This is a genomic window from Aureibaculum flavum (genome assembly GCF_016406085.1).
Lineage (GTDB): Bacteria > Bacteroidota > Bacteroidia > Flavobacteriales > Flavobacteriaceae > Aureibaculum > Aureibaculum flavum.
The window spans coordinates 403,700-461,370 of the sequence record NZ_JAEHFJ010000004.1 but is presented as its reverse complement, the minus strand read 5'-3'; the positions used below and the strand labels follow the sequence as shown (position 1 = coordinate 461,370).

Genomic DNA, 57,671 nt, shown 5'->3' with positions numbered 1-57,671 from the left:
AGACGTAACGGAACCAAATGGCGAACGCTCACGACAAAATAAGGAAACCTTTACCATCCCTATAAAGAAATTGAATACCCTGAACTTGGGACTTAGATCAAGAGCTAAAAAAGGTATCGTTTTAAAGAGCCTATTGGAAGCTGATTCACTAAAAGATTTTAATAGTTTTATTATAGCCTATAATGTTACAGCCAAAGAAATTAAACAATTTGAAAAGGGTACGTTTACCTTTAATGGAGATAACTTAGTAAGTGATGGTAAAGAAAAACAGAAAAGACCGTTAAGTGAAGCTGACAAAGAAAATATATTGGACTATATTATTGAAAATAAAGCCTTTCCGCACTATATTCAAAATTTTAGTTATGAAAAAATAAAGTTGCATTCAAAAGCAACAGATCAAAAAATTAAGAAGTATACACAACTCTTAAAAACGGAAGAATAAACGATGTTAACTAAACGAGGTAAAATGAAATTTATAATGAAAAATAGTTGGGTGGCAGCCGTATTGCTGGTACTGGTTGGTTGTAGTACGGAGTATTACCAAGGTTATGTGTACCATAATGGTAAACCTGTAAAAGATGTTTTTGTAAAAGAAAAAGACGGAAACATTTTTGCGGTAAAAACCGATGAAAAAGGATATTTTAAATTAGAAAAAACCATTGATGCTGAGGCGTTAATTTTTATGAAAGACGAATTTAAAAACGATACCATAGTTTTAAAAGGAGTTGCCCCAGATGCACAACCTTTTTTACGTGCAACATCAGATACCTTGCAATTAGAAAAAGCTCCACTACGTTTTGATACCAAAGGTTCTTATGAGATAGAGCAGGAATAGTAACGATAACATGCAGATAAAAGAATTAACAATATACAGCTCTAATATAAAAGCCCAAGCCGACTTTTATACCCGTGTATTGGGTGTAACCTGCATTATAAGTACGGACCAAAAAGTTTCGTTTCAGTTGGGGACTTCCATATTGACCATAGCTTATAAGCCTAAAGCAACGCCTTATCATTTTGCCATAAACATTCCCGCCAATAAAGAAGTGGAAGTCTTGGCGTGGCTTAAAACAAAAGTTGCTATAGAGAAGGAGGGAAGCAATGAAATTATTGACTTTACCGCATGGAATGCGAAAGCCATTTATTTTTATGACCAAGACCATAATATTGTAGAGCTGATTGCACGGAAAAATTTAAATAATAGTACACCACAACCATTTGATGCTTCTCAATTTTTAGAAATCTCAGAAATAGGAATGCCCACCACAACCATTGAAAAAATATACACACAATTACATAAGTTAACCAACATTAAAATTTATGATGGTAGCTTTGATCGTTTTTGTGCGATAGGTGATGAGCATGGACTTTTTATATGTATTAACCCCAAGGTAAAAGATTGGTTTCCTACCCAAGACAAAGCCTTTGCTTCAGCCTTTGAAATTATGGTTGTTGAGCAAGGTAAAGAGTACTGTATGAAGTATGAAAATGAAGCACTCAACTTGTTGCGTTAAAAAAAAATAACTTTAATACTCTTTAAAAAGTGCTGGATAACTCATGGAGCCCAGTTGCACGGTTCCTTTCCATGCATTGTCCACTTGTTTTTCTAAGGACATAGTGTACATCATTTTCACTTTTTTATCAGCAAGGGAATCCCATGCATAAATATCAGAGGTAATGGTAGTATCGGTTATAATAGATTCTGTAAATTGTTCTGAGTTGTTTTTACCCTCATACCATTTATAAATAACGGGGTCCGATTTTTTACTACGTTGCAGCACTAGTAGTTGAAATTTTAATTGGCGTTCATATTTACTACCTTCTTGGGTAATGGCTCTATCTCTAAACAGTTTATTGCGTATGCCAGGTCTACGTATAATGGTATCCGAGGCATTTAAAAGTAAGTTCTTGCCATACTCCGTAAGTTTTTCGCTTATGGATGCATACGGAAAATAAGCAGATACATTTTCTACACCATTTACGTGAACACGCATGTCGGCTTCTAATAATTCAATGCGAATAGAAATGTTTGAAGTAGGGTTTATTTTATCGATGGCCACTAACGAATCTAATAGTAGGGTTAATTTTTCTTCATAGCCTCTATCCCTTTCATCCATAAAAACGTCGTCATAATCAAAGAAATCTCCGGTACGTTTATCAAATAGTTCTATGTCCGTGTATGCTTTACCTTTTTGGGTACCAAATAGCTCTACAAAAATGATGTTCGTATGGTAGTCAAATTGTTTCCATGAATTAAATTCTAGTTTACTAGTTAATTTTAAGGCTTTTGTAAAAGGCGTTTTGGTAAACTGTCCTGGTAAATGCCTTAAATGTTTAAGGTGTAAAAAGGAATTTACTTTTTCTTCAACCAAGGTATCTGTTTTATAGGTTAAGACAGGGAATTTATACGAAGTAGTTGAATCTAACTCAGAAAATTCTTGGGCAAAGCCCATATTAAAAATGAGTACTGCAATGAGGAAACGTAATGTATTCATAAGGATAATGTAAAGGTTGTTGTGCTAATAAGCGGTAAAATTACAGAATTTTACAAGGGAAGCAACCCCTGAATAAGGTTAAAATGAGAAGTGGTTGGTTTATGTACATAAAAAATAGGATTGTCCCCTTTTTTTATACTTTTAAAACATTTTAATTTTATAACATGTTAACGTTTTAATCGTTTATTACGTTTAAGGTTAGCTGCGTAGTAAACAATCAGGTTAAAACCCAATTAAGGGTTCACCGGTCAATTATTTAGTTAAAAAAATATTTTCAGGCGTCATTAAATAAAACCTCAACATTAAAATGAAATACTTAATTTTTGTCATTTCTTCTATATTTTTTACAATTTACCTGTTTAACAATAACGGAAAGGTGGAGACAACTACAATTGCTGATGCGTCTAGTAGTCATTTATCTCCGCTAGTGGCTTATGGAAAACAATTATATATGCGAGAATCTTGTAATAGCTGCCACACGTTAAAGGTTGAGCATAAAAATGCCCAATTGACCAGTTTAGACGGCGTTGGTGGTAAGTATTCAAACAGTTGGTTGTTTCATTATTTAGATGATCCATTAAGTATCATACCAAATTCAAAGAAAAGCTCATACAAGCAGCTTTATACCAATACATTGCGTAAAGAAATGATAGCTGCAAAAGAAAATGATACCTTATGGCAAGCATTACTTAAAGAGGCAGATAGCCTTGAGCTAGAATTGAAGCATGAAGGTATAACAACGGATAAAAAAGAAATAATAGCTCTAATAGCATACATGCAGCAAATACCTGCAAGTGAAAAAAAAATGGAATTGGATAGCATAGAGCGTGTTAACTACTTAAATGAACAAAAATTAAGTGGTAATGCAGATGTTGATGATAAAAGCATCATCATAAAGGTAGCAAATGATGAAGCGAACAAAGAAAAAGGGAACGTACTTTTTCAGGCAAACTGTTCCCCTTGTCACGGAACCGAAGGGCAGGGTATTATTGGACCTAATTTAACGGATGCCTATTGGTTACACGGCGGCAAGAAAGCAGACATAGCAAATACGATAATGAATGGTGTTTTAGCAAAAGGAATGATTTCTTGGAAAAGTCATTTGACACCTACAGAAATTGGAGCGTTAATTGCTTTTATAGCATCCATAAATGGAACCAACCCTGATAATGCAAAAGCACCACAAGGTATAAAAGAATAAGTATAGCAATTACGGCTACTTATTATAAGAACCCTTTTACGATGCAACTATACATCTACAAAACAAAGCAACTTAATTGATTACAAATAAACCAACTAAAACGGTCCATACTTTTTTACCTATGGCGTTGAAATATTGCAGTTGGTGTACGTATTAAAAAGAAAAAGTAGTTGCAAAGTGTACATATAAAAATAGGGGGTTTTTCCCCTTTTTTTAATGGCTTAAAAATGGTAAGTTTGTTAATAGTCGCTTCAACCCCATTGAATGAATAAAAAAAATCTTACAGAAAGAGATATATGTACAAAATTTATTAACCCTGCACTTAAATTAGCAGGTTGGAATATGCAAAAACAAGTCCGAGAAGAAGTTCCTTTTACAGATGGACGAATTATTGTACAGGGTAAGCTATATGCTAGAGGGAGGCGTAAAAGGGCAGATTATATTCTTTACTATAAACCGAATGTTCCTATTGCAATTATTGAAGCTAAAGATAATAATAAACCAGTGGGTTCAGGGATGCAACAAGCATTGGAATACGCGGAAATTCTTCAAATTCCATTTGTATTTACTTCAAATGGTGATTCTTTTGTCTTTCATGATAAAACAAAAGCATTAGGGCAAGTTGAAAAAGAAATAACCTTAAACGATTTTCCTAGTCCAGAATATCTATGGAATAGATACTTGCAAGAGCAAGAATTAGATACTCCAAAAGCTAAAGAAGTTATTGAACAAGATTATTTTGTAGATGATAGTGGAATGTCTCCAAGATATTATCAGCAGAATGCTGTAAATAGAAGTTTAGAAGCCATTGCAAAAGAACAAAACAGGATTTTGTTGGTTATGGCAACCGGTACAGGTAAAACATATACGGCATTCAATATTATTTGGAGATTATGGAAAGCAGGTATAAAGAAGCGTATTTTATTTTTAGCAGATAGAAATGCATTGCTTACGCAAACTAAGAATGGTGATTTTTCCCCTTTCGGAAATGATATCATGCATATAATAAAAAACAGAAAAATTGATAAATCTTATCAAATATATTTTGCATTATATCAAGGCTTAACCAGTAATGATGAAGATAAGAATGCCTACAAAGAATTTAGCAAAGATTTCTTTGATTTGGTTGTAATTGATGAGTGTCATAGAGGTAGTGCTTCTGAAGCATCTGCTTGGAGAGAAGTATTAGATTATTTTTCGTTTGCTACGCAGATAGGAATGACCGCAACACCCAAAGAGACTGATGATGTATCAAACATGGATTATTACGGGAAACCTGTCTATACGTATTCTTTAAAACAAGGTATAGATGATGGTTTTTTGGCTCCTTACAAAGTGGTGAGAATTACAACTAATGTTGATGAAGGTTGGAGACCAACTAAAGGGTTGTTAGATAAGTATGGTAACGAAGTTGAAGATCGTATTTATAATTTAAAAGACTATGACCGTACTTTAGCTATTGATGAAAGAACTGAAACTGTAGCTAAAAAGATCACAGAATATTTAAAAGCAACAGATAGATATGCAAAAACCATTGTGTTTTGTGTAGACATTGATCATGCAAACAGAATGCGTCAGGCACTAATTAATGAAAATGCAGATTTAGTAGCTAAACATTGGAATTATTGTGTGAAAATAACGGGAGATGATGAGGTAGGAAAACAAGAATTAGATAATTTCACAGATGTAGAAGAACGTTTTCCTGTAATTGCAACAACATCAAAAATGTTGACTACTGGAATTGATACCAAAATGGTGAAGTTTATTGTTTTGGAATCTAATATTAACTCAGTTACAGAATTTAAACAAATTATTGGACGTGGTACACGTATAAGAGAGGCAGAAGGTAAAGTGTATTTTACCATTATGGATTTCAGAAAAGCGACAAATATATTTGCAAGACCAGATTTTGATGGTGATCCAGTTCAAATTTATGAACCTAAACCAGAGGAACCAGTTGTGCCTCCAGAAGATGAAGATAATACCCAAATACCAGAGAATGGTGAACCAATTAATCCTGATGAATTCAAACCAACAAAACCTATTGTTGATATTGATGAAGAAGAATCAGAAATAAAAAAGTTTTACGTAAATCAAATACCAGTAACTGTCGTAAACGAACGAGTTCAATATTATGGTAAAGATGGAAAACTAATTACTGAATCTTTAAAAGACTACTCTCGAAAAAATATTGAAAAAGAATTCGCTTCACTTGATGATTTTATCCAACGTTGGAATACCACAGAAAAGAAAGAAGAATTAATAAAAGAACTAGCTGAACATGGTATTTTACTGGAGGCATTACGTGAAGAAGTAGGTACTGAAATGGATGCTTTTGACCTAATATGTCATATTGCTTATGACCAACCACCATTAACAAGAAAAGAGCGTGCTAATAATGTGCGTAGACGAAATTACTTTGCTAAATATAGTGCTACCGCTCAAAGAGTTTTATACAGTTTATTAGATAAATATGAACAAGAAGGCATAATTTCCATTGAGCAAGGTTCTGTACTAAAAGTTAAGCCATTAAATGAAATGGGTTCTCCTGTTGAATTAGTAAGAGCTTTTGGTAAGAAAAAAGACTTTGACCAGGCCGTTAAAGAGTTGGAAAACGAAATATATAATATAGCTTAATTGAATATTTTAACTAAAATACAACAACCAGAAGGTAGACGTCTTGAATTCAAAGAGAATATACCAACGAATTCAGATTTAACAAAAACGATAGTTGCTTTTGCTAATGATGCTGGAGGTGAATTGTTTATTGGTATAAAAAATAATCCAAGAGAAATTACGGGTTTGATAAAAGAAAATTTAGATTCGATTGAAAATAAAATTAGCAACCTTGTAAACGATCAATGTACTCCAACTGTTTTACCAGAAATTACTTTTATAGAAGAAAATGGAAAACACGTTATCAAAGTTTATATTCATAAAGGTAGTAAACCGCCTTACTTTATTAGCTCAAAAGGAAAAGAAAAGGGAGTATATACCAGAGTAGGTTCTTCTAACAGATTAGCTAGTAATGAGATTATTCAAGAATTGGAAAGACAAGGACAAAATATTTCTTTTGATTCAGAATTATTTTTTAATAAAAATTACGGAGAATTAAACCTCGATAATTTTAAAAGTTTTTTCAAAGAAAAAGCAAACGAGAATTTAACTTTTGAAGTTTTAAGAAAATTAAATCTTGTTAATGAAGAACAAGGTCAAGTATTTCCCACTAATGCGTTGATTTTACTATCTGATGATGTAAAAAAAAGAGAATTGTTTCCCAATGCTAAAGTAGAATGTGCACGATTTAAAGGAACCATTCCTGGAACATTTATTGATCAGAAAACTATTGATGGTAATATTGCTTTACAAGCGGAACAAGCTTATCAATTTGTACTGCGTCATATTTCTGAAGGTACAGAAGATTATAAAGGTGTTTATAGAAACGACCGTTGGGAATATCCTATAGTTGCCATTAGAGAAGTGATTAGAAATGCTGTAATTCATAGAGATTATTCGCTTACAGGAAAAGATATTAAAATTGCTATTTTTGATGATAAATTAGAAATTACAAGTCCTGGAAAATTATTGCCTACCGTAGATTTTAACGATATGGATGCAGGCCAATCAGATGTTAGAAACAAAGTATTGGCACCTGTTTTCAAACGTTTGGGCATAATTGAACAATGGGGAAACGGTTTGCAATTAATAGCAGACGATTTAAAAGAATATCCAGAAATAGCATTGACTTGGAAAGAACCCGGAATCGCCTTTAGAGTCTCATTTATCAAGAAAAATTATGCTTCACAGCAGGAGTCACAGCAGGAGTCACAGCTAGAGTCACAACTAGAGCTGCAACTAGAGCTGCAACTAGAGCTGAAGCACGAGTTAAGGCACGAGTTAGAGCACAAGTCTTTATTCTCAAAAGCACTGAAAATAGTAGCCGTAAAGACAAGTTCAACAAAAGAAATAGCACACTCCTTAAAACAAAAAAGTGTTACTGGACAGCTTAAGAAAATTATCAGAAAATTATTGCATTTGCAACTTATCGAATGGACAATTCCAGACAAACCAAAAAGCTCTAAACAACAATATAAAATAACAAAAAGAGGACTTGCTTTTTTGCAACTTCTAACCAAAAAATAAGAATGAGCAACATAACAACAAACATAAAAGGCATACGTGATATAATGCGTAAAGACACGGGAGTAGATGGAGATGCACAACGTATCTCGCAAATGGTATGGATGCTTTTTATGAAAATATTTGCCGACAAAGAAGAAGAATGGGGAATTACCATAAACAATTACGAATCGCCAATTCCAGAACATTTAAAATGGCAAAATTGGGCAGCAGATGATGAAGGCTTAACAGGCGATGCTTTAATGGAGTTTATAGAAAACGAACTCTTTCCTGCTTTAAAGGAATTAGATATTACATTAAGCCCACAAGCAAAAATTATACGTTCGGTATTTGATGATACGTATAACTTTATGAAAAACGGAACACTCTTCCGTCAAGTCATCAACGTCATTAACCAGATTGATTTTAATAACTCTAATGAGAGTCACGTATTTAATGATATTTACGAAACCATATTAAAAGACCTACAATCTGCAGGTTCTTCTGGTGAGTATTACACACCAAGAGCGGTAACGCAGTTTATGGTAGATATTATTAATCCGCAATTGGGCGAAAGCGTATTAGATCCTGCTTGTGGTACAGGTGGTTTTTTAACCTGTACTATAGAATCTGTTAGAGATCAAGTTAAGGACTCAAAGGATAGAGACGTATTACAAAAATCGATACGTGGTATAGAGAAAAAACCATTACCGCATTTACTATGTACTACCAATTTAATGTTACATGGTTTCGATTTACCAGCAGTGCGTAGAGATAATTTACTAAGCAAACCTTATGCAGATTGGGGAGCCAAAGACAAGCTAGATATTATACTTTCTAATCCGCCTTTTGGTGGTGTAGAAGAAGATGGTACAGAAACCAACTTCCCTAAAAAATTTAGAACCAAAGAAACAGCCGATTTATTTTTAGCCTTAATTATTAAGCTTTTAAAAAATAAAGGACGTTGTGCTATTGTATTACCAGATGGTACATTATTTGGAGAAGGGATGAAAACACGCCTAAAAGAAGAACTTTTAGACAAATGCAACTTGCATACTATTGTACGCTTACCTTTAGGTGTATTTAATCCTTATACAAATATTAATACAAATGTATTATTTTTTGAAAAAGGTACACCGACTAAAGAAGTTTGGTATTACCAACACCAATACCCAGAAGGTGTAAAAAATTATAATAAAACGAAACCTATTAATATTAAAGAGTTTGATGCTGAAAAAGCGTGGTGGAATAATAGAGTTGAAAATGATTTTGCTTGGAAAGTTTCAATTGAAGAAATAAAAAAAAGAAACTACAATTTAGATATAAAGAATCCAAAAGACCAAGTACAAGAAGAATTTGAATCTTCAGAAGTTATTTTAAAAAGACTTTCTGAAAGTAATCAAATAGTAAATGGATTATTGTCTAAAATAAAACAGATTCTTGATTAATATGGCATACGTACAATTAGGAGGTATTTGTAATGTGGTTAAAGGAGAAATAGGAATTACTAAAGCAATTCCTGGAGATTATCCTATGGTAACAACAGCAGAATTTAGAAAGAGTCATAATAAATTTCAGTTAGATACAGAAGCGGTTTTAATTCCATTGGTATCTGCAACTGGTCATGGACATGCAAGTATTAAAAGAGTGCATTATCAAGAGGGTAAATTTGCTTTTGGCAGTATTTTAGCTGCTTGTGTACCTAAAGATGAAAACTATTCAGCAAAATTTTTATATATCTATTTTAATTTAATGAAAGATTATGTGTTAGTGCCACTAATGAAAGGTAGTGCTAATGTGTCTCTGACTTTGGGGAATCTTAAAAAAGCAAAAGTGCCTAACATTTCTTTACAAACACAATTAGATATAGTTGAATTGTATTCTAAAATTAGAATAGAACAAGATAAAGCAACAGATGTACTTGCTAAGCAAGAGACTGATATAAATTATTTAAGGCAAGCAATTCTTCAAGAAGCGGTACAAGGAAAATTAACAGCAGATTGGCGAGCAAATAATCCTTATACAGAAGATGCCAGCCAACTCTTAAAACGTATTCAAGAAGAGAAAGCACAACTTATAAAAGACAAAAAAATAAAAAAGGAAAAAGCCTTACCACCAATCACCAAAGATGAAATTCCTTATGAATTACCTGAAGGTTGGGTTTGGTGTAGGTTGGGTAATACTTTATTATATTCAGATTCAGGAAAAAGTCCTAATTGCGTGAAAAGACCTGTTATTAATCAAGAATGGGGTGTTTTAACTACAACAGCTGTACAGCAAAATAGATTTGTTGAAAACGCAAATAAGGTGCTTCCAGTAAATTATGAAATCAATCCAAAACAAATAGTAGAAATTGGAGATATTTTAATTACAAGAGCTGGCCCTATAAATCGAACAGGAATTAGTTGTAAAGTTGATAAACTTAATTTTAATTTAATTCTATCAGATAAAACAATTCGTCTTAAATATATTAAAGATTCATTGTTTCCTGATTTTGTTGTTCTAACACTAAATAGTGAATCTATAAGAAATTTATTATTAGATAAAATGATCGGAATGGCATCAAGTCAGGTTAATATTTCTCAAACTAATATTAAAGGTATTTGTTTCCCATTTCCACCACTAGAAGAACAAAAAGCCATTGTAGAAAAAGTAAATGCTTTAATGGGTTTATGTGATGTTTTAGAGCAAGAAGTGCAACAAAGCCAAGCACATAGTGAACAGTTAATGCAGAGTGTTTTGCGTGAGGTTTTTGAGGGTGAGAAAACGATATAACAAACGTAAAACATGAAAAAAAGAAAATCAATTTTGCAACCAAAAGAAGTTGAATCTCATCTTAGAGATTATCAATTGGAAGGGGTTGATTTGATGAGTAAATATATTTCAGATTATGACAATGATAAAACCATATTGTCTGGACTTGTTGCTTTACCAACAGGTAGTGGTAAAACTATTATAATAGCCTCATTAGCTTGTTGTTTGCCACGAAAAGGCTGTATTTTAGTTTTATCACCTAGAAGACCAGTTATAGATCAGTTACATAAAGAACTTTCAGGCAATTTATTCCTTAATAAATTTAATGGATTATCAGTTCAACCAACAAAATCAGTTTATGATGAAAAAGCTACTGAGATAAATATTAAGTCTGATTCAGTTATTTGTTGGACAATTCAAAAATTACATAAAGTCAGAGATACTAACCCTAAATTGTATGAAATTCTTAAACAAAATGTAAAACTAATTCTGTTTGACGAAGGACATTATGAGCCAGCACCTAAATGGAGTGATACGATAAGAGCATTTAGAGCTCCTAAAATTATTTTTACTGCAACACCTTTTCGTAATGATTTTAAAAAGTTTGACATTGATTGGGACAATTACGTGTATAGAAAAAGCTATGAAGAATTAAAAGATTTAAAATATTTAAGGAAAGTAAAAGTTGAAGATTTCGGAAAAAAAGATAATATCGTAATTGCTGTAAATGATGCTATTTTACGATTCGACAAAATAAAGAAAACTCATAAAGAAGCTAGACTTATTATTAAATGTGATAGTTCAGAATCAATTATTTCTATATCAAAAGAGCTGGTAAAATTAAAAAGAAATTTTTTTTCTATCCATGAAACTTTTAAGAAAGATTTTAAAGATAAAAATGAAGAATTAAAACCATATTTGTTAAATGCAGTTCCTAAAGATCAAGAGGATGAAGTTGAAGATATTTGGGTTCATCAATTTAAGTTAGTTGAAGGAATCGATAGTAGCAAATTTAGATGTTTAGCTATTATTGATGAGATGACTAACACACGGTCACTTGTTCAACAAATCGGTAGAATAATTAGAAACCCGAAAAAGAATGATGACACAGCTTATGTATACAATTATACAGAAGCAGACTATATTAATGCTTGGAATGGCTTTGTTTCACTAGATAAGAGTGGTAAAATAACAAAAACTTTAGCAGAACAAATTTTAGATGATGTTAATAAAAATGTTGGAGAACATCAATATATAGATAAAAAAGTAAGACTTAAATTAACTAAAGAACAATTTGTTAATTGGACTGAAGAAGAACTGAAATCTCAAGTTCAAATTCCATTAAAAGCTAATTTTATAGAGAAGAGAAAATCATTTAGTTCCACTAATTTCATTAATAATTATTTAGACCATAATTTAAAAGATAAAGACCATGTGTTTTATAAAAACATTTATGGCACAAATTCAGGGCTTTATTTATATTTTACAGTAAAAAATTCACCTTACTTAACAAATTCATTTTTTCCGGAAATTACACATCAAATATGTTTTTTTAAAGAAGAAAAAGATTTTTTGATTTTTTATGATTCTGGAAAATTACTTCCTCTGGGTAAAGATAAACTAGGTGTTGGTTATGGCTTAGATTCCTCAAGGTTACGCTCTATATTTAAGCAAACAAATGATACAGTATTAAGTCGTGTAGCTTTGAAGAGCTCAAACATTGGTTCCTTAGAACCCCATAGTCATTCCTTTATGGCTTCCTCAATTAAAGACACAGCTCCAAATTTGAATGATTTTTCTCATTTTTTGAGTTCTACATTTGGCCATTATTTGGATAAAAAAGTTTATAAAGATTATAAAGATACTAGTTTAAAGGATAAGGAGTTTCAAATTCGAACATATATTGGATTTAGTACAGGTCGAATTAGTCAAAGTGAAGGTAAAAATGTAAAGTTTAAAGAATATTTAGATTGGATAGATTATTTGTGTAACTCCTTAAAAAATAGATCTCGTATACCAGCAATTTTTAATCGTTATTCTACTGAAGTTTCTAATGTGAAAGATCCTTTTCCTGAGTGTATTTTATTAGATTTATTTGAGTTAGAAAATGTGAAGATTGTAAATGAAATTGAAGGTTCTGATGAAGATGTTATTATCGAAGAATTATCTATTCCTGAAAAATTTTCTGTCATTAATAAAAGCTCAGATGGGGTCTATAGCTTTGAAGTAATTATTAATGAAAATAATTTTGTTATTAAAATTGAATTTGATAATAAAAGAAATAAATATATTCTAGTATGTGAAGAAATTGCTGGTACGATAGAAACTGTTGATGCTGAATTAGGCTTAAAGGTTGTAAATCTTATTAAAGTTTTGAATCGTAAACAGTGTTTTAGAGTATTAACAAAGAAAGGTCTTTCTTATTCAGGTGGAAGGTTTTACGAACCACATTTTAAGTTTGGAAAAAAATTTGATGACAAAGTATCTCCCATTCCAAATATGTTAATTTCAATAGATGCTTTGTCTAAAAGGTACTCTGAGAAAGGAACAGTAAATGGAACTTCAGCAGATTCTTGGCAGGACGATTCAATATTTTCTTTATTAGCAAATAGAGGAGAAGGCTCGCAATTAAAAGGATATATGTTAGAAAGTGGTGAAAAAGAAGAGCTTTTGATTTGTACAGATTTAAATACAGAACCAGCTGATTTTATTTTGGTTACAGATAAAAAAATAGTATTTATTCATGTAAAGGGTAAAGGAAATAAACCAGATCCAAGTCATGGGCAATATGGAGCATCAGCAATTAGTGAAATTTGTAATCAAGCTGTTAAGAATGCTCATTTATTATCAATATTTGATAAATCTCCACCTGGGAATTTAAAAACATGGACTACTCCTTGGAACCCAAATAAGAAAAAAGCATATAATGTGCAAAATAGAATAAAAACATCTAGCATACCAACTGGAATTGATAGTACTAGCCATGAATCTATATGGGAATATATGGTTAGAAAGAAAATGGATGTAAATATTTCTAAAGAAGTTTGGTTGGTTATGGGATATACGATGAAAAGAGATGTGTTTCTTGAGAAAATCGGATCTAGTAATCCTCCAGCCGAAGCAAAACAAGCAGCGTTAACATTAGAAAGTACTTTAGCTAATATTCATTCTTTAGGGTTGAAATTAAAAGTATTTTGTAGTTAATTGCAAAAAATAATATACATAAATGTCTAGACCACAAACCATACAAATCTTTTTACCAGACGGCTCACCAACTAGTATTCGTGAAGCAGAATTAACTAACCGCTTGGTAAAAGCCATTTTATTCCCTCGTAATAAAATGCAAGAAGTACTAAAACGAGACATGGTACATTTTACTGGTGTGTATTTCTTATTTGGTAATACAGAAGATGGAGCTAAGCCTAAAGTGTATATTGGAGAAGGAGAAGATTGCTATACACGAATACAAACTCATAATAGGAAAAAAGATTTTTGGACGCATTGTGTAATTATTACTACGAAAACGGATGAATACACCAAAACCGATGGTAAATATTTAGAATATTATTGCTTAGATAAGGCAAAAGAGATTGATCGTTATGTTATTGATAATGACACAGGTTCTAAAAAACCATCCATCTCAGAAAGTAGAGAATTTGATTTGTTAGATAATTTTGATACTGCTAAGATTTTATTAGCCACTTTGGGCTATCCAATATTTGAAGAAAAACGTAAGGCTAAAACCATTAAAGAGGTGTTTTACTGCCAAGGTAAAGATGCCTATGCACAGGGAGAACTCAATGACGATGGTTTTTTAGTTTATAAAGGAGGAAAGTCTAATTTAGTTGGTACAAAAGGTATGAATAAGTGGATTGGGATTTTAAGAAAACGACTCGTTGATGATGGTATTCTAAAAAAAGAGAATGATATTTATGTATTGCAACAAGATTATATTTTTAATTCTCCAAGTGCGGCAGCAGCAACCATGTTAGCAAGGTCTGCTAATGGTTGGACAGCATGGAAAGATAAAAATGGTGTTACTTTAGATGAACTGAAGAGGAAATGACAACTAAATAAAAGATTATATTTTCTTTAAAGCTAATAGAAAGTACAATAAGGATTTACAAATAAGATATTTTCGAAGAATAATTTATTTTCAATGAAATATTGAAGATAAAATAGCAATTATTATGTTTATAAAAGTCATAATCTATAGACTAAAAAAATGAAACTTCCAGAACCATCACAGAAATTTATCAAAGAAATTCTTAAAAAATATTCAGTTGAAGGAGGCCACGAACTGAATGAAAACCTTTTGAAATTATTTCAGACATTCAACAATGATAAAAATAAATTCCATGTATTAATCAAAGTAGCTGCATTGAACAAAATATACTCAACAGCTATTACGAACATTAACCCTGTTGCCGAAAAAATTATTAATATTACAAATACAGATTTAGACCTAAATACGATAAATGAATATGTATACTTCGTAGATGAAATATCAAAAATAAAATGGACAAACAATGATGGGAAGAGCTTTAAAAGGAACAACTTGTCTTTCGCATCAAAATATGTACACTTTTTAAGTGGTCATAAAACACCTATTTATGACAGTTATATTTGGATAATAATAAAAGGTTATTTAGGACAAGAAAATAAACAAAAGCCTTCGTTTAAAAATCCTAAAAATTTCAATGAGTTTTACTCAACTTTTATAAAGTTTAAAAAAGATTTAAAGTTAGATGATTACACTAACTATGATATTGATAAATTTTTATGGCAATATGGGAAAAGCTTAATAGAGAAAATAAAGACCGAATTACCAAAAGGAGCAACTCTTTCACATGCAAAATCCGAATTAAAAAAAAGAATTAAAAATAATACTTGATTCAATAAATATAGTACTAATATTTAATATTGGCTTACCTTGAAAAAAATCTTTTCATAGAATCAATCATAGACATACGTGACATCATGTCACCGCAAAACTGTTTACTTTTTGACCTTCCAAACAATTTTAACCAAAGGCTTAAAAAGAACAAATAAAAATTCTTAAATTAGGCTTCATTAAATTAACTACTATATTTCAATATGAAGTTTATAAAAAAAATAGGCATTGGTTATTTTCTAATGTTAGTATTATGTGCCCTTATCATTGTTGTAGCAGAATATACATTTTTACATGGAGATGAAATGCACGGTATTTTTATAGGGTTGTGGGCACCCATGTTAATAGGTTTAATGATATTCTTTAAATTGGTAGACCATGGAAGCAAATGATATTGTATGGTACTTTTCGCTATTTGTGGGTGTATGTGCAGCCTTATGGATAGGCATTGTCATTTGGTCTTATCATAAAATGGGAGAATAAATGGGTAAAGTAGGTAAAGAAAAAAACACCAAGAATAAAGCCAAGCACAGTAAACAATTGGCTCGTAAAAAGAATAAGATAAAAACAGATCAACAACAGCATAAAGCACGCTTAAAAGCAATTGTACAAAAAGCGAATGAAAATGAGTTGTAAGCTATTTTTAGTGGCAGTTTTTAGTAAGATTTTAACCCTTAAATAGCCTATAGTATGAGAATTACGGCCATTATTTTTATGCTTGGTGTAGTAGCCTCTTGCCAAACGGCACCGAAAATAAATTCAGGGCAACACTATGTGGTTTCAGAAGCTGATTTGGCTATGATACCGTATCAAGGTAAAACAGCACTCGTTTTTGTGTCGTCAGAAAAAGATACGTTGCGTCTTTTTTCGGAGGGAGTTGTAAAAGATTCCATTGGCTCAGACCCTTGGGCAAAAAATCCAGATTATTTTGATAGATATATTTATACGTTAGCACCAAGTAAAAACGATACCGTTTTTACGGAAGAAATTGCTATTAAATTATTGGCAGAACGAGAAAATGCCTTAACCATTGAGTTTTATATTGCTGCAAAAGGACTGGTGTTTTATGGAACTGATTATTTTAGTAGAGAGCAATTGGCGGCTGTACCGGTAACGGAATTTACCTTGGGTACAAAAACATTTACTGATGTACAGCTATTTAAAAGTACCGGACGTTTTAGTGAGCGTGATAATTCCATAGAAACGGTATATTTTAGTAAATCAGCAGGCTTTTTGGGCTTTGATAAAAAAACAACCCAATGGCGTTTACTGCTAACTCCCGAATCCCTCCCGAATCCCGAGACTTCGGGAGGGACTCGAACTGACGCATGCCACGTCTCTTGGAGTAAACGCGTTACGAATCCGGCAATACATACATAAAAAAACAATTTTAATGATTAAAGTCCTCCGTATACTGCTTATTCTCTTTTTTCTCTTTGCGGGTAGCTACCATTTTATAAATCCGGATTTTTATTTTGATCAGATTCCGCCTTATTTTGCAGACTATAAGCAATTTATTAATTATGCCGCTGGTGCAGTAGAAATAGGATTGGCTATTGGTGTCGCAATCCCTAAAACAAGGGTATTGGCGGTTATAGGGATCCTGTTATTATTGATTGCTTTTATTCCCACCCATTGGTATGTTATTAATCAAGGAGGTTGTATACCTACTGCCTATTGTATTCCATTATGGGGTGCATGGTTACGCTTGTTAGTGTTTCAGCCGTTGTTAATGTTGTGGGCTTGGAGTGTTAGGTAAAGCAATACCATGGATTTTACTGCTAACTCCCGAGACTTCGGCTGTCGCCTCAACTCGAACTGACGCATGCCACGTCTCTTCGAGTGATTTAGGAGGTACGTGTCCCTCCCAAATCCCGAGACTTCGGGACTCGAGACTTCGGCTGACGCCTCAACTCGAACTGACGCATGTTACGTCACTTCGAGTGATTCACGAGGTACGTGTTCCTCCCAAATCCCGAGACTTCGGCTATCGCCCCAACTCGAACTAACGTATGTCATGTCACTTCGAGTGATTTAGGACGTACGAGTACTTGGTGTAGTGAATCTAAAACAAAGGGATAATAAAGAATATGATGCTGTTTATAGTGTTGGCGTAAAATTGCCAAATGCAAAAATAACAAACCAGTATAGTGCATTAAAATGCACTATATGTAGTTTTTATTGTTTGTTAAGTAAAAAATAATATAAATAGTGCAATAAATAGCACTTATAGTGTGTTTATTATTAAAAAAGTATATATTTACATAAAAAGAGCTATATAATGCACTCACAACAGTTAATAGAAATTATAAAAGCACGTAGAGATATGCTAAATGTAACCCAAGAGATGCTTGCAGATCTTTCTGGTGTTGGTTTACGTACCCTCAAACAATTTGAAAGCGGTAAAGGCAACCCAACTTTTGAAACCTTACAAAAGCTTGGTAACGCATTGGGTATGGAACTCACCTTTACAGTTAAAGATGTAACTAAAAAATAATGAGACAAGCAGAGGTGTTATACAAAAAAGAAGCTGCAGGGTTGTTAATGCAATTAGACGATGGTAGTTTTGTGTTTACCTATTACGACTATTGGTTTAATAATGCAGATAAACCAGCTATTAGTTTGACCTTACCCAAAACGCAACAAGAATTTACCTCAAAATACCTGTTTTCAACTTTTTATAATATGTTGCCAGAAGGGTCTAACAAACAAACGGTTTGTTTTGAGAATCGAATAGATAAAAAAGACCATTTTGGCATCTTACTTACTACTGCAAAATACGATACTATTGGAGCAATAACCATTAAAAGAATAACGAACTAATGGCTTTACCAAAAATAAAATATTGTCCAGGTACGCTTGCAGCAAATTATACTAGCTATAGTAAAACTATATTAAAACGTTTGTTTCAAGGAAGAAAAGTTAGTCCAATATTACCTTACGATTCGCCAACAAACAATGAACAAACAGATATGTTGTTCACAGCAAACAGAAAACGCATGTCTATTTCTGGTGTTCAAGAAAAATTCTCGGTCTTACTAGAAAAAAATAAATTGCGTTTAATAGATGAAGGAGAACAAGGACAATACATTTTAAAACCAATTCCTAACGTTGGTAAAAACGCCAGCCAAATGCCAGCAAACGAGCATGTAACTATGCAAATTGCACGTCAGGTGTTTCAAATGGAAACCGCAGAAAATGCACTCATTTTTTTTAAAAATGGTGCTGCTGCATATATTACAAAACGTTTTGATGTTAAAGATGATGGCAATAAATGGGCTCAAGAAGATTTTGCTTCTTTAGCTGGCAGAACACCACAAACACATGGCGAAGATTTTAAATATTCTGGTAACTACGTTGAACTTTTTCAAATATTAAAAAAGTATACACCTGCTTATACTATAGAATCTATCAAATTATTTAAGCTGATACTCTTTAACTATTTATTCTCGAATGGAGATGCACATTTTAAAAACTTTTCATTAATTGAAACACCTATGGGTGATTTCAGATTAAGTCCTGCTTATGATTTGTTAAATAGTAGATTACACATAGAAGATAAAGAATTTGCGTTAGATGATGGCTTATTGCCGCCTAATTTAGCACAGGGAAAAATTACAGAGCAGTTTTTTATCTTAGGAGAAAAAGCTGGTATTTTAAAACAACAAGTAAACAAAGTGTTTTCCGATGTATTGTCTAAACAAAATGAAGTGCATACATTAATTGAAGCCTCTTTTTTAAATGAAAAAGCAAAACGAAATTACACACAAGCCTATCAGACAAGATTAAAAAAACTAACCCGTTAATAAACTACAATTAGTAAGAATATAGTTTAATACCAAATAGAAAATGCTACTCAAAAAACATACTATTTGATACCATTTGTGTTACTCATTTTTTATCCCCCAAAATAGCTTCGCCTTTTATCAACCACGAGAGTCCAACACTAAAAACAACTAGTTTTTTTTTTCAAAGTATAAGACGAAGTTTAGTATAAACGGTTTCGTCTAGTGCACCTTCGGTTTTCATGCAAATGCCATTAAAAGTTGGTTAATGGAATTAACAATTAAGTCAACATAGGGAAGGCAAAAAATGAACTTCAATAGAAGGGGGGGGGAATCCCCTGACCCCTCCGTCCGCAGTAGAAAGTATAAAATGATAAAATTACGTCTGGACACCTCCCCTTTTTTAAGGGGAGGAGCTTAGGTTCTGCATTTATTTAACATTCTGTTTAAGGTCTTCAAGTAGTAAGTTATAGTTTGTCCACAGCTATCGCTACATCTATCTTGAAACAAGGGAAGGAGTTTTAGTTTTGTTTTTAAAAGCAATAGGTTTTAATAATTGGCAGATTTCTTCAACAATTCTAGTAAAAAGAATTCTGGTTTGTCATCGGTGGTAATCTGGAAAATTTGCTTTTGGAGGCTGTCAATTTCCATGTCGTATTGTTTATATTGCCGAGCAAATAGGGTAAATAAAATTGTTAAAAATGTAGGGTCCCAAATTAAAACCATAAAATCAGAAATGTAACAGGCAAAATAAAAATTTCGGTCTAATTGCATTAGCAAATTTCTTATTGTAAAAAATAGTAATAAAATACATTACTACGTTTCTTATTGTAAAAAGTAGCAATATTTTACAATAGCTAGATGATTATTGTAAATTTTAGTAGTATTTTGCATGAGCTAAAACTATTTAAAATACATAAAAAATGCAAAATTTTAAATCAGGTATATATATAAATCAAGGCCATTATAAAAGTTTTCAGCCCGCAACTATTAATAAAAAATGGATGTTAGATGATATGGAATTGATACAATTGCTTTCTAAAGCTGATAGACAATTAGGTCGTTTAGATATGTATAGCGAGCACATACCAGATATTGATTTGTTTATTAGCATGCATGTACTTAAAGAAGCTACACAAAGTAGTAAAATAGAAGGTACGAAAACCAATATGGAAGATGCCTTGTTGGATAAAGAAAACGTTAGCAACGAAAAAAAAGATGATTGGGAAGAAGTGCAGAATTACATACAAGCCATGCACCAAGCTATAGAAATGTTAACAAAGCTTCCTTTTTCGTCTCGCTTAATAAAAGAAACACACAAAACTTTGTTGCAAGGAGTTAGAGGTGAGCATAAGTTACCAGGCATTTTTCGTACCAGTCAAAACTGGATAGGCGGTGCATCTATAAACGATGCTACTTTTATTCCACCAGTACATAACACCATTAATGAATTAATGAGCGATTTAGAAAATTTTGCACATAATACTGATGCCTATTTTCCAGACCTCTTAAAAATTGCCATTATACACTATCAATTTGAAACCATTCACCCGTTTTTAGATGGCAATGGACGTGTTGGACGTTTGCTGATTACCTTGTATTTAGTGGATAAAGATATCCTTAAAAAACCAATTTTATATTTGTCAGAATTTTTTGAACGTAATAAAAAATTGTATTACGATAATTTAATGACAGCAAGAGCGGACAATAACATAACACAATGGTTAAAGTTCTTTTTAGTTGGTGTTATAGAAACGGCTCAAAAAGGCGTAAAAACATTCGATGCTATTTTAAAATTGAAGCAAAATACCGAGCTAAACATTCAGACAATAGGCATCAGAGGTAATAATGCTCAAAAAATAGTGCAATATCTTTTTAAACGGCCTATGTTAGATGTTGATAATGTTATAGAAATAACGGGTGTGTCTAAAAAAACAGCATATAATTTAATAGCAGATCTAGAAGAATTAGAAATTTTAAAAGAAATAACAGGAGGTAAAAGAGATAAATTATATGTGTTTGACAGTTACCTGAATTTATTTAAATAATGGACATATTAATACCACAAGATAAATACTTTATAAATTTCTTTACCATATAATAACCTCATTAGTAATTGGCAGATTTCTTCAACAATTCTAGTAAAAAGAATTCTGGTTTGTCATCTGTGGTCATCTGGAAAATTTGTTTTTGGAGGCTGTCAATTTCCATGTCGTATTTATAGTATTCAGGCGTGCCTTTATACTTCTTTTTGAGGAGTTCCATACCGTGAATTTTGTTTTCTATACAGACCAAATTAAAGTATTGCTTGTAGCAATCATTGTTTAAATGTGGCTGTCCGTGTTCTTTAAAATGTTGTCCGAAGTAATTGGTATATCTCATGCTCAAATTTAGGCAATAGAGCCGTAGGGTATTGTTTCATTTTGTAACAAAAAGAGAAATAAATAATAGTTGGGGTAAGTGAGCTAGAGTAAGGTCTTTTATGCCGTCCCTTCAGAATTTATAATGTGATTTTTCAGCTGATTTACACAGCTGGATTAAGTAACTAAAAACAATTCCCCTTCCTTCGGAGGGGGCTAGGGGGAGGTCTTTTTTACGGTCTCTTCAGAATTTATAATGTGATTTTTTAGCTGATTTACACAGCTGGATTAAGTAACTAAAAACAATTCCCCTTCCTTCGGAGGGGGCTAGGGGGAGGTCTTTGTACACCCGCCCTTCAGGCACTTACTGAAATATTGATTGAAGTACTCCATACACTATACACTAAAAACAAGCTCCCTTTCCTTCGGAGGGGGCAAGGGGGAGGTCTATTATGCCGTCCCTTCGGATAACGAAGGACTACGTCCCACGTTCATCATATATCATCCCTTCAGGATTCTGAAAGTCCTGAAAGGACGTGTTGAAGTTAAGGATGGAAGCATTCCATCCGATACGGTCAGTAATGAGTAAAGAGAACCCTGTAAGGGTGGTGTAATTCTGTAAGTTATAACGATAATTACGATATATAACTAAAAACAATTCCCCTTCCTTCGGAGGGGGCTAGGGGGAGGTCTTTGTATATCTTCCATTCAGGCACTTACTGAAATATTGATTGAAGTACTCCATACACTATACACTAAAAACAAATTCCCCTTCCTTCGGAGGGGGTTAGGGGGAGGTCCTTTTATACCGTCCCTTCAGGCATTACTGAAATATTGATTGAAGTACTCCATACGCTATACACTAAAAACAATTCCCCTTCCTTCGGAGGGGGCTAGGGGGAGGTCTTTTTATACCGTCCCTACAAAACTTACTGAAATATCGATGAAGTACTTCATATGCTATACACTAAAAACAAACTCCCTTTCCTTAGGAAAGGGCTGGGGATAGGACTACCGCCTTCTACCACCTGAATAAGTCATGGCTTCTCCTTTTCCGAATCCGTAACTAACCCCTAGGGTAAAAAAGCGACCACGTTTGCTATAATTATAAGCTTCAAAAGTATCTTGATACACATAGCTTTCTTGAATTCGCGATTCAAACAAGTCTCTAACGCCTAAATTCACCATTACTTTTCCTTTGATAATCTTCTTTCTAATTCCCAAATCTAAAAAGGCAAATCCCGTAACGTCACCTTGAACGGTTTCATAACCCGATTGGTAAGAACCTGTTAATTCCAAATCAATATCGGCAGGTAGTCCAATTTTAGAGCCTAATTTTGATGACCATTGACTTCCTGAAAAATCAAAAGACTTGGTTTCGAAAGTCCCGACACGGTTAAAGTAATTGAAATTAAAATCTCCCGTAAGGGTAAGCCATTTTGTAGGATTGTATTTTCCGTTGGTTTCAAATCCGACGGTGCCATTGGTACCAATGTTTTCTGGTGTTGTGGTGGTCACATTGTCTAAAGAGGTAGAAACACGTTCTATAACTTCTGTGGTATATTTATAGTACAGACTAGAGCTTAATGCCGCTTTACCAATTTTATAAATACTCGTCAACTCATAAGAGTCTGTAAATTCTGGCTGTAAATTAGGATTCCCCACACGGACATTAAAATTATTTCTTACATTAAAGAAAGGGTTTAAATCCCATAACCTCGGTCTAAAAATTCGTTTAGAATATCCCGCCTGCAATGAAAAGTTTTCACCCACTTTATAAGAAGTATGTACCGAAGGAAAGAAATTGGTATAGTCTTGCGTATTGTTTACATTCGTAGTGGTCAGCAAAGTGACTAAATTGGTATTCTCTACTCGTAATCCTGCTTTTAATCCCCATTTTTTGCGTTCATAAGCTCCTGTCGCATAAACACCCAACACCTTTTGGTCGTACTCAAAATTATTGGTTAACGCATCATTTACGGTATATACATTACTATTATCATCTTTGTCTCTCACTTCATAATCATTCCCCACATCATTTATAAGATATTGAGCTCCCGCTTCGATGCTATATTCTTCGGTAATCGGATTGGTATAATCTAACTTAAACGTATAATCAGCCTGCTGAAAATTGGTATCTGTTTGCTGATCGTCATTCACTTCAGTTCCAGAGAGCGTAGTGCTATTAAATTGTGACGATTGGTCTTTACCAAAGAAACTACCTAAGGCACTAAAGAGTAAGGTATGATCTTCATTATTTGCAAATTGTTTTTTATAATTCAGTTCATATTGCCATTTCGGATTTGTAGCGTCCGTGACTTCATCTCTAATCCATTTAGAAATAAGGTTATCGCTGGCATCAAAATAGCTGAACGTAGTTGCTGACGGTTGATCTTCAATTTCATAGGCAAAATTCCCCGATAAGGTAAGTACATTCAATTCGTTAATATGGTAATCGGCTCCTAAGGTGAGATTGAAAAAGGTCTCATCACGATAGTCTTTCCCTTTGCTATAAATAACTTCGTTATTGGTCAAGTTAGTGTTTATAGACTCACTATCTCGTGGTAATGATCTATAGCCAGCACCCAATTGAGCAAACAAATTAAATTTTTCTGTCCGTCGGTTTAGACTCAATCCAATACTGTGATTATCAGGAATACCGGTATTTGCAGAAATGGAACCATTCCACCCTTTTTTATCCTCTTTTTTTAAGATGATATTTAAAATTCCAGCAGTACCTGAGGCTTCATATTTTGCCGAAGGATTGGTAATGACTTCAATACTTTCGATCATATCTGCGGTAATGGTTCCTAAGGCATTGCTAGAGGCATCTGCCAACACAGAAGGTTTTCCGTTAATTAGAATTTGGACACCAGAACTACCACGTAAGCTGATTTCTCCTTCAATATTTACATTTACAGAAGGTACATTATTCAACACTTCTAGGGCACTAACACCAGTGCTACTTATATCTTTACCCACATTAAATACCCGTTTATCCAGTTTAAAGACCGTTTTTGAAACTTCTGCTCGTACGGTAACTTCGTCAAGGGCCTGATTGTCTGGGGCAAGAGTAATGGTACCTAAGGTTACTTTTTTATTGATAACAGTATAGGTTGTTATGGTTTTGGTGGCAAAACCCATAAAACTGATTTCAATAGTAAAGTTGGGATTGTTTATCGTAGTACTAAAGCTACCATCATCATCTGAGGTAATTCCTTTAATAATTTCCTTGCTAGTTTTATCAAAGAACACTACCGTAGCATAGGGTACAGCTTGTTTAGTTTCGGCTTCTATTAAAGTACCCGATACTTCTATAGAGTTTTGTGAGAAACTAAAATTACAGACGATATTAAAAAGTAGAAAAGTAAAAGTATATTTTGAGAATAAGGACATTCGTTTTTTTATTTGGGTTGTTGTTGATTTTACCAACTTAAAATTAACGTATACGCTGGATAAAAATAGCAGTAAAAATAAGATTATATTTTCAGGTATTCTGTTGTTGTTTTGTTAAAGTAAACTTTCTTAGAACAAAGGGCTGCATCTCACAATCATAATATATCATCCCTTAGGGATTCTGATAAAAGAGAACCCTTAAGGGGTAGTGTAATACTGTAAGTGATAACGATAATTACGATATATAACTAAAACAAATCCCCTTCCTTCGGAGGTGGCTAGGGATAGGACTTTGTACAGCGTCCCTTCGGAACTATCAAAGTCCTACAAGGACGATATAAAACAAGGATGGAAGTATTCCGCCCGCTACTATGGGTACCTACTGCTACTGTGAGTTCCAGCCAGTGCTACTAGTAATGAGTATAGAGAACCTTGTAATGGTGGTGTAACGAAGGACTGCGTCTCAAGATCACATGCAGTAACGAAGGACTGCGTCCCTCGTTAAGGATATGTCATCCCTTCGGGATTCCGATAGTCCTGCAAGGACGATTTTTATTAGAGATGGAATACTTCCATCTCTAATATGATTATGATAAAAGAGAACCCTGAAAGGGTGGTGTAACACATAACTGTGTTTTTTTGCTTAGTTATCGAACAAGCTCACTTTCCTTTGGAAAGGGCTGGGGATAGGACAATCACATGCAGTAACGAAGGACTACGTCCCACATTCATAATATATCATCCCTTCGGGATTCTGAAAGTCCTAAAAGGACGTGTTGAAGTTAAGGATGGAAGCATTCCATCCGATACGGTCAGTAATGAGTAAAGAGAACCCTGAAGGGGTGGTGTAATTCTGTAAGTTATAGTGATAATTACGATATATAACTAAAACAAATCCCCCTTCCTTCGGAGGGGGCTAGGGGGAGGTCTTTTATGCCGTCCCTTCAGTCAGTACTGAAATATTGATGGAAGTACTCCATACGCTAAACACTAAAAATAAGCACCCTTTCCTTAGGAAAGGGCTGGGGATAGGATTTAATTCCCCTTAACACGTTGCCACAATTCTGCCACTAATTTTTTACCATCTAAGGCATCTTTCGGGACTTCCACAAAAGTGACTTCTTTATTGGCATCTACTTCCATTTTATATTGAAATACAAAATTCTCGGCGTCGGGTTTCATACTTAAAAGTCCAAAGCGTAGGTCGTTGTAATACAAATTTCCATTTTTCTTGGTTATGGTGTACCAACCTTGAGAAATATGGATCATTTCTTGCACCTTTTCGTTATGGATTAATTCACCCAATAACTCATGGTTTTTAGGATAGGCTTGAAAAGAAATGGGCTGGCTGTCAAAAAGCGAATAATAACCAATTAAAAACGAAGTTGGGGTATTGACATTGGCAGTCCACAATACGGTATTAAACGGTGCTGGTTTGGTAGATACTTCGGTATATTCAATTTGCTGATTGTCTAAGGCATTTTCAAATTTTTGATAGCTTACTAATTTTAAGACTAAGGTCAATGCCAAGTACGAGGTACTAATGATCAGTCCCATTCTATTGTAATAGCTTCTTTTTTCGGAAGTCCTGCTTTGAACCATCGCCAAAATCAAAAACACTAAAAAAGGAACGGTATATAAAGGATCAATTACAAAGATATTTTTAAATGCGAGTCGGATATCCAAAGGCCAAAAGAGCTGTGTACCCCACGTGGTATGAGCATCGAGTATCGGGTGTGTTACAAAAGCCCAGAAAAACAACCATGACCAATTTCTGAAATTTTTATAGGGTTCATAACGTGTCACCAGCCATGCCATTAATGGGGCAAATAATATGGAAAATACAATGGAATGGGTAAAACCTCTATGATATCGTAATGCGGTAACGGTATCTGTAAAAAAGGACGATACAATATCTAGATCAGGAATGGTACCAGCTATGGCTCCATAAAGCATGGCTTTATTGCCGATTTTTTTTCCAAGTACGACCTCACCGATGGCAGCACCTAATACAATTTGAGTAAGAGAATCCATTAAATAGACTAAATAGGTTAACAGTTAAATGTTTAGCGTTTTAAGGCTGCAAAAATCCACAAATAAATTTACAATTCCGTTAATTATTTCTAAAATCGGATTTTAATTTAAATTAGAGAATTCTCATCATTTTCATTATTTTTTTGATAAGAGCATAATAAACGCAATATTTTAACGTTCTTCTTTAATAATCTCCCTGATTTATAAACTAACGATGCCTAAACCATAATATGGGAGAACAATTTACAAGCTTATCTTTCAAAAGAATTTTTCTTCTTTTATTTTTCGTTACGTCCATTACACACAGTCAATTTTATCATGGTTTAGATGTGGGTGTCAATTCAACCAATACTGATTTTATGGTAGGAGAATCTGTAGAACCAAGCAGATCTACTGGATTTTGGGTAGGATATGTAGCCGAAAGAGAATTAAACGATCACATTTTTGTACGGTTGGGTTTTACCTTTAACCGAAGGTCTTTCAAAGCCATTAGCCGAAGAGGCATCAACACTTCCAATGAAAATTGGGGAATTGATGTTATTGAAATTCCTATCAACTTAGGATACTATCTTAATTTTAATAGAAGAAACCTACAATTTTTTGTAGATGCCGGACTTAACGTCGGTTTTCACAATAGAGCCATTACTAAAAATGATACAGAAACTGTTTTTTTAGATATTGGTGGTGATGCAGATGTAAAACGTTTGGGCTTTGGTGCTAATGCAAGTGTAGGTGTACTTGTTAAAAAACGGGTAAAACTCCGATTGAATTATTACAACGGGCTCACTAATATAATGAATACAGATACTGATACTTGGAAAAATAAAACCATAGGAATTTCTATCAATTATTTTTTACGAGAAAAGGAAGTGTATTAGAGAGATATGTGAGGCATAAGATTTTAGACATGAGATAAAAAAATCATGAGAATTAATTCCTATCATTAAAAAGGGAAGGTGTCCAAACGTTTGTTCAAGATTTAAAAGAGAACATTATGGACGGAGGGGTAATAAAAAGACATGGATTATATCATACTATACATACTAATAAAACTATTTAACTAAGTTATAAAAGGCAACTAAATGACAACTAGCTACTTATCATGTAATATTTCCCCTTTAACGGCTTATGTTCCAAGCACGGAGAATCCTTGGAATGCGGCAAATGTACGCCACTTACACAACCGTTTAGGTTTTGGAATACCGTTTGCTGACATTGCTCATGCGTTGAGTCAGAGTCCATCTGCTTATGTTGATGAGATTATTGATGCCGCAATGGGATTGGCACCGACAGCTTCACCGGGGTGGGCACCATTAGATCCTGCTGATTATGCAGCCAACGGATTTACATACAGTGAAGATGAAAACGATAAGAATAAAGAAACGGCACAGTATGCATTTATAAAAGAATTAATAGATAATGGAGTTCGTGGACGCTTAACTTTTTTTTGGCATAATATAATTGTAACCAGAATTAGTGAATATGATTTTGCGGGATATGCCTTTCGGTATTTTCTAGCCTTACAACGTCACAGTTTTGGTAATTTTAAAACTTTTATTCATGAAATTGGCTTAGATGAAGCCATGTTAAAATTCTTAAATAGTTTTGATAATGTAGTAGGCCATCCCAATGAAAATTATGCAAGAGAGTTGTATGAACTTTTTACCTTAGGGGAAGGTAATGGTTATACCGAAGATGATATTGTAAATACCGCGAGAGCCTTAACGGGTTTTAATGAATACGAAAATGGAGAAAATTCTCGTATTATATTTGATGTAGAAAAATTTGATGCAGAGCCAAAAACTATTTTTGGTCAAACAGGTAACTGGGGGTATGATGATGTAATTGATATTTTATTCGAACAAAGAGCAGATTTGATTGCACGTTATATCTGTGAAAGAATCTATATCGATTTTGTGAGTCCTGAAGTAGATGAAGACATTCGTACCTTAATTATAAATCCACTTGCCGCACAGTTTGTTGCAAATGGTTTTGAAATAGCTCCTATTTTAAAAACCTTATTTAAGAGTGCTCATTTTTTTGATGCCAATGCTAAAAGTGTCATTATAAAAAGTCCACTAGATTTGATTGTTCAATTTATGACTTCAACAGGGCTTGATTATGGAGATTATGACATGAATAAGGAGTCTATAAAAAATATATCCTCTTGGCTTTTCGATCAGACCATTTTAAACCCACCCACTGTTGCCGGTTGGGATGGAGATAGAGATTGGTTAAACTCTGGAACGATTACCTTTAGAGCAGGCTATTTAATTGATGATGTATTGCAATGGGCTTGGGAGCAAGACCAAGAGCAATTTAGACAATTTGCTATAGATATATCTAGTAATAGTACTGATGCAGATGTGGTAGCTACGGCAATTTTTGAAGCCTTAATGAATGAAATTCCCTATACTATGGACGATTATACTGTGGGTGTAGATGTTTTTAAAAGTAGAGTACCATCCAATTATTTCGATGACAATATTTGGACCTTAGGCTTTGAAACAGCCACGCTCCAAGTCCGCGATTTATTAGAGTATATCGTATCCTTACCAGATTATCAAATTAAATAGAACTTATGTGTACAGATAAAAATTTTCATGCCAGTTGTAAAACTGAAGATCATAAAAAATGGAACAGACGTTCTTTCCTACAAACCTTAGGGTTGGGTGGGGCAGGTGCTACCTTAATGGTAAACGGAATTCCGATGGCATATGGACAACCAACAGCTTTAACAAAAGCCTTAGGAGAGTCAAGTAGTGATAGAGTATTGTTAATCATTAGACTGCAAGGTGGTAATGACGGATTAAATACTATTGTACCTATTTATGATTATGACAGTTATGCCAATCATAGACCGACGTTAAAGCACGAAATGGCTGATATTTATAAGTTAACAGAAGAATTTGGAGTACCTAGTTATTTACAAGACTCCATGGAAGCCCTTTGGGAGGGTGGTTGTATGAAAGTGGTAAACGGTACAGGTTATGAAAATATGAACTTATCACATTTTACAGGAACTGATAATTTTTCTAGGGGGACGGATGATGATTTGGTAGAAACGGGTGTTTATGGACGTTATTTTGAAGATTTGTATCCTGATTTTTTATTGAATTTACCCAAAGCTCCGCCAGCTTTACAAATTGGGGGTATGGGTGATATTATGTTTAAAGGAACCGATGCTAATTATTCATTTACCATTGCCAATACAGGTCAGTTAGAACGAATTGCTTCTGATGGTACCTTATACAATGTGGCTGATGTTCCTGACTGTACCAAAGGCTCACAGTTAAAATATGTACGTGGGGTTTTAAATACTACGTTAAAATATTCAGAAGTAATAAAAGAGGCTGCGGCAACGCAAACCAATACGGTTGAATTTCCTGATACTAATTTAGGTAAATCACTGTCAATTATTTCTAAAACCGTTAAAGCGGGAATGGGTACCTGTGTATATATGGTAAACATAAATGGTTTTGATACACATGCCAATCAACCTGAAAAACATCAAGAATTATTGACAGATATTTCTGAATCGGTACAAGCATTTTACTTGGATCTAGAACCGAGTGGACGTGATCGTGATGTGTTAACGATGACCATGTCAGAATTTGGGCGACGTGTAAAACAAAATGGCTCAAACGGAACCGATCATGGTACGGCTGCACCAATGTTACTTTTTGGTCCCGCCTTAAATGGTAACGGTTTTATCGGAGAACATCCAAGTTTAACTAATTTAACCCGTGGTGGAAACTTAAATTATACACAAGATTTTATTAATGTATATGGTACGGTAATGCAAGAATGGCTTTGTGTAGATTCTGGAGCTATTAATGAATCGATACCGAGACCTTATGTGCCTTTAGATTTAGGTTTTAGTTGTAGTAGTAAAGTTACCAATCATGATTATTTAATTAGAGAGAAGTTTGAACATACAGCGATATATGATCAAGACCAAGTATCTATTCGTATTGAAAATAACGAAGAAGGTACGTATAAAATATCCCTATATAATATTATAGGACAACAAACTGGCGTGTTGTTTGAAGACCGTTTAGAGGCAGGACAACATGATATTTCTATTTCAGAAAAGTGGCCACATTTAGCCGCTGGCGTTTATATTTATAATATCAATAAAGACAATAAAAATTACAGTAAAAAAATAGTAATTTCTTAATTACGCAGACTATTTGTTAATTAAAATTAAAACGCTTCATAATTCGGTAATTTCCGAAAATAGGGAGCGTTTTTTAGGTATTGGGTAATCCTTGATTCCTTTTTTATCGTGTGTATTCCTATAAATTACAAGGTTTTAATTGTAAATATCCTTTTTAATTTACTTCATTATAGGTAAAATTCATTACTTTTAAAATCTACATTGTTTTATAAAAACATGTCGCTTAAATTTATATGAATCTTTTGAATGTCTATTTTTAACAGTAATGGGAGCTTAAATAAATGCATTCTACCCAAAAATTTCAAATTTTATGAAAAAGAATACGCTTTTATTTTATTGTTTAATGTTGGTCTTGAGTACAACGATGTTGACCGCTCAATCAAAAAAGGAATTAAAAAAGCAAAAGAAACTAGCAGAGTATGCTAAAACGAAAATGCTAGTTCAAAATGGTCAGTTTGTTTTTAAAACATCATATATAGTTACCCAAAAAGGAGATCGGACCGAGGCGATAGGTGATGGGTTACTCATTGAAGATGATAAAGCCTATGCCAATTTTCCTTTTATTGGCAATATGAATAGAGGTACGTTAAAAGGATCAAATAATATTGAGTTCAACACTTCGGAAACAGATTTTGATATAGAATACAATGACAAACGAAGAAAAATATTTGTAAAATTTGAAGCCAAAGATAAAAATGAAAGCTATACTATTTATATTACCATTTTAGGCACCGGAAAAGCTACAGTTCAAATTTCTTCAAGTTCAAGGGGGATTATGAGTTATGAAGGTGAAATTCAAAAAGTAGTCATTTAAAAAAAGCGATGTGTTGTCTTTACCTAGAAAAATTTATTTAAGATGATAACATGTAATTCGTAAAAATAAATGTGTTCGTTAATGAACACTTTTTATTTTAAAACCGCGATATATCCTTTATTGTAAGCATCACCGATTTGGTAAGTAAAACCATGTTCTTTTAAACAACGTGTTACTCTGTTTTTCATACCTTGAGAATTACCAGTGATAATTTGTAGCGGTAAAAAACTCTGATTTAGCAGTACATAATCTTCTACCAATTCTTGTACGTCTGAATAGGTAACACCATGAAGGTCCAATGGAGGTTTTCTAAAGAATAATTTTTTCATTATGAATGGTATTTAGGTCTGCTAATGGTATCACAAATTACTTATGCTTGATTTAATGTTTTCATCAAGTTTTGATAATTGGCATTATTAGGATCTAACTGAATCAGTTTATTTATAATAGGGATGGCTTTCTTAACTTCTTTCTGGTTCACATACTGGAAGGCTAAGGCATAGAGTAAATCCTCATTATTAGGATAGATTGTAATGCCTTCTTTTAAGGTTTTCTCAGCCGCTTTCAAATTATTTACTTTGCCGTACATTAAACTCAGGTTATAGATCACACGAATATTATCTGGTAGTAAGGCATAAGCTTTTTCCATTTCTGTAACGGCATCGTCAACCCTGTTGAGTTCCGCAAGTAATAAGCCTAAAGAATAATAGGTAATGCCGAACTCAGGTTCTTGTTTAATTACCTCTCTAAATGCTTTTTCGGCGTTGTCTGTCTCTCCTAAATTATAATAGATATTGGCTAAATTACTACGAACAATATTATTATTAGGATCAATTTCTAAGGCTTTTTCATAGCCTATTTTAGTGTTTTGCAAATCACCTTTCTTTTGGTAATAAGTTGCTTTTGTGGCTTGTCCACCACTAAAATCAGCATTTATTTTTAAATAGCTCTGAAATTCCTTACCCGCTTTTGTATAAGCATCGGCATAAGTTGCAGGGATATTTGCTTCAGGCACATCACCTAAGGCAAAATAGGCTTTTATTCGAATAGATCTTTTCGCATCTTTTAATAAGGGTAATAAATACGACATAAAATCGGTCGTATTCGATTGGCTTAAGACATCAAGTGTAGCACCACGAACTAAGGGTGATTTGTCATTTAAAAACGCCATAAACTCATCAAAACGACTTTGCAAATTATAGTTTTGAAGAGCCTTTACTGCTGAAGCTCTTGCAATATCTGGCTGTTTTTCATTTTGGACTAAATCAAACAACCCTTCATGTGCATTGGGTATTCCAACAATTCCCGGAGCCAATTGATCTGAAAAATGAATACTATCTGGCTGTCCATATAATTTTTGAAAACCTTGCCACGCCCATTCATTTGTTTTATCCGTATGGCATTGCACACAGGCATTAGGCGTATCATATTTGATACTTTGGTCAGGTCTTGGTATTCTAAAACTATGGTCGCGTCTATAATCGTTACCCATATAGGTTCTACCCACCATATGACAATTGATACATTGTGTAGCGTCTTCAAACCCTTCATGTTTGTGATGCGAAGCTACATTGTATTTTGTAGGTTCGTGGCATTGCATACAGAGTTTATTACCATCTAATTTTAATTTTAAGGAATGTGAATTGTGACAATCTTTACAAGAAACACCATTATTATACATTTTACTCTGTACAAAGGAAGCATAAACATAATCTTCATCTAAAATTTGACCATCTGCATTATAGACTGGAGCTTCTAATAATTGTGGAAAATAATGGTCAAGCATGGTGCCTTCATAATTAAAATTCTCTGAAACTTGTTCACGTCGCATATGGCATCTTGCACAAGCATCTACCAATTGATGGGAAGAAATGTCAGATTTCATATGCAAATTACTAGTAGTTGCATCATAAGCATCGCCCAACTCCTTAACTTGTGTAATATGGTCTTTTCCTGGGCCATGACAGGCTTCACAACTTACATTAATTACGGAATATTTGGTGTCGTATTTTTTAGTATTCTCATCGTAGTTTTCTCTGACATTTGTAGAGTGACAATCAGCACACATGTTGTTCCAGTTTAAACCACCTCTAGACCAATGTAGCCATTCGGAATGCACGACTTTAAAATCAGGATAAAGGTCAAACCAGATTTCTTTCTCAGTATCCCATGCCGTTCTTAAGGCTTGATAGGCTCCATCAGGAAATTGAACTAAATATTGTTGTAAGGGTTTTACACCAAAGGTATAGGCTACCTTATAATCGTGATTTAATCCGTCAGGTCCTTCTGTATTTGCATAGAACACACTATCTTTTATAAAGAAAGTAGAAGTTACGCCTTGACTTTTAAATACTTCTCCTTCAAATTTAGCTAAAACAGTTTCGCGTGTTGGAAGTTCCATGGCTCTATCATGATCAGATCCTTTCCAGTCTTTAAATTGGTCTTGATGGCATTCCTTACACGTTTCGCTACCTAAAAAATGTGCATCGGGTATCACTTTTGTTGATAATCCCGTATTTTCTTTGGTTTCTAGTTTTTTGTATTTTTCTTTTTTATCCCCACAGGCAGTCAATAAGAGTGAAGCAACTAGTAGAAAAAAAGTAATTATTTTAGGCATAAAGTGTAATAACAAATGAGAGTATAAAGCTATTGTAAATATAGTGAAATAAAAAATTTTGCTTTTTTTAATTGAATTTATTTATGTGCGTTAAAAGTTCTTCCTTTATGAGTTATTGAAGGCGTATTTATTTTTAACTTTACATCTCTAATCATGATTTTAAAAATGAATCTACAGCCACAAGTAACTACCATAAAGAATAGTAAAGGATTAGAAGCTGAAATTTCCAATTTAGGAGCTTCTTTGTTAAGCTTAAAAGTACTTGATAAGGAAAATAACCCTATAAATGTCATTGTAGGTCTAGAGAAGCCTGAAGATTATTTGGGTCAAGAATATTTGAATAACTATAATTGTTTAGGAGCTTCTGTAGGCAGGTGGGCAGGTAGAATATCAGGTGGGAAATTTAAAATAGAAAGGGAGGAGTATCCCCTTTACAACGAAGATGGTGTGCATCTACATGGCGGCAAGGAAGGTTTTAGTAAGAAATATTGGACCATTGAAAAGGTTGTAAAAAATAGCGTCACCTTATCTTATGTTAGCGTGGATTTGGAAGAAGGTTATCCCGGAAATTTAAAAGTTACAGCACACTATGAGCTTACGGAAAACAATGCATTGAAAATTGTATATAAAGCGACAACCGACAAAACAACACCTGTCAATTTGACCAATCATTCTTATTTTAATTTGGAAGGTTATGGCTCAATTTTAGATCATGAGTTGGAATTGAAAAGTGATAAATATGTAGAGCTTAATGAAAAGTTATTGGTGACCGGTAATTTTATTGAAACCAATAATTCAAGCTATGATTTTTCGGATAAGTCTATTGTAGGAAAGAAAGGTTTTACAGGTTTAGATGATGTTTTTGTGTTAAATGTTGATGCTTCTTACAATGCAGTTTTAGCATCATCAAAAACGGGTATTGAAATGAAAGTACATACCAATCAACCTACGCTTGTCGTGTATACACCAATTCAATTACCTGATTTATCGTATAAAAATAATGCCAATTTCGCCAAATACTCAGCCATTTGTTTTGAAGCTGAGGCGTATCCTGATGCCCCAAATCAGTCTGATTTTCCGTCTGCTTTGTTACATCCTGGAGAAATCTATTTAAATGAAACCATTTTTGAATTTTCAATACAATAAAGTTTCATTTTAAGCAACTAAAGTTACATATTAAATTAAATTAAAAAGTAACTTTACGGTCTTATACTAAAATTTGTCTGCAATGGAAGATATGATCTTTTATGATAGGATGCAATTTGCATTTACTATAACATTCCATTATTTATTTCCCCAATTAACCATGGGCTTATCCTTAATGATAGTCTATTTTAAATGGAAATTCCTAAGGAGTAAAATTGAAAAATATAACGATGCCGCGAAATTTTGGATGAAAATATTCGCACTCAATTTTGCCATGGGTGTAGTTACCGGAATTCCCATGGAGTTTCAATTTGGTACCAATTGGGCAAAATTTTCAGAATTAACAGGAGGTATTATCGGTCAGACGCTCGCCATGGAAGGCATGTTTTCTTTCTTTTTAGAATCCTCTTTTCTAGGACTTTTTCTCTTCGGAGAGAAACTACTCGGTCAAAAACTCCATTTCTTAACGGGGTTTTTAGTGTTTTTAGGATCATGGGCAAGTGGTTATTTGATAATTGCCACGCATTCTTGGATGCAATTTCCTGTAGGTTACGAGATCTTAGAAAACGGAAAATTTGTTTTAAATAATTTTGGAGCATTGTTTTCAAACCCTTGGTTAATGCCAGCTTATTTGCATAATCAATTGGCCTCCGTAATAACGTCATCATTTGTAGTAGCGGCTATTGGAGCCTTCTATTTATTAAATAATAAACATAGTGACTTCGGAAAGCTCTTTGTAAAAACAGGAGTTATTTTTGGATTAATATCAAGTGTACTTGTGGCATTTCCAACAGGGGATTGGGTAGCTAAAAATGTAGCGAAACATCAGCCCGTAGCATTTGCAGCGATGGAAGGTATTTTTGAAACGGAAACAGGAGGGTCAGAAATTGTATTGATTGGCCAACCCGATATGGAGAATAAAAAGTTGGATAACAAAATAGCAGTGCCCAACGTGTTGAGTTTTTTAACCTATCAAAATTGGGAAGCCGAAATTAAAGGATTGAATGAGTTTGATGAAAGTTTATACCCTACTAATGTACCTGGCTTGTATTATTCTTATCATATAATGGTAGGTTTGGGTACACTTTTTATTGGATTAATGGCAATAGCAGCACTACAATTATATCGTAAGAAGCTCTATAAATCGAAATGGATACTTTGGTCAATTTTATTTATGTTGCCCTTTCCTTACATCGCAAATACAACAGGTTGGTACACGGCAGAATTGGGTAGACAACCTTGGCTGGTATATAATTTGTTAAAGACTTCAGAAGGCATATCGCCTACAGTTTCATCTGGTAACACCTTGTTTACTTTATTAGGTTTTATTGGTCTTTATTTGTTATTAGGGCTTTTATTTTTAATGTTGGCTGGTAAAATTATCAACAAAGGGCCAGAAACCTCAAATCACTAATTATGGAGTTATTTTGGTATATCGTTTTAATGATCATGCTTACCGTTTATATAATTTTAGATGGTTATGATTTTGGTGCAGGTATTGTTCATCTCTTTTTTGCAAAAGAGGAAAAGGATAAAAAAGCAATTACAAATGCTATCGGTCCATTTTGGGATGCCAATGAAGTCTGGTTAATCGCTGTTGGCGGGGTGTTATTTTTTGCTTTTCCAACATTGTATGCGTCCTCATTTAGCGGATTTTATTTACCCTTAATTATGATTTTATGGTTGCTCATTTTTAGAGCAATTGGTTTAGAATTAAGAGGGCAAGTCCATAATAAAATGTGGGAAGCCATTTGGGATAAAGCCTTTGGGATTTCAAGTCTTTTATTAGCCTTATTCTTTGGTATTGCATTAGGTAATGTGGTGAGAGGCGTAAATTTAGGAATGGTAACAGACGGTGTTTCTACAGTAGAGGCCCATTATTTCTTTTTGCCTTTATGGAACCCTACTTTCAGTCCCACAGCAGAACATTTAGGAATTATTGATTGGTTTACGGTATTATTAGGATTGGTGGCCGTTGTGGCACTCACCATACATGGTGCCAATTGGATTATCTTTAAAACAAATTCAGGTCTGAATCAAAAATTGAGAAAAGTTGTATTTAGATTGAACTTTGTACTCTTAGCCTTGGTAATTATTTCGTTATCTGTATGGCATAATATAGAACCGAATCCATTTCATAATTTCATGGAATATCCATGGTTTTGGATTTTCCCAATACTAACTTTTACAGGATTGTTAGGTTTGTTTAAAGTGAAATCATTTAAAAAAGAGGGCATAGGATTTTTGTTTTCTTCACTATTTTTATTTGGAGGATTAACCACCACAGTAGCTTCTATATTTCCAAAAGTATTACCTTCTACAAATACGGTGAATCCTTCATTGACCATACAAAATGTTGCGGCACATGAATATGGTTTAACGGTAGGTGTGTATTGGTTCGTAATTGCTGCGGTATTAGTGGCGGTGTATATGTTTATTCAATATCGTGTTTTTAGTGGAAAAATGGATGATGTAGGCTATGGAGAGCACTAGATAAATTGTTTTAATTTGAATAATTCACCGATGGCTTTGCCTCGAGGTTCTTGTTTCACCTCGCCTTGAGTGAGTTCAGAGCTTTCATTTACGGCAGTTTTGGGTGAGGAAAAATATAAAATTTCAAGAAATTATTTATTGAGAAATACTATTTTCTTATGACAGATACTTTAATTGCAATCATTAGTATTTTTATGGGTATGCTAGGGGCAAACCTCTTAAGTTTCCTAATTAAAAAATACAGCTTAGGGTTTACCGCAAATACCATTACGGGAATTTTTGGGAGTATATTTTTTATTAAATCTATAGGTAGGCTTGGTTTTGATCCTGTTACAATCATGCAATCAGGAGAAGTAAATATCACATTATTTAGTATTAATATGTTGGTCTCTTTAACTGGTGGTGCCGTTGGATTAATACTAGCGAAACGCATCATTACAAAGTTAAATAAGGCATAACTACAATGTAACTGTTGTTACGTTGAATTAAGACAAGGAGCGTAATTTTACATAATAATCAAAATTGAAACCAATGAAAAAATACACTATTTTAATGACATTCTTTCTATTGATAGCCATATCATCTTGTAAATCTGACACCAAAAAAGATACGGCAAAAGAAACACAAAAAACACAACAAGTTCAAGACTCAATTTATAAGGCAACAGGATTAAAATATGCCATGAGTACGAAAGCTACGTTGGGTAAAAATTTAATGGGAGCCATCCAGAAAAAAGGGACAGAACATGCTCTTGAATTTTGTAATACGAAAGCCATTCCGTTAACGGATAGTATGGCTATGGCTCAAAAAGCAATAATTAAAAGAGTATCAGATAAGCCTAGAAATCCAGACAATCAAGCCAATGCAGAAGAGTTAGGGTATATAAAAACGTTTAAAGAACAATTAGCTGCTGGTCAACAACCAGAAGGTATTGTTAAAAAGAAAGACGGAAAAGTACACTTTTATTATCCAATAGCAACCAATCAAATGTGTCTGCAATGTCATGGGACACCAAATGAACAGATTAAACCACAGGTGATGACCATGATTGATAAATTGTATCCTGAAGACAAAGCCAAAGGATATGCAATCAATGAAGTACGTGGTATCTGGAATGTTGTTTTTGATGAGGGTGAATGATATAACATTTTTATAGCTTGGAAATTTCTCTCTTTTTTTCTTGTGGAGAGCATTTACTGAATAGTTTCAGTATGCCCTAACGCCCTTTTACTTTTAAAAACAATTAAAGGGGCGAAGCGGTACTTTATAGGATACTCACTTACTTATCTCATTACGGAAGTTTACCCACAATTAACTTATGTCTTACTTCTACTTGCCTAAGTAACAATAGTTACAACTTAGGTTAAATAAAAAACTGAATTTTACGGAAGCAAATCATTTTTATGAAACTGATGCAAATCATTTTTCAATAAAGTGTATTGCTATAATTTTACAATTAAATAACCAACCAATGGCAAAAATAGTAATCTTAGGAGCTGGTATTTCGGGACACGTTGCGGCCTCTCATTTGCGTAGAAAACTTTCTAAACAACATGAAGTTGTTGTGGTTTCTCCAAATAGTAATTATCAATGGATACCTTCAAATATTTGGGTAGGTATAGGTAGAATGAAAGCAGAACAAATATTATTTCCTTTAGAGCCACTTTATAAAAAGAAAAACATTGGTTTTAAACAAGCCAAGGCCGTTTCATTTCACCCTGAAGGTGACAAAGAAGTTACCAAGCCTTATGTAATGGTTGAATATGTTAAGGGAGAAGATAAAAATACTTTTGAAAAAGTAACTTACGATTTTTTAATAAATGCTACAGGTCCGAAATTAGCATTTGATATGACCGAAGGTTTAGAACCTGGTAAAAACAAAGCCTATTCTGTTTGTACGTATGGCCACGCAGAACATGCTTGGCATGGATTAAAAGAACTTATTGAAGAAGTTAAAAAAGGAAAAAAAGCTAAAATTTTAATTGGTACGGGGCATGCCAAATCAACATGTCAAGGAGCTGCTTTTGAATACATTTTAAATGTTGAACAAGAATTAAGAAGACATGATGTAAGAGAGATGGTAGAAATAACTTGGATTGCCAATGAATATCAATTAGGAGATTTTGGTATGGATGGTATGCTACTAAGTTATGGTAGCAATATTATGAGGTCAAATGAAATGATTGAAATGATTTTTGAAGATCGAGGGATCAATTGGATTATTGGAGCGGCAGTCAATAAAATTGAAGATGGTCTGGCTCACTATGAAACCTTAGACGGAGAGTACAAAACAGAAACTTATGATTTTGCCATGTTAATACCTGCATTTTCTGGTCATGGCTTTAAAGCTTATGATAAAGAGGATAAGGATATCACAGAGAAATTATTCAAAGGCTTTATGATTGTAGATGCTGATTATACGCCAAGACCTTATGAAGAATGGACGGTACAAGATTGGCCAGAGACCTATCAGAATCCGTCTTATAAAAATATTTTTGCTCCGGGTATTGCATTTGCACCACCACATGCTATTTCTAAGCCAAGAGTAAGTAAAAATGGGACATCAATTTCTCCGGCACCACCAAGAACAGGAATGCCATCCGGCATCACTGCAAAATTGGTAGCCGAAAATATTGTAGACATTATTAATGGTAAAAAAACTTTGAATCATAAAGGTTCTATGGGGAATATGGGAGCTGCTTGTATTGCCTCTGCAGGTTTTGGAATGACAAAAGGGAGTGGTGTAAGCATTACCACCTATCCTATAGTACCTGATTATGTAAAATATCCAGATACGCAAGGTAGAAAATTAGGAAAAACTTTTGGTGAAATAGGATTGGCAGGACACTGGTTAAAATTAACCTTACACTATGCATTTATTTATAAAGCGAAAATGAAACCATTTTGGTGGTTAATACCTGAATAATCTCGGGAAGTTTATAAAAATAACAAGTACATCAAGAATAGCATAAAAATCTAAAAAACCATGACACAAAGAATCTCAAAAACAAAGCGTTTTATAATGATGAATCCCATTATTCAATTCTTTAAATATATTTATTTAAGTATTAAAATACTGATTGTCGTTGCAGGTGGACATGGGGGGACTAGAAAAAAAGTTTAAAAAGTTGGTTATTTAAGGGTCTTCGGATTCTTTCATAATAAGTTGGTTGATTTTTGGAGGCACCTTACCCATGTGGTAAGGTGCTTTTTAGTAAGTAAACGTTGATAATGACATTGCTTTAGATGACTAATTAAGTTATTTAGAAACAGATTATCATTAAAAAAGGAGAGGTTGAAACGTCTGTGAATCACTAATGGTGTTTTAAATCATATCTCAGTAACATAGGTTACTTTCAATTGAAGTAACCACCACTATTTTTGCATTAAAATAAATTAGAAATGAAGCAAATACTATATACTTTAATTTTGATACTAATACCGTTACTATCAAATGCCCAAGAAGTAAAATTAATAACAAAAGAAGAAGTGATCGCTAAAGTGAACGATCAAAATAATAGCTTAAAAATGGCAGAGCAAGATGTAAAGGCAGCTCAAGGTGATTTTAGGCAAACCAATGCGATTCTATTGCCAACCATTGGGGTTTCTCATACCGCAATGTCAACCACAAATCCCTTAATGGCTTTTGGGTTTAAACTCAATCAAGAAGTTTTAACTCAAAATGATTTTAATCCGGCTTTATTAAATGACCCTACCACGGTTCAAAATTATGCGACGAAAATAGAGGTACAACAACCGGTTTTAAATTTTGATGGATTTTACCAACGTAGTGCTGCAAAAGCAAAATTAAAAGCTACCGAATTACAGTCAGAACGTACTAAAGAATATATGTCTCTAGAGGTTGAAAAAGCGTACATGCAATTACAATTGGCCTATAAAACAGTTGAAGTGTTGCAAAAAGCACAAGAAACAGCATTGGACAATCAACGTATTGCAGATAATAGTTTTAAACAAGGCTATATGCAAAAGGCAGATGTTTTAGCAGTTGAAGTCCGTGTTACAGAAATTGAAAATCAATTACAATATGCTAAAAGTAATATTGCCAATGCTTCAAACTATTTATCGGTTTTAATGAATGATAGTAATGATAAGATTCTAAAACCTATAGATTCATTGACAGTTGCTGTAGCTATGATAACAGAAAATAGTGTGCTAAACAATAGAAAAGACATACAAGCTTATGAAAAGGCATCGTTGGCTTATGAAAAAATGTATAAAGCCGATAAAATGAGTTTTATGCCAAGGTTAAACCTTTTTGGTAGCTATGAATTATATGATGATGAAATCTTTAAAGGAGATGCTGAAGGATATCTTATTGGAGCAGCGTTGAGTTGGAACATTTTTGAAGGTTCAAAACGTTTTGGAAAAACACAAAAAAGTAAAGCAGATTTTGAAAAATCGAAATTTGAAATGGCTCAATATAAAGCCACAAGTTCTTTAGAACTTAATAAAGCCAAACGCAACTTAGAAGATGCAAAAAACAATTTAAAACTTTCAAAATTGGGAGTAGAGCAATCAAAAGAAGCATTGCGAATTCGGACAAACAGATTTAAGCAAGGGCTCGAAAAAACATCAGATTTATTAATGGCAGAAACACAATTTGCACAAAAACAATTGGAATATTATGGTACTGTATTTAATCACAATTATGTATTGAAATATGTCGAGTTTTTGACAAAGTAGTAGCATTATCAAATTAATAATTAGCAATAGCTAAATCAAGGAATCAACGAACCACGAAGAATATAAAAACAAAAATAAAAATGAGAAAATACATTCAAATAACCATAGTAACAGTCCTTTCGCTTTTGTTAGCGAATTGTGGAAGTGAAGAAAGCAAAACCAGTGCTGATAATTCAACGCCTATTGCTGTAAAGGTGAGTAAGACTACCGAAGCTGGTGGTCAATTTATTACAGTAAGCGGGAAAATAGAAGCTTCTAATAGTGCCGATTTAAGTACCAGAATGATGGGGTATGTTAATAAGGTATATGTTAAGGTTGGTGATAAGGTTAAGAAAGGTCAACTATTAGTTTCAATTAATAATGCAGATTTGCAAGCGAAAAGAGCACAAGTAAACGCAGGTATTACAGAAGCTACTGCCGCTTTTAATAATGCTGAAAAAGACTATAAACGCTTTCAAAGTTTATTTGCAGAAAAAAGTGCATCACAAAAAGAAATGGATGATATGACGGCTAATTTTGAAATGGCAAAAGCACGTTTAGAATCTGCGAATCAAATGAAAAATGAAATTAATGCACAATTCACCTATAGTAATATAATAGCTCCTTTTAGTGGTGTGGTAACCAGTAAAAACATTGATGCGGGTGATATGGCAAATCCTGGAATGCCTTTAATAAGTTTAGAAACTCCTGGTAATTTTGAAGTCATGGCGATGGTGCCAGAAACAGAAATTTCACGTATTAAAAAGGGAGCAGATGTTGCTGTTTTAGTGAAGTCAATTGGAGCTACCCTAAAAGGTAAGGTTACGGAAGTGAGCACATCGGCAAAAAATACAGGGGGTCAATATTTAGTTAAAATAGGTTTAGATAAAACAGAAGCAGCTATTCTTTCTGGAATGTTTGTTAGTGTTCAATTTCCGATTGAAAAACAAACTAAGAATCAAGCCATTTTGATACCTGTTGAATCCATAATATCTAAAGGTCAATTGTCTGGTATTTATACGGTAAGTGAGAGCAATACAGCATTATTACGTTGGTTGCGTTTAGGGAGAACCTATGGTGATCAAGTGGAAGTATTGTCAGGTTTAAATGCTGACGAAGCATATATTGTTTCAGCTGAAGGCAAGCTTTATAATGGAGCAAAAATTAGTGTACAGTAACCAAACAAGGAAAGAAATAAGAATTATTGCGTTAAGGATAAAAACGACATCCTTTTTACGTTAGTTCGAGTGAATTTGCCTAAGCAAATTTGTATCGAGAACACGTAAAAAGATACAGTGGATAGCCTGTTTAAACGCCCAAAAAATAAGTAAAAAATGAAAGAAGGAATCGCAGGTAAAATTGCCAAAGTCTTTATGCAATCGAAATTAACAGTGCTGTTAATGATTGTATTTATGGTTGTTGGTGTTTATAGTTCGTTTTTAATTCCACGTGAGGAAGAGCCACAAATTGATGTGCCTATGGCAGATATTTTTATAGGATATCCTGGGGCTAGTCCAACCGAAGTAGAATCGCGTGTTATCAAACCATTGGAGCAATTAATTTCTAATGTGAAAGGGGTCGAATATGTGTATTCTACAGCTATGAAAGAGCAGGGTATGGTCACTGTTCAGTTTTATGTAGGTGAAGATATTGAGCGTTCGTTTGTAAAATTATACAACGAAATTAATAAGCATATGGACAAAATGCCGGAGGGCGTAACGTTTCCATTAGTAAAAACACGTGCTATTGACGATGTACCTATGCTTGGTTTAACACTATGGAGTGAGAATTATGACGATTATCAATTGGGCCAAATGGCTGATGAACTAGAGGAGGAAATTAAAAAAGTAAATGATGTTTCTATTACCCATAAAATAGGAGGTAGAGACCGTCAATTACGTGTGGTTTTAGATAAAGATAAATTGGCTGCAAGTGGTTTAGATTTTTTATCAGTTTCTGAAATGATAAACGCTAATAATAGCCAATTGAATTCTGGTAGTTTTGATAAAAATGATACAGAGTTTCTCATAAATACCGGAAAATTTTTACAAACCGTTACAGATATTGAAAACTTGGTTGTTGGTGTGCAACAAAATCAACCGATTTATTTAAAACAAGTAGCAAAAATTATTGATGGACCTGAAGTACCTCAAAATTATGTGAGTTTAGGTTTTGGTCAAGGAAGTGAAAAAGCATCTGATTATAAATCTGATTATCCTGCAGTAACTATTTCTGTTGCCAAAAGAAAAGGTGCAGATGCCATGAAAATTGCAGAATTAATTATTGATAAAGTGGACCACCTGCGTGCCTCATTGATTCCTGATGATGTACATGTTGAAGTTACTAGAAATTATGGAGAAACAGCATCTCATAAAGTTTCTGAGTTATTGTTACACCTTATAGGATCAATCATAGCGGTAACTTTTGTAGTAATGCTTGCCATGGGCTGGCGTGGTGGTTTGGTGGTGTTTTTATCTGTACCTATTACATTTGCATTGACGTTGTTAAGCTATTATATAATGGATTACACGTTAAACCGAATTACATTATTTGCTTTGGTTTTTGTAACAGGTATTGTGGTGGATGATTCCATTATTATTGCAGAAAATATGCATAGGCATTTTAAAATGAAGCGTTTACCATTTAAACAAGCGGCTTTGTATGCTATTAATGAAGTTGGTAACCCAACTATTTTGGCAACATTTACCGTAATCGCTTCTGTATTACCAATGGCTTTTGTTTCTGGGTTAATGGGACCCTATATGGCACCAATGCCAATTGGAGCATCCATTGCAATGATATTGTCATTGTTTGTAGCTCTTACGGTTACACCATATTTAGGTTATATATTTTTAAGAGAAAAAACTAAAAAAGGGGAGCCAGAAAAAGTTGAAAAGCCTTTAGAAAACACCATAATTTACCGTTTGTACAATAAGTTTGAGCGTCCATTAATGGAAAGTAAAGCAAAACGTTGGATATTTTTAGGAGTTACGTTTGTAGTTTTATTAGCTACGATGTTGTTATTCTTCACTCAATCGGTTGTGGTAAAAATGCTGCCTTTTGATAACAAGAATGAATTTCAAGTGGTAATTGATATGCCAGAAGGCACAACATTAGAGCGAACAGGTGTTGTAACTCAAGAAATTGCTCAATACTTATCTTCTCGACCAGAGATTATAAATTATCAAAATTATGTAGGTACATCTGCACCTATTACGTTTAACGGTTTGGTACGTCATTACGATTTGCGTGGTGGTAGTAATATGGCTGATATTCAAGTAAATTTAATTGATAAAAACGATCGAACAGCACAAAGTCATGATATAGCCAAATTATTGCGTCCAGATATTCAAAAAATAGCTTCAAAATTCAATGCCAATGTAAAATTAGTAGAAGTCCCACCGGGACCTCCTGTAATGTCAACCATTGTAGCAGAAGTCTATGGACCAGATTATAATGAGCAAATAAAAATTGCGGATAACATTAAGTCAATTTTAAATAATACAGACGATGTTGTAGATGTAGATTGGATGGTTGAAGCGGATCAGATAGAATATCAATTTGAAATCAATAAAGAAAAAGCCATGTTGTATGGTGTGGCACCAAAACAGATTGCGTATACAATGAATATGGCGTTATCTAATAGAGCCATAACTACATTATATGATGAAGATGCGATAAACCAAGTGGGATTAGTTTTAAGTCTAGACGAAAAAGAGAAATCGACCATTACGGATATTTCTCAACTTAAAGTGAAATCTAAACAAGGAAATATGGTACCAATCGCTGATTTGGTTACAATTAAAGAAGCCGTAAGTGCGAAAAGCATTTTTCATAAAAATCAAAAACGTGTGGTTTATGTGATGGCAGATATGGCGGGTGTATTGGAAAGTCCCGCGTATGCTATTCTAGGAATGGAAGAAAAGTTAAAAGAGATTGCTTTGCCAAAGGGCTATGAAATAAATGAAATGTACTTGGGTCAACCTGACTTTGAAGATAACTATACCGTAAAATGGGATGGGGAATGGCAAATTACCTTAGAAGTGTTCAGAGATTTAGGAATTGCTTTTTTAGGTGCTATTATTTTGATTTATATCTTAATTGTAGGATGGTTTCAAAACTTTAAAGCACCAATTGTGATGATGGTGGCTATTCCGTTATCATTAATTGGAATTATTCTAGGACACTGGATTATGGGGGCATTTTTTACAGCAACTTCATTTATAGGTATGATTGCCTTAGCAGGTATTATGGTGCGGAATTCAGTGCTATTAATTGACTTTATCAATCTAAGAACGGCTGATGGGATTCCTTTAAAACAAGCAGCTATTGAAGCTGGAGCAGTGAGAACCACTCCTATTTTATTAACGGCTGGAACAGTCGTTATTGGGGCCTTTGTTATTCTGTTTGATCCAATTTTCCAAGGGTTAGCCATATCATTAATGGGGGGAACTATTGTTTCTACGGTGTTGACGTTATTGGTTGTGCCTTTAGTGTATTATATGATAGAGAAGAAAAAATGGGAACATGTTGATCAAGGTGAAAATAAAAGTCTGGAAACAAAAGAAATTGAATTGAAAGGCGAGGAGTAGTATAATCTAATCGCATTCGTCACTTTATAAGAGATTTAATATTTATATGATTTCCTTTTTAGTGAAAAGGTTAAGTGTAAACAAAAAAGAATAGAGACATGAAACTATTAATAATTACCGCAATATCCGCTTTTGAAAAAGAGATCAAAAGCATATTAAAAAATTCTGAAGTTAACGTTTTTTCATATCAAGAAGTTAAAGGGTTCAGAAATAGTTCTGAAGAAGAATCTGTGGGTTCTAACTGGTTTGCTGGTGAAATCAATGAAAGCGAATCATTACTGTTCTATGCTTTTGTAAAAAAAGAGAATGTAGACCAGGTATTTTCTTTGGTAGAGAAATTTAACAACGGACAAAAAACGCTGTCAAAAGTACATTTGGCGGTGATGGATATAGAACGATCAAATTAATTAAAAAAAGAAAGAGATGTTACAGAATTATATGAATGCTATTGTTGGGGTCTTTATTATGGCCAGTGTTTTATTGGGTATGTTTGTAAATCCAAATTGGTTATGGTTTACCTTATTTGTGGGAGCCAATTTATTTCAATCTGCATTTACAAATTGGTGCCTTTTAAGTAAAATTTTAATGAAACTAGGTGTAAAAGAAGAAGGTGGCGGGTGTAAAGTATAATGCTATTATTTTACGCTTTAGTTAGAATTATAGTACTCTGTTTAGATTGTCTATTCAAGTGGAGTAGGGAACTAAAAATGGAATTCTATAAGTTTAATTTTAAAAAAAAACGGAAAGTGGTTTTTGCAATGTACTACTGTCAGTACGAACGATGTAGAGAGCAAAAGAGAAGAGTTTAGTTTGCTAAGTATAGAAGTAGTTGAATATAATGTATAATTGATAACTTTATTAGTATGTAAGCATTGTATAAATAAAGTACCCATTTATAAGTTAAAAGGGTACTTTTTTATTGTTAAACATGTAATGTTTTACTATAGACTTGGGTCTCCGATCTTATTTAAAGTTCCCAATACCATCTTCCAGCCAATCCAAGTATTCATCAGCGTCTGGTGTATAAGCAACAGGCGTATTTAGATTTTCTTCATCATGTCCCATTAATACATAAAAAGGTTGCGTATTCGCTTTAAAACGAATGGTTTGAAATTCACTCCATTTTTGACCAATATATTTTAGTTTTTTACCAGGACGTAATTTTGAGTCGACTTCTTCACCTTCAGGTAATGGACGTTTATCATCTACATAAAGAGAAATTAAGACTACGTCATTTTTTAACTTATTTAAAATTTCTGGTTTTGGCCATACGTTTTGCTCCATTTTACGACAATTAACACAAGCCCAGCCTGTAAAATCTAACATCACAGGTTTACCTACTTTTTTAGCATAAGCCAATCCTAAATCATAATCATTAAACGCCAATATATCATGTGGAGCCAATAAATGAGCTCCTTCAGGTATTTCTGTAATTGTAGATGAACCTCCAGATTTTGAGTTACCAACACCGTAAGGCGATTCACTATAGTCCAATGGTGGAGGAAAGGCTGAAATTACATTTAATGGAGCTCCCCATAGGCCAGGAATCATATAAATAGTAAAGGTTAAGGCTACCAATCCTAAACTCAATCTACCTACTGAAATATGAGGTAAAGGTGAATCATGTGGTAGTTTTATTTTTCCGAATAAATAAAGTGCTAAGGTTCCAAAAATAGTGATCCATATGGCAATAAAAACTTCACGTTCTAACCAATGTAATTGCAACACTAAGTCGGCCTGAGATAAGAATTTAAACGCCAATGCTAATTCTAAGAATCCCAACACCACTTTAACTGTATTTAACCATCCACCAGATTTTGGTAATGAATTTAACCATCCAGGGAACGCTGCAAAAAGTGCAAAGGGTAGGGCAATAGCTAAAGAAAAGCCAAACATACCAATAACTGGTGCAAGTCCACCTTTAGAAGCTGCTTCTACCAATAAAGTACCAACAATTGGACCTGTACAAGAAAAGGAAACAATTGCTAATGCTAAAGCCATAAAAAAGATACCTATAAGTCCACCTCTGTCTGCTTGATTATCAATTTTTGTGCCCCAAGAACTTGGCAAAGTAATTTCAAAAGCACCTAAAAAAGATACCGCAAAAACAACTAAAAGTAAAAAGAAAATGACATTAAACCATACGTTGGTAGCTAATGCATTTAAAGAATCAGCTCCAAAAATACCAGTCACAGCGATACCTAAAATTAAATAGATTGCTATAATTGAAATTCCATAAATAACTGCATTTCTAATTCCCGCTGCTTTCGATTTACTTTGTTTGGTAAAGAAGCTCACCGTCATAGGAATCATAGGAAATACACATGGAGTTAATAGAGCCGCAAAACCTGATAAAAAAGCGATAAAAAAGATCGTCCACAATCCTCTTTGCGATTCTTCTTTAGGTGTATCGCTATTTACAGCATCGGTGGTTGTATTCGCTGATTTTTCAATTTCGGCATCAGCAGTAGCATTTACTTTGTCAGAATCGGGAGTTAGGGTATTTTTAATATTAAAATTAAAATCTTTTATAGTTGGTGGTGTACATTGTACATCATTACAGGCCATATATTCAACCTCGCCTTTTACAACGGATAACTCATTATTTAAGATTCTAATACGTTGTTTAAACTCAGCTTTGGTATCAAAATATTTAATTTTCATTTTAAACACAGCATCATCTACAGTATGTCCTTTTTCTTCACTAGTGTTACCAACCAACTCAAAATCATCATTGGTATAAAATGTAAATGTTGTGGGTATTGGCCCATCTTCTGGTACATTTTGAGCATATAAGTGATAGCCAGATTCAATAGTTGCAGTCGCAATTAGTGTATATTCTGTATCAGAATTTTTTTCAACTGAAGTAGTCCATTTAACGGGATCAATAATTTGTGCATGGATTGATGAGAAGGATAAAAAAGCTAAGAAAAGGGTAATTAAAAATTTTGACATTTATATAATTATTTTTTATGTTTTAACTAAGACGTAAGTTTTTTTAAGAACTATCAAAAAAAAGAAATTAATTCAAATTAAACTCTAAATCTACCGTTGTGGGTGGCGAACATTGTGTATCATTACAGACCATAAACTCAACTTCACCACTAATAGTTTTGGTAGTTTTTAAAATTTTAACCCTTTGTTTAAAGGTAGCTTTATCTTCAAAAAATTTAATTTTCATTTCAAAAACAGGATCATTTATAGTATGACCTTCCTCTTCTTTGGTATTCCCTTTTTTTACATAATTTGCATTACTTTTAAAGGTAAACGTAGTGGGGATAGGACCATCTTCGGGAACATTTTGTGAGTATAAGTGCCAACCTGAGTCAATAGTTGCTATTGCAGACAATTCATAATCGGTTTCAGATATTTTCTTAACTGAAGTTGACCATTTAACAGGGTTTATTATTTGAGCTTGTAATACAGAAGTGGTTAAAGAAACTATTAAAAAAAGTATATATAATTTTTTCATGATAAATTTTTATAATTAAACAAGTCTATTTAGGCGTAAAAATAACCATTTACTGTCAGTTTAGTATTGTTAAACTTTGGTTAAAGTTAGTTGTAAGAGCATACAGAGGTTTCTTAAATAAAAAAATCACCTCGAAATATAAACGAGGTGATTCTCTTTAAAGTAATAATTTTATAATTATAACCGACTTAATTTTCGATCAAAACCCTATTTAAAATCATTCTTTCCGATACCGCTATTGATTTTAATTTCTGATACGATAAATTCAACACTTTGTGGACCAAAAGCTTGTTTGTACAAGTAAGGAAATTGAACACCTTCTATTTCTTTATAGTTTTCAAAACCTAAAGCTTGCTCTCCCATAGGGGTTGTAGTTACTTGTTTGATTTTTAAACCACTTTCCATATCATAAAAATTGGTCATATTTTTAGAAACTTTTATGGCAAAAGCTTTTTTACCATCTACAATTTCTATTTTTTCTAATGAAATACTATCTATTTGATAATGCATTTCAGGAAAAGGATATGATGCAGCTTTATAACTTTTTAATTCTGTTGCAGGTATATCCATTTTTTGACCTTGCATTACCATATATCCTTTTTCACCGTCAAAAACTTGCTTACTCATAGAATTACCAGCCATTTTTAAATCCATGGCAAATTTATTATCAGCAGTTGTTTTAGTTTCTAAGTCAAAAGTCATTCCTTGCATTTCTCCTTTAGCAGTAACGACTACAGATTTCACATTTTTTAATTTTTCTTTTCCACCAATGGCATCGATGTATTTTTGCATTACTGTGGCAGCAGTTACTCCGTCAGGAATAGGAATTTCGAAAACAGGCTTTTCAATTGCGTTAGCATACTTGTCAAAGTATTTTACCGGAATTTTTTTACCATCAAATGAGATATTTTCTAGAGCATTGGCTACTTCACTTCCTTTTCCAACAATTACAATTCTAGCCTTATCTAACTTAAAATATGTATTCGCAACACGTTGAATATCTTCTTTAGTAACAGCATTTATCTTAGCAATATATGTCTCATAAAAATTTTCAGGTAATTTTTGAGTTTTTATATTTACTGCATAACTAGCAATAGTGCGAGGATTTTCTAATGCCATAATAAAACTACCTAAATATTTAGCTTTAGCATTTTTAAGGTCTTCATCAGAAACTGGAGTTGTTTTAATTCGTTTAATTTCTTTAAGCATTTCAACTACGGCACTATCAGTAACCATATTTCTTACTTTTGTGCTGGCAATAAATTGAGCAACTTGTCTTTTGTTTCGGCTTAATGAAGATCTTGCACCATAAGTGTAAGCATGTTCTTCTCTTAAGTTCATATTCAAATAACTACCAAAAGCTCCTCCTAATATATAATTTGCAATTAAAGCAGAAAAATGATCCTCATCGGCCATTTTTAGTTGAGCTAAATTCATAATAGCCAATTCAGATTGTACTGCATTAGGCATATCTATAAAATCAATTTCACTACTTTCTAAATCTGTTGGTGTTAAATTAGCTGAAATACTGATAGTTGAAGGTGTCCATTTTTTAAACGCTTTACTAATTAGTTTTTTAGCTGTTTTAGCTTTAATATCACCACTTATAACTAAATATGCATTATTTGGTTTAAAATAATCTTTATAAAAAGACTCAATATCATTTAAAGAAACATTATTTATGGTTTCTTCTGTAATATATTCACCATAAGGATGGTTTTTTCCGTAAGCTAAAACATCATTTACTCTTGATGCTACAGCGGCAGCACTATTTTCACCTGATTTAATGCCTTCAATAAGTTTTACTTTTTCAGCATCTAATTCTTCCTGGGTAAAATTAGGATTTAATGCAGCATCGCTAAATAACTCAAGTATACGATTGGTATATTTTGATAATGAAGACGCGTAACCACTTTCTGAACCAAAATTAATTGATGCTCCTAAAAAGTCAATTTCTTCATTAAAAGCGTCTTTACTTATTGTTTTAGAACCGTTACCTAGAAGTGTTGCTACTAAGCTAGAAACTCCAGCTTTATCTCCTTCAGCATGTGATGCGTTGTCCATAGATAAACTAAAACTAACTCTTGGTAGTTTATTATTTTCTACTACCAAAACAGTCAATCCGTTTTTTAATTGAAAAGTATAAGGTTTACCTATGTTTATAGTTGGGGTAGGCCCAGAAACTGGCATTTTAGATCGGTCAATTTGTGCTGTAATGCTCAAAGAAATCACAAAAAATGCTATTATAATTAATATTTTATTTTTCATTTTTTTAATTTGTTGAAACCTAGTATTGCTAGGCTTGTTACTGTATAATTGTTTATGCTATCATTCCCGCAAATGCGGTACTCTTTTAATTGTTATTTTTCGTTTATTTTGAATCTCCAACCTCTTTTGCAGATTCAGGTAAGTAATCCAAATCTAATCGTTGGTTCTCATTTAAGTATTTTTTAGCCACTCGCATGATATCTTCTTTACTTATTGCACGATAAATTTCAATCTCTTTATTAATTAAATTGGTATCTCCTTTTAGCATAAAATTTCTAGCTAATGAATTTGCAATACCTTGTATACTGCTATTTGAATTTACGAATTGATTTTCAAATTGATTTTTTAGTTTTTGTAATTCTTTATCAGATATAAGTTCGGTTTGTAGTTTTACAATTTCTTCATCCATATCCTTTGCTAAATCATCTAAAGTAACATCACCAATTGGTAAAGCTCCCATTATGTAAGTACCGTAATCTTCTTGAGCATCAGAAAATGCCAATACTTGTAATGCCATTTTTTTATCATCAACCATTTTTTTGTACAACCTAGAGCTTTTACCTCCAGTTAAAATGGTAGAGATATAATCTAATACATATGAATCTCTTTCGGTCATTCCAGGTGTTCTATACACCAATGCTTTTAATGGAATTTGAATATTACTATCATATTCAGTTACTTTTATTGGCTCTGTAATAGGGTCTTCTTCAATTTTAGTTCTTACAAATTTTTCTGCATTGTTTTTTATTGGGCCATAATAATCTTGTACCATCTTTTTTGTTTCGGCGATATTAATATCTCCAGCAACCACTAAAACGGCATTATTAGGATTATAGAATTTTTTATTAAAATCGATAAATTCGGACAGTTCAGCAGCATCTAAATCTTCCATACTCCCAATTACAGAATTTTTATATGAATGCTTATTAAAAATGTGTTTATTAACTCCTGTTCTATAGATTATCTTGCCGTAAGGTGCATTATCAATACGTTGTCTTTTTTCTTCTTTAACAACTTCATTTTGAGTGTCTACCCCAATTTTATTAATAACTGGATGCATCATACGTTCGCTTTCCATCCATAATCCCAATTCTAAACTGTTAGATGGAAATACTTCATAGTAATAGGTACGGTCTTGTGTGGTGTTCGCATTATTGCTACCACCATTTGCCGAAACGATGTCAAACCATTTACCACGTTCTATGTTTTCAGTTCCTTCAAATAATAAGTGTTCAAAAAAGTGGGCAAAACCACTTCTACCAGCCACTTCATCTTTTGCACCAATATGGTACATAACTCCTGTTGTTACTACTGGAGCACCATTGTCTTGATGTAAAATAACATGTAATCCGTTATCTAAATTATACTCTTCAAAAGCAACTTCCTGAGCCCTTATACCCAGAGATAATAATAATGCTAAGGTTAATAAAAAATAGTTTTTCTTCATTGTTTAACGATTTAAATTTAATAATTATATATAAGTGAAATTTTACTAATCCTTTTATTTACTTGATATTTGTGTCAAATTGTTATTTAAGTAAGTGTCAAATTTAAATATATTTTATTGAATTCACTTTCTGTATATTTTTTAATTTCTTTCAAGAGTGAATCTTTCCATCATTTTTAGTTTTTCAACTTAATAGTTAATTTAAAGAGCTAAGTTAGCATCAAAGAATTCCATAATATAATCTTTATCTTTGGTTTCTGATTTCCAACAATCAATGCGAAAATCTATTTACATATTCTTTATACTCGTTAATTTCTTTTGTTCGGTATTAAATGCTCAGTTTAGTCCTTATTTTAAAAATTATTCTATTGCTGATTATAATGCGGGTAATCAAAATTGGGGATTATCAAAAACGGACAACAGTCAATTATATGTAGCAAACAACAGCGGACTTTTAACTTTTGATGGTATTAAGTGGACCCTTTCTGAAATGCCCAATAAAACGGTTATGCGTTCTGTATTGCATAAAGAGGGAAGAATTTATGTGGGCTCTTATGAAGAATTTGGCTATTGGCAAAAAAATGAACAAGGTGTTTTAGAATATCATTCTTTAAGTGATTTGATTAAAGGGCAACCTTTTCAAGATGAAGAATTTTGGCAAATTACGGAATGGAATGATGCTATTATTTTTCGTTCATTTTTTAATATTTACATCTATAAAGACGATAAAATAGAAATTATACATCCTCCTTCAACAACAATTTCTTGTCATGTAGTTGATAATCAATTTTATGTAGCCACCTTAAGGCATGGTATTTTTAGTCTAAAGAATAATAAATTAATCCCTTTTATTACGGAAGAAGTATTAAAGGAGAAAAAAGTAAGTTTTATTACGAACTATCAAAATAATAGATTGTTAATAGGTACAGCTTTGCATGGTTGTTTTATATATGAAAATAATAAACTTTTTCCTTGGCAAGCTCCAATAAATAAAGAACTAAAGAAGTATCAGCTAAATAATTTTTCGAAAAATAATAACAACTTGATGTTTGGTACCATCCAAAATGGACTTTATATTACGAATAAGAAAGGAGAAATTGAATTTCAAGTGAATAAGGAAAACGGTTTGCTTAATAATACCATTTTAGGGCAAAAATTGACGAATGATGGTAAACTATGGTTAGGGTTAAATAGTGGAATTGCTCAAATTGATATGAGTTCAAATCTTGTTTTTTATAATGACAGCTCAGGGAAACTAGGGGCCGTCTATGATATAATTAATTTTAAAAACACTACTTATATTGGCAGTAACACCGGACTTTATTATTTAGATAAAGAAAATAAGTTAGAATTTATAGCTCATTCTCAAGGTCAAGTTTGGGATTTAAAAGAGATTAATGGCCAATTATTTTGTGGTCATAATAATGGGACCTATTTAGTAGAGCATAAAAAATTAAAATTAGTATCATCACATGCTGGTGGATGGGTTATAAAAAAAGTACCAGAGCGACAAAATATTTATGTCCAAGGCACCTATGTTGGGTTGGTATCTTATAAAAAAGAGGGAAGTACTTGGCAAGTAAAACATTTAGGAGCAACAACAAATCCTTTTCGCTTTTTGGTTTTTGAAAATAAATCTACTGCTTGGGCTGCACATGCCTATAAGGGGTTGTATCGAATTAAATTTGATGTCAACTATGATAGTATCGTCAGTATTAGAAATTATAGTACCAAAGGTTTGAATTCAGAATATAATGTTCGTGTTTATAAAATTAAAAATGACATTTGTTTTAAGACGAATGAAGGGTGGCAAAAATATGAAGCCTTAAGAGATAGTATAGTAGATGCCCCCATTTTAAATAATGAATTTGGTAAGCATGCGTATGTGATATCAGAAGAAAATGAAAATATCCTTAGCTTAAAACAAGAGCTTTCTATTGAATTTAAATCATTTAATACCATTAATTATCAAATGATTGTAACCGACGAATATTTAAAGAATAGGTTGGTCATTGGTTATGAAAATATTTCTAATTTTAATGGTAACCAGTTAGCACTAAGTTTAAATGACGGCTTTCTGATTACTGACACATCTAAAAAAATCTTAAACAAGAAGCCGTTAAAACCTTTTATAGATAATTTTAAGTTAAATGGAAAAAACCTTACCCTTGACCATATTAATAAAGAAGATTTTAAATATAAAAGTAACGTTTCCATTGGTTTAACAGTTGATGCTACAGCAAACCATTTTTTCGAATACACATTTGATACCATTTCACCAACTAAATGGATAGCTATTGAAAATGAAAAAATAGAATTGAATAATTTAACAGAAGGTGATTATAATCTATATTTTCGATCAAATAATAGTTTTAAAAATCCTTCTGAAGCAATAAATTTAAATTTTAACGTGAGTCCACCGTGGTATAGAGCCAAAACAGGATATGTACTATATATGTTATTAGGACTATTAATAATGGCTATATTTTATTTTCTGCATAAGGGTAAAATTGCCAAGGAGCAGCGGCTTTTGCAGCTCGATTTAGAAAAAAAACAAGCTATTATTCTTAAAGAAGCAGAAATAGAAAATGAAAAACGATTGATATCCATTAGAAATGAGGGCTTAAAAAGTGAAGTTAAATTAAAAAGTAAGCAACTGGCCAACAATGCGATGTCATTAGTTAAGAAAAATGAGACGTTAACCAATTTAAAAAGAGAATTTGTTTTAAACAGGAATAGCTTTGACACAGAACTTTATCAAAAATTATTAAAGAAAATTGATGGGTCATTAGGTCAAAAAGATGAATGGAAAATTTTTGAGTATAATTTTAATCAAGTTCATGAAGACTTTTTCATTGGCTTAAAAAAACAATTTCCAAAATTGACTCATAAAGATTTGAAATTGTGTGCATATATTAAAA

46 protein-coding genes (2 of these 46 running past the window's edge) are annotated in these 57,671 nt (G+C 33.1%); 35 read left to right on the top strand and 11 right to left on the bottom strand.

All coding sequences use genetic code 11. The features are described from left to right. The 3 genes in view from JBL43_RS10775 to JBL43_RS10765 are tightly spaced (at most 24 nt apart) and all read left to right on the top strand, a layout consistent with a single transcriptional unit that may run on beyond the window. Positions 1–442 carry the 3' portion of a toxin-antitoxin system YwqK family antitoxin gene (locus tag JBL43_RS10775; protein WP_198841443.1) on the top strand. It extends 1,649 nt beyond the left edge of the window, so the window shows 442 of its 2,091 coding nt (coding positions 1,650–2,091); the start codon falls outside the window, past its left edge; the stop codon is at positions 440–442. A 24-nt stretch (positions 443–466) separates the two neighbouring features. Next, positions 467–835, top strand: a complete 369-nt coding sequence (locus tag JBL43_RS10770; protein ID WP_198841442.1) for a transthyretin-like family protein — start codon at positions 467–469, stop codon at positions 833–835. 10 nt (positions 836–845) lie between these two features. Further along, positions 846–1,514, top strand: coding sequence for a VOC family protein (locus JBL43_RS10765; protein WP_198841441.1), 669 nt, complete (start codon positions 846–848; stop codon positions 1,512–1,514). Positions 1,515–1,526: 12 nt separating this feature from the next. On the opposite strand, the gene JBL43_RS10760 is transcribed toward JBL43_RS10765, so the two are convergent. After that, positions 1,527–2,495: a hypothetical protein gene (locus JBL43_RS10760; protein ID WP_198841440.1), complete on the bottom strand. Its 969-nt coding sequence runs from the start codon at positions 2,493–2,495 to the stop codon at positions 1,527–1,529. A 307-nt stretch (positions 2,496–2,802) separates the two neighbouring features. Here JBL43_RS10760 and JBL43_RS10755 point away from each other — a divergent pair, with 307 nt between their 5' ends. The 15 genes from JBL43_RS10755 to JBL43_RS10685 all read left to right on the top strand — a co-directional run bounded on the left by JBL43_RS10755 (position 2,803) and on the right by JBL43_RS10685 (position 19,269). Further along, positions 2,803–3,696: a c-type cytochrome gene (locus JBL43_RS10755; RefSeq protein ID WP_198841439.1), complete on the top strand. Its 894-nt coding sequence runs from the start codon at positions 2,803–2,805 to the stop codon at positions 3,694–3,696. A 264-nt stretch (positions 3,697–3,960) separates the two neighbouring features. Further along, positions 3,961–6,333, top strand: a complete 2,373-nt coding sequence (hsdR, locus tag JBL43_RS10750) for an EcoAI/FtnUII family type I restriction enzme subunit R (RefSeq protein WP_198841438.1) — start codon at positions 3,961–3,963, stop codon at positions 6,331–6,333. Next, complete coding sequence (locus JBL43_RS10745; protein WP_198841437.1) at positions 6,334–7,839, top strand: RNA-binding domain-containing protein; 1,506 nt, start codon at positions 6,334–6,336, stop codon at positions 7,837–7,839. It abuts the gene before it with no gap. A gap of 2 nt (positions 7,840–7,841) precedes the next feature. Next, a complete protein-coding gene (locus JBL43_RS10740) occupies positions 7,842–9,263 on the top strand; it encodes an N-6 DNA methylase (protein ID WP_198841436.1) in 1,422 nt (473 codons plus the stop codon). A 1-nt stretch (position 9,264) separates the two neighbouring features. Next, positions 9,265–10,590, top strand: coding sequence for a restriction endonuclease subunit S (locus JBL43_RS10735; RefSeq protein WP_198841435.1), 1,326 nt, complete (start codon positions 9,265–9,267; stop codon positions 10,588–10,590). Positions 10,591–10,602: 12 nt separating this feature from the next. Beyond that, positions 10,603–13,773 carry a DEAD/DEAH box helicase gene (locus tag JBL43_RS10730; protein WP_198841434.1) on the top strand — a complete coding sequence of 1,057 codons (3,171 nt, stop codon included), beginning with the start codon at positions 10,603–10,605 and terminating at the stop codon, positions 13,771–13,773. Positions 13,774–13,795: 22 nt separating this feature from the next. Continuing rightward, entirely contained in the window at positions 13,796–14,635 is an 840-nt protein-coding gene (locus tag JBL43_RS10725) for a GIY-YIG nuclease family protein (protein WP_198841433.1), read from the top strand. 159 nt (positions 14,636–14,794) lie between these two features. Then, the gene (locus JBL43_RS10720; RefSeq protein ID WP_198841432.1) at positions 14,795–15,463 is read left to right on the top strand and encodes an HI_0787 family protein; all 669 of its coding nucleotides are present in this window, start codon (positions 14,795–14,797) and stop codon (positions 15,461–15,463) included. A gap of 203 nt (positions 15,464–15,666) precedes the next feature. Further along, complete coding sequence (locus JBL43_RS10715; RefSeq protein ID WP_117880497.1) at positions 15,667–15,855, top strand: hypothetical protein; 189 nt, start codon at positions 15,667–15,669, stop codon at positions 15,853–15,855. Positions 15,856–15,946: 91 nt separating this feature from the next. Continuing rightward, the gene (locus JBL43_RS10710; RefSeq protein WP_198841431.1) at positions 15,947–16,099 is read left to right on the top strand and encodes a hypothetical protein; all 153 of its coding nucleotides are present in this window, start codon (positions 15,947–15,949) and stop codon (positions 16,097–16,099) included. 54 nt (positions 16,100–16,153) lie between these two features. Next, the gene (locus JBL43_RS10705) at positions 16,154–16,843 is read left to right on the top strand and encodes a hypothetical protein (RefSeq protein ID WP_198841430.1); all 690 of its coding nucleotides are present in this window, start codon (positions 16,154–16,156) and stop codon (positions 16,841–16,843) included. 13 nt (positions 16,844–16,856) lie between these two features. Beyond that, the gene (locus tag JBL43_RS10700; RefSeq protein WP_198841429.1) at positions 16,857–17,222 is read left to right on the top strand and encodes a DoxX family protein; all 366 of its coding nucleotides are present in this window, start codon (positions 16,857–16,859) and stop codon (positions 17,220–17,222) included. Positions 17,223–17,744: 522 nt separating this feature from the next. Continuing rightward, a complete protein-coding gene (locus JBL43_RS10695) occupies positions 17,745–17,960 on the top strand; it encodes a helix-turn-helix domain-containing protein (RefSeq protein WP_138949561.1) in 216 nt (71 codons plus the stop codon). Then, a complete protein-coding gene (locus JBL43_RS10690; protein ID WP_138949562.1) occupies positions 17,960–18,286 on the top strand; it encodes a HipA N-terminal domain-containing protein in 327 nt (108 codons plus the stop codon). Before JBL43_RS10695 ends, JBL43_RS10690 begins: the two co-directional genes overlap by 1 nt. Beyond that, positions 18,286–19,269 carry a type II toxin-antitoxin system HipA family toxin gene (locus JBL43_RS10685; protein ID WP_198841428.1) on the top strand — a complete coding sequence of 328 codons (984 nt, stop codon included), beginning with the start codon at positions 18,286–18,288 and terminating at the stop codon, positions 19,267–19,269. The genes JBL43_RS10690 and JBL43_RS10685 overlap by 1 nt, the downstream gene beginning before the upstream one ends. 528 nt (positions 19,270–19,797) lie before the next feature. On the opposite strand, the gene JBL43_RS10680 is transcribed toward JBL43_RS10685, so the two are convergent. Next, positions 19,798–20,022, bottom strand: a complete 225-nt coding sequence (locus tag JBL43_RS10680) for a hypothetical protein (RefSeq protein WP_198841427.1) — start codon at positions 20,020–20,022, stop codon at positions 19,798–19,800. A 149-nt stretch (positions 20,023–20,171) separates the two neighbouring features. On the opposite strand from JBL43_RS10680, the gene JBL43_RS10675 reads away from it, so the two are divergent. Further along, on the top strand, positions 20,172–21,296 hold the full coding sequence (locus JBL43_RS10675; RefSeq protein WP_198841426.1) for a Fic family protein: 1,125 nt from the start codon (positions 20,172–20,174) through the stop codon (positions 21,294–21,296). Positions 21,297–21,357: 61 nt separating this feature from the next. Here JBL43_RS10675 and JBL43_RS10670 read toward each other — a convergent pair whose 3' ends face one another. The 3 genes from JBL43_RS10670 to JBL43_RS10660 form a co-directional block, all read right to left on the bottom strand. Continuing rightward, the gene (locus JBL43_RS10670; protein ID WP_198841425.1) at positions 21,358–21,630 is read right to left on the bottom strand and encodes a hypothetical protein; all 273 of its coding nucleotides are present in this window, start codon (positions 21,628–21,630) and stop codon (positions 21,358–21,360) included. A 989-nt stretch (positions 21,631–22,619) separates the two neighbouring features. After that, the gene (locus JBL43_RS10665; RefSeq protein WP_198841424.1) at positions 22,620–25,004 is read right to left on the bottom strand and encodes a TonB-dependent receptor; all 2,385 of its coding nucleotides are present in this window, start codon (positions 25,002–25,004) and stop codon (positions 22,620–22,622) included. 1,035 nt (positions 25,005–26,039) lie between these two features. Continuing rightward, the gene (locus JBL43_RS10660; RefSeq protein ID WP_198841423.1) at positions 26,040–27,038 is read right to left on the bottom strand and encodes a metal-dependent hydrolase; all 999 of its coding nucleotides are present in this window, start codon (positions 27,036–27,038) and stop codon (positions 26,040–26,042) included. A 230-nt stretch (positions 27,039–27,268) separates the two neighbouring features. Between JBL43_RS10660 and JBL43_RS10655 the strand changes: the two genes are divergently transcribed. The 4 genes from JBL43_RS10655 (at position 27,269) to JBL43_RS10640 (ending at position 32,032) form a co-directional block, all read left to right on the top strand. Further along, a complete protein-coding gene (locus JBL43_RS10655; protein WP_198841422.1) occupies positions 27,269–27,916 on the top strand; it encodes a porin family protein in 648 nt (215 codons plus the stop codon). Between the two features lie 204 nt (positions 27,917–28,120). Beyond that, entirely contained in the window at positions 28,121–29,614 is a 1,494-nt protein-coding gene (locus JBL43_RS10650) for a DUF1800 domain-containing protein (protein ID WP_198841421.1), read from the top strand. A gap of 5 nt (positions 29,615–29,619) precedes the next feature. Beyond that, entirely contained in the window at positions 29,620–31,218 is a 1,599-nt protein-coding gene (locus JBL43_RS10645) for a DUF1501 domain-containing protein (RefSeq protein WP_198841420.1), read from the top strand. 310 nt (positions 31,219–31,528) lie between these two features. Then, on the top strand, positions 31,529–32,032 hold the full coding sequence (locus JBL43_RS10640; RefSeq protein WP_198841419.1) for a DUF4251 domain-containing protein: 504 nt from the start codon (positions 31,529–31,531) through the stop codon (positions 32,030–32,032). A gap of 92 nt (positions 32,033–32,124) precedes the next feature. Here JBL43_RS10640 and JBL43_RS10635 read toward each other — a convergent pair whose 3' ends face one another. Together JBL43_RS10635 and JBL43_RS10630 are read right to left on the bottom strand one after the other, a co-directional pair. After that, positions 32,125–32,361, bottom strand: coding sequence for a Smr/MutS family protein (locus JBL43_RS10635; protein ID WP_138949577.1), 237 nt, complete (start codon positions 32,359–32,361; stop codon positions 32,125–32,127). Positions 32,362–32,402: 41 nt separating this feature from the next. Beyond that, positions 32,403–34,649 (bottom strand): tetratricopeptide repeat protein, encoded by a 2,247-nt coding sequence (locus JBL43_RS10630; RefSeq protein WP_198841418.1) that lies wholly within the window; start codon positions 34,647–34,649, stop codon positions 32,403–32,405. A gap of 165 nt (positions 34,650–34,814) precedes the next feature. On the opposite strand from JBL43_RS10630, the gene JBL43_RS10625 reads away from it, so the two are divergent. The 11 genes from JBL43_RS10625 to JBL43_RS10575 all read left to right on the top strand — a co-directional run bounded on the left by JBL43_RS10625 (position 34,815) and on the right by JBL43_RS10575 (position 48,193). Beyond that, positions 34,815–35,795 (top strand): aldose epimerase family protein, encoded by a 981-nt coding sequence (locus JBL43_RS10625; RefSeq protein WP_198841417.1) that lies wholly within the window; start codon positions 34,815–34,817, stop codon positions 35,793–35,795. Positions 35,796–35,877: 82 nt separating this feature from the next. Further along, a complete protein-coding gene (locus JBL43_RS10620; RefSeq protein ID WP_198841416.1) occupies positions 35,878–37,209 on the top strand; it encodes a cytochrome ubiquinol oxidase subunit I in 1,332 nt (443 codons plus the stop codon). 2 nt (positions 37,210–37,211) lie between these two features. Next, positions 37,212–38,288 carry a cytochrome d ubiquinol oxidase subunit II gene (gene cydB / locus JBL43_RS10615; RefSeq protein WP_198841415.1) on the top strand — a complete coding sequence of 359 codons (1,077 nt, stop codon included), beginning with the start codon at positions 37,212–37,214 and terminating at the stop codon, positions 38,286–38,288. Positions 38,289–38,446: 158 nt separating this feature from the next. Then, positions 38,447–38,746: a hypothetical protein gene (locus JBL43_RS10610; protein WP_198841414.1), complete on the top strand. Its 300-nt coding sequence runs from the start codon at positions 38,447–38,449 to the stop codon at positions 38,744–38,746. A gap of 73 nt (positions 38,747–38,819) precedes the next feature. Continuing rightward, the gene (locus tag JBL43_RS10605) at positions 38,820–39,428 is read left to right on the top strand and encodes a Tll0287-like domain-containing protein (protein WP_198841413.1); all 609 of its coding nucleotides are present in this window, start codon (positions 38,820–38,822) and stop codon (positions 39,426–39,428) included. Positions 39,429–39,759: 331 nt separating this feature from the next. Next, entirely contained in the window at positions 39,760–41,214 is a 1,455-nt protein-coding gene (locus tag JBL43_RS10600; RefSeq protein ID WP_198841412.1) for an NAD(P)/FAD-dependent oxidoreductase, read from the top strand. Positions 41,215–41,690: 476 nt separating this feature from the next. Continuing rightward, positions 41,691–42,992 carry a TolC family protein gene (locus JBL43_RS10595; RefSeq protein ID WP_198841411.1) on the top strand — a complete coding sequence of 434 codons (1,302 nt, stop codon included), beginning with the start codon at positions 41,691–41,693 and terminating at the stop codon, positions 42,990–42,992. Between the two features lie 80 nt (positions 42,993–43,072). Next, a complete protein-coding gene (locus JBL43_RS10590; RefSeq protein ID WP_198841410.1) occupies positions 43,073–44,149 on the top strand; it encodes an efflux RND transporter periplasmic adaptor subunit in 1,077 nt (358 codons plus the stop codon). 156 nt (positions 44,150–44,305) lie between these two features. After that, positions 44,306–47,563, top strand: coding sequence for an efflux RND transporter permease subunit (locus JBL43_RS10585; RefSeq protein WP_198841409.1), 3,258 nt, complete (start codon positions 44,306–44,308; stop codon positions 47,561–47,563). Positions 47,564–47,661: 98 nt separating this feature from the next. Beyond that, positions 47,662–47,970 carry a hypothetical protein gene (locus JBL43_RS10580; protein ID WP_198841408.1) on the top strand — a complete coding sequence of 103 codons (309 nt, stop codon included), beginning with the start codon at positions 47,662–47,664 and terminating at the stop codon, positions 47,968–47,970. Positions 47,971–47,986: 16 nt separating this feature from the next. Further along, a complete protein-coding gene (locus JBL43_RS10575; protein WP_198841407.1) occupies positions 47,987–48,193 on the top strand; it encodes a YgaP family membrane protein in 207 nt (68 codons plus the stop codon). 333 nt (positions 48,194–48,526) lie between these two features. Here JBL43_RS10575 and JBL43_RS10570 read toward each other — a convergent pair whose 3' ends face one another. From JBL43_RS10570 to JBL43_RS10555, 4 genes are all read right to left on the bottom strand, one after another. Next, a complete protein-coding gene (locus JBL43_RS10570) occupies positions 48,527–50,518 on the bottom strand; it encodes a protein-disulfide reductase DsbD family protein (RefSeq protein ID WP_198841406.1) in 1,992 nt (663 codons plus the stop codon). Between the two features lie 67 nt (positions 50,519–50,585). After that, a complete protein-coding gene (locus tag JBL43_RS10565; RefSeq protein WP_198841405.1) occupies positions 50,586–51,035 on the bottom strand; it encodes a protein-disulfide reductase DsbD domain-containing protein in 450 nt (149 codons plus the stop codon). 207 nt (positions 51,036–51,242) lie between these two features. Then, positions 51,243–53,303 (bottom strand): M16 family metallopeptidase, encoded by a 2,061-nt coding sequence (locus tag JBL43_RS10560; protein WP_198841404.1) that lies wholly within the window; start codon positions 53,301–53,303, stop codon positions 51,243–51,245. Between the two features lie 103 nt (positions 53,304–53,406). Continuing rightward, entirely contained in the window at positions 53,407–54,750 is a 1,344-nt protein-coding gene (locus tag JBL43_RS10555; RefSeq protein WP_198841403.1) for a M16 family metallopeptidase, read from the bottom strand. 274 nt (positions 54,751–55,024) lie between these two features. Between JBL43_RS10555 and JBL43_RS10550 the strand changes: the two genes are divergently transcribed. Next, a protein-coding gene (locus JBL43_RS10550; protein WP_198841402.1) for a helix-turn-helix and ligand-binding sensor domain-containing protein crosses the window boundary here: on the top strand, positions 55,025–57,671 show its 5' portion. It continues 134 nt past the right edge of the window; the window shows 2,647 of its 2,781 coding nt (coding positions 1–2,647); the start codon lies at positions 55,025–55,027; its stop codon lies off the right edge, out of view.

What these genes read in the sequence shown, in the direction of transcription:
- JBL43_RS10720 (WP_198841432.1), top strand. Translation starts at nt 14,795, where the DNA reads ATGAAACTTCCAGAACCATCACAGAAATTTATCAAAGAAATTCTTAAA.
- JBL43_RS10630 (WP_198841418.1), bottom strand. Translation starts at nt 34,649, where the DNA reads ATGCCTAAAATAATTACTTTTTTTCTACTAGTTGCTTCACTCTTATTG.
- JBL43_RS10645 (WP_198841420.1), top strand. Translation starts at nt 29,620, where the DNA reads ATGTGTACAGATAAAAATTTTCATGCCAGTTGTAAAACTGAAGATCAT.
- JBL43_RS10555 (WP_198841403.1), bottom strand. Translation starts at nt 54,750, where the DNA reads ATGAAGAAAAACTATTTTTTATTAACCTTAGCATTATTATTATCTCTG.
- JBL43_RS10660 (WP_198841423.1), bottom strand. Translation starts at nt 27,038, where the DNA reads ATGGATTCTCTTACTCAAATTGTATTAGGTGCTGCCATCGGTGAGGTC.
- JBL43_RS10675 (WP_198841426.1), top strand. Translation starts at nt 20,172, where the DNA reads ATGCAAAATTTTAAATCAGGTATATATATAAATCAAGGCCATTATAAA.
- JBL43_RS10760 (WP_198841440.1), bottom strand. Translation starts at nt 2,495, where the DNA reads ATGAATACATTACGTTTCCTCATTGCAGTACTCATTTTTAATATGGGC.
- JBL43_RS10735 (WP_198841435.1), top strand. Translation starts at nt 9,265, where the DNA reads ATGGCATACGTACAATTAGGAGGTATTTGTAATGTGGTTAAAGGAGAA.
- JBL43_RS10715 (WP_117880497.1), top strand. Translation starts at nt 15,667, where the DNA reads ATGAAGTTTATAAAAAAAATAGGCATTGGTTATTTTCTAATGTTAGTA.
- JBL43_RS10655 (WP_198841422.1), top strand. Translation starts at nt 27,269, where the DNA reads ATGGGAGAACAATTTACAAGCTTATCTTTCAAAAGAATTTTTCTTCTT.
- JBL43_RS10650 (WP_198841421.1), top strand. Translation starts at nt 28,121, where the DNA reads ATGACAACTAGCTACTTATCATGTAATATTTCCCCTTTAACGGCTTAT.
- JBL43_RS10670 (WP_198841425.1), bottom strand. Translation starts at nt 21,630, where the DNA reads ATGAGATATACCAATTACTTCGGACAACATTTTAAAGAACACGGACAG.
- JBL43_RS10695 (WP_138949561.1), top strand. Translation starts at nt 17,745, where the DNA reads ATGCACTCACAACAGTTAATAGAAATTATAAAAGCACGTAGAGATATG.
- JBL43_RS10585 (WP_198841409.1), top strand. Translation starts at nt 44,306, where the DNA reads ATGAAAGAAGGAATCGCAGGTAAAATTGCCAAAGTCTTTATGCAATCG.
- JBL43_RS10605 (WP_198841413.1), top strand. Translation starts at nt 38,820, where the DNA reads ATGAAAAAATACACTATTTTAATGACATTCTTTCTATTGATAGCCATA.
- JBL43_RS10740 (WP_198841436.1), top strand. Translation starts at nt 7,842, where the DNA reads ATGAGCAACATAACAACAAACATAAAAGGCATACGTGATATAATGCGT.
- JBL43_RS10600 (WP_198841412.1), top strand. Translation starts at nt 39,760, where the DNA reads ATGGCAAAAATAGTAATCTTAGGAGCTGGTATTTCGGGACACGTTGCG.
- JBL43_RS10560 (WP_198841404.1), bottom strand. Translation starts at nt 53,303, where the DNA reads ATGAAAAATAAAATATTAATTATAATAGCATTTTTTGTGATTTCTTTG.
- JBL43_RS10685 (WP_198841428.1), top strand. Translation starts at nt 18,286, where the DNA reads ATGGCTTTACCAAAAATAAAATATTGTCCAGGTACGCTTGCAGCAAAT.
- JBL43_RS10705 (WP_198841430.1), top strand. Translation starts at nt 16,154, where the DNA reads ATGAGAATTACGGCCATTATTTTTATGCTTGGTGTAGTAGCCTCTTGC.
- hsdR (WP_198841438.1), top strand. Translation starts at nt 3,961, where the DNA reads ATGAATAAAAAAAATCTTACAGAAAGAGATATATGTACAAAATTTATT.
- JBL43_RS10570 (WP_198841406.1), bottom strand. Translation starts at nt 50,518, where the DNA reads ATGTCAAAATTTTTAATTACCCTTTTCTTAGCTTTTTTATCCTTCTCA.
- JBL43_RS10765 (WP_198841441.1), top strand. Translation starts at nt 846, where the DNA reads ATGCAGATAAAAGAATTAACAATATACAGCTCTAATATAAAAGCCCAA.
- JBL43_RS10690 (WP_138949562.1), top strand. Translation starts at nt 17,960, where the DNA reads ATGAGACAAGCAGAGGTGTTATACAAAAAAGAAGCTGCAGGGTTGTTA.
- JBL43_RS10700 (WP_198841429.1), top strand. Translation starts at nt 16,857, where the DNA reads ATGATTAAAGTCCTCCGTATACTGCTTATTCTCTTTTTTCTCTTTGCG.
- JBL43_RS10725 (WP_198841433.1), top strand. Translation starts at nt 13,796, where the DNA reads ATGTCTAGACCACAAACCATACAAATCTTTTTACCAGACGGCTCACCA.
- JBL43_RS10770 (WP_198841442.1), top strand. Translation starts at nt 467, where the DNA reads ATGAAATTTATAATGAAAAATAGTTGGGTGGCAGCCGTATTGCTGGTA.
- JBL43_RS10635 (WP_138949577.1), bottom strand. Translation starts at nt 32,361, where the DNA reads ATGAAAAAATTATTCTTTAGAAAACCTCCATTGGACCTTCATGGTGTT.
- JBL43_RS10620 (WP_198841416.1), top strand. Translation starts at nt 35,878, where the DNA reads ATGGAAGATATGATCTTTTATGATAGGATGCAATTTGCATTTACTATA.
- JBL43_RS10595 (WP_198841411.1), top strand. Translation starts at nt 41,691, where the DNA reads ATGAAGCAAATACTATATACTTTAATTTTGATACTAATACCGTTACTA.
- JBL43_RS10665 (WP_198841424.1), bottom strand. Translation starts at nt 25,004, where the DNA reads ATGTCCTTATTCTCAAAATATACTTTTACTTTTCTACTTTTTAATATC.
- JBL43_RS10730 (WP_198841434.1), top strand. Translation starts at nt 10,603, where the DNA reads ATGAAAAAAAGAAAATCAATTTTGCAACCAAAAGAAGTTGAATCTCAT.
- JBL43_RS10625 (WP_198841417.1), top strand. Translation starts at nt 34,815, where the DNA reads ATGAATCTACAGCCACAAGTAACTACCATAAAGAATAGTAAAGGATTA.
- JBL43_RS10575 (WP_198841407.1), top strand. Translation starts at nt 47,987, where the DNA reads ATGTTACAGAATTATATGAATGCTATTGTTGGGGTCTTTATTATGGCC.
- cydB (WP_198841415.1), top strand. Translation starts at nt 37,212, where the DNA reads ATGGAGTTATTTTGGTATATCGTTTTAATGATCATGCTTACCGTTTAT.
- JBL43_RS10610 (WP_198841414.1), top strand. Translation starts at nt 38,447, where the DNA reads ATGACAGATACTTTAATTGCAATCATTAGTATTTTTATGGGTATGCTA.
- JBL43_RS10640 (WP_198841419.1), top strand. Translation starts at nt 31,529, where the DNA reads ATGAAAAAGAATACGCTTTTATTTTATTGTTTAATGTTGGTCTTGAGT.
- JBL43_RS10580 (WP_198841408.1), top strand. Translation starts at nt 47,662, where the DNA reads ATGAAACTATTAATAATTACCGCAATATCCGCTTTTGAAAAAGAGATC.
- JBL43_RS10710 (WP_198841431.1), top strand. Translation starts at nt 15,947, where the DNA reads ATGGGTAAAGTAGGTAAAGAAAAAAACACCAAGAATAAAGCCAAGCAC.
- JBL43_RS10590 (WP_198841410.1), top strand. Translation starts at nt 43,073, where the DNA reads ATGAGAAAATACATTCAAATAACCATAGTAACAGTCCTTTCGCTTTTG.
- JBL43_RS10565 (WP_198841405.1), bottom strand. Translation starts at nt 51,035, where the DNA reads ATGAAAAAATTATATATACTTTTTTTAATAGTTTCTTTAACCACTTCT.
- JBL43_RS10680 (WP_198841427.1), bottom strand. Translation starts at nt 20,022, where the DNA reads ATGCAATTAGACCGAAATTTTTATTTTGCCTGTTACATTTCTGATTTT.
- JBL43_RS10755 (WP_198841439.1), top strand. Translation starts at nt 2,803, where the DNA reads ATGAAATACTTAATTTTTGTCATTTCTTCTATATTTTTTACAATTTAC.